The sequence below is a fragment of the Sorangium sp. So ce693 genome, assembly GCF_051521375.1.
GTDB classification, from domain to species: domain Bacteria; phylum Myxococcota_A; class Polyangia; order Polyangiales; family Polyangiaceae; genus Sorangium; species Sorangium atrum.
This window is the reverse complement of record NZ_CP150347.1, coordinates 12,749,942-12,807,612: the sequence shown is the minus strand read 5'-3', so window position 1 is coordinate 12,807,612 and position 57,671 is coordinate 12,749,942. Positions and strand designations below refer to the sequence as shown.

General features: G+C 71.4%; 40 protein-coding genes (1 of these 40 cut by a window edge). 14 read left to right on the top strand and 26 right to left on the bottom strand.

Going from position 1 to position 57,671, the window contains the following annotated elements; all coding sequences use genetic code 11:
- Positions 1-98: 98 nt before the first annotated feature.
- The 3 genes from WMF14_RS47825 to WMF14_RS47815 form a co-directional block, all read right to left on the bottom strand.
- On the bottom strand, positions 99-1,199 hold the full coding sequence (locus WMF14_RS47825) for a hypothetical protein (RefSeq protein ID WP_437797541.1): 1,101 nt from the start codon (positions 1,197-1,199) through the stop codon (positions 99-101).
- Between the two features lie 55 nt (positions 1,200-1,254).
- Positions 1,255-3,576, bottom strand: a complete 2,322-nt coding sequence (locus WMF14_RS47820) for a substrate-binding domain-containing protein (protein WP_437804424.1) — start codon at positions 3,574-3,576, stop codon at positions 1,255-1,257.
- Positions 3,577-3,700: 124 nt separating this feature from the next.
- Entirely contained in the window at positions 3,701-5,935 is a 2,235-nt protein-coding gene (locus WMF14_RS47815; protein ID WP_437797539.1) for a substrate-binding domain-containing protein, read from the bottom strand.
- Between the two features lie 285 nt (positions 5,936-6,220).
- On the opposite strand from WMF14_RS47815, the gene WMF14_RS47810 reads away from it, so the two are divergent.
- From WMF14_RS47810 to WMF14_RS47800, 3 genes are all read left to right on the top strand, one after another.
- The gene (locus tag WMF14_RS47810) at positions 6,221-7,393 is read left to right on the top strand and encodes a hypothetical protein (RefSeq protein ID WP_437797537.1); all 1,173 of its coding nucleotides are present in this window, start codon (positions 6,221-6,223) and stop codon (positions 7,391-7,393) included.
- Positions 7,394-7,607: 214 nt separating this feature from the next.
- On the top strand, positions 7,608-8,660 hold the full coding sequence (locus tag WMF14_RS47805) for an alpha/beta hydrolase family esterase (RefSeq protein WP_437797535.1): 1,053 nt from the start codon (positions 7,608-7,610) through the stop codon (positions 8,658-8,660).
- Positions 8,661-8,739: 79 nt separating this feature from the next.
- Entirely contained in the window at positions 8,740-10,008 is a 1,269-nt protein-coding gene (locus WMF14_RS47800) for a DUF3237 domain-containing protein (protein ID WP_437797533.1), read from the top strand.
- A 48-nt stretch (positions 10,009-10,056) separates the two neighbouring features.
- Here WMF14_RS47800 and WMF14_RS47795 read toward each other — a convergent pair whose 3' ends face one another.
- The 3 genes from WMF14_RS47795 to WMF14_RS47785 form a co-directional block, all read right to left on the bottom strand.
- Positions 10,057-11,058, bottom strand: coding sequence for a hypothetical protein (locus WMF14_RS47795; protein ID WP_437797531.1), 1,002 nt, complete (start codon positions 11,056-11,058; stop codon positions 10,057-10,059).
- 33 nt (positions 11,059-11,091) lie between these two features.
- Entirely contained in the window at positions 11,092-14,022 is a 2,931-nt protein-coding gene (locus tag WMF14_RS47790; RefSeq protein WP_437797529.1) for an nSTAND1 domain-containing NTPase, read from the bottom strand.
- A gap of 279 nt (positions 14,023-14,301) precedes the next feature.
- Positions 14,302-16,482, bottom strand: coding sequence for a glucosyltransferase-I (locus WMF14_RS47785; protein ID WP_437797527.1), 2,181 nt, complete (start codon positions 16,480-16,482; stop codon positions 14,302-14,304).
- Positions 16,483-16,860: 378 nt separating this feature from the next.
- Here WMF14_RS47785 and WMF14_RS47780 point away from each other — a divergent pair, with 378 nt between their 5' ends.
- The gene (locus WMF14_RS47780; protein WP_437797526.1) at positions 16,861-18,297 is read left to right on the top strand and encodes a sigma 54-interacting transcriptional regulator; all 1,437 of its coding nucleotides are present in this window, start codon (positions 16,861-16,863) and stop codon (positions 18,295-18,297) included.
- Between the two features lie 299 nt (positions 18,298-18,596).
- Here the strand turns inward: WMF14_RS47780 and WMF14_RS47775 are convergent, their stop codons facing one another.
- The 5 genes from WMF14_RS47775 to WMF14_RS47755 all read right to left on the bottom strand — a co-directional run bounded on the left by WMF14_RS47775 (position 18,597) and on the right by WMF14_RS47755 (position 27,386).
- On the bottom strand, positions 18,597-19,628 hold the full coding sequence (locus WMF14_RS47775) for a hypothetical protein (protein ID WP_437797524.1): 1,032 nt from the start codon (positions 19,626-19,628) through the stop codon (positions 18,597-18,599).
- Positions 19,625-20,293: a hypothetical protein gene (locus WMF14_RS47770; protein WP_437797523.1), complete on the bottom strand. Its 669-nt coding sequence runs from the start codon at positions 20,291-20,293 to the stop codon at positions 19,625-19,627. Before WMF14_RS47770 ends, WMF14_RS47775 begins: the two co-directional genes overlap by 4 nt.
- A gap of 277 nt (positions 20,294-20,570) precedes the next feature.
- Positions 20,571-21,746 carry a glycosyltransferase family 4 protein gene (locus tag WMF14_RS47765; protein ID WP_437797521.1) on the bottom strand — a complete coding sequence of 392 codons (1,176 nt, stop codon included), beginning with the start codon at positions 21,744-21,746 and terminating at the stop codon, positions 20,571-20,573.
- Positions 21,743-23,113, bottom strand: coding sequence for a phenylacetate--CoA ligase family protein (locus WMF14_RS47760; protein WP_437797519.1), 1,371 nt, complete (start codon positions 23,111-23,113; stop codon positions 21,743-21,745). The genes WMF14_RS47765 and WMF14_RS47760 overlap by 4 nt, the downstream gene beginning before the upstream one ends.
- Positions 23,114-23,444: 331 nt before the next feature.
- Entirely contained in the window at positions 23,445-27,386 is a 3,942-nt protein-coding gene (locus tag WMF14_RS47755; protein WP_437797517.1) for a protein kinase domain-containing protein, read from the bottom strand.
- A 130-nt stretch (positions 27,387-27,516) separates the two neighbouring features.
- Here WMF14_RS47755 and hisC point away from each other — a divergent pair, with 130 nt between their 5' ends.
- Positions 27,517-28,599: a histidinol-phosphate transaminase gene (gene hisC / locus WMF14_RS47750; RefSeq protein WP_272096636.1), complete on the top strand. Its 1,083-nt coding sequence runs from the start codon at positions 27,517-27,519 to the stop codon at positions 28,597-28,599.
- A 16-nt stretch (positions 28,600-28,615) separates the two neighbouring features.
- Here hisC and WMF14_RS47745 read toward each other — a convergent pair whose 3' ends face one another.
- Complete coding sequence (locus tag WMF14_RS47745) at positions 28,616-29,335, bottom strand: hypothetical protein (protein ID WP_437797515.1); 720 nt, start codon at positions 29,333-29,335, stop codon at positions 28,616-28,618.
- A 541-nt stretch (positions 29,336-29,876) separates the two neighbouring features.
- Here WMF14_RS47745 and WMF14_RS47740 point away from each other — a divergent pair.
- Entirely contained in the window at positions 29,877-31,064 is a 1,188-nt protein-coding gene (locus WMF14_RS47740) for a hypothetical protein (protein ID WP_437797514.1), read from the top strand.
- Here the strand turns inward: WMF14_RS47740 and WMF14_RS47735 are convergent.
- Positions 30,986-32,257, bottom strand: coding sequence for a cytochrome P450 (locus tag WMF14_RS47735; RefSeq protein WP_437797512.1), 1,272 nt, complete (start codon positions 32,255-32,257; stop codon positions 30,986-30,988). The genes WMF14_RS47740 and WMF14_RS47735 overlap by 79 nt on opposite strands.
- 42 nt (positions 32,258-32,299) lie before the next feature.
- Between WMF14_RS47735 and WMF14_RS47730 the strand changes: the two genes are divergently transcribed.
- Both WMF14_RS47730 and WMF14_RS47725 read left to right on the top strand, forming a co-directional pair.
- Positions 32,300-33,046 carry a helix-turn-helix domain-containing protein gene (locus WMF14_RS47730; RefSeq protein ID WP_437797510.1) on the top strand — a complete coding sequence of 249 codons (747 nt, stop codon included), beginning with the start codon at positions 32,300-32,302 and terminating at the stop codon, positions 33,044-33,046.
- A 99-nt stretch (positions 33,047-33,145) separates the two neighbouring features.
- On the top strand, positions 33,146-34,318 hold the full coding sequence (locus tag WMF14_RS47725; protein ID WP_437797508.1) for an aminotransferase class V-fold PLP-dependent enzyme: 1,173 nt from the start codon (positions 33,146-33,148) through the stop codon (positions 34,316-34,318).
- 158 nt (positions 34,319-34,476) lie between these two features.
- Here the strand turns inward: WMF14_RS47725 and WMF14_RS47720 are convergent, their stop codons facing one another.
- The 4 genes from WMF14_RS47720 to WMF14_RS47705 all read right to left on the bottom strand — a co-directional run bounded on the left by WMF14_RS47720 (position 34,477) and on the right by WMF14_RS47705 (position 39,961).
- Complete coding sequence (locus WMF14_RS47720) at positions 34,477-35,742, bottom strand: phosphatase domain-containing protein (protein WP_437797506.1); 1,266 nt, start codon at positions 35,740-35,742, stop codon at positions 34,477-34,479.
- A gap of 108 nt (positions 35,743-35,850) precedes the next feature.
- Entirely contained in the window at positions 35,851-37,191 is a 1,341-nt protein-coding gene (locus WMF14_RS47715) for a PAS domain-containing protein (RefSeq protein ID WP_437797504.1), read from the bottom strand.
- A 503-nt stretch (positions 37,192-37,694) separates the two neighbouring features.
- Positions 37,695-38,432 carry an alpha/beta hydrolase family esterase gene (locus WMF14_RS47710; RefSeq protein WP_437797503.1) on the bottom strand — a complete coding sequence of 246 codons (738 nt, stop codon included), beginning with the start codon at positions 38,430-38,432 and terminating at the stop codon, positions 37,695-37,697.
- Positions 38,433-38,902: 470 nt separating this feature from the next.
- The gene (locus WMF14_RS47705) at positions 38,903-39,961 is read right to left on the bottom strand and encodes a poly(ethylene terephthalate) hydrolase family protein (protein ID WP_437797501.1); all 1,059 of its coding nucleotides are present in this window, start codon (positions 39,959-39,961) and stop codon (positions 38,903-38,905) included.
- A 1,170-nt stretch (positions 39,962-41,131) separates the two neighbouring features.
- Between WMF14_RS47705 and WMF14_RS47700 the strand changes: the two genes are divergently transcribed.
- Positions 41,132-42,430, top strand: a complete 1,299-nt coding sequence (locus tag WMF14_RS47700; RefSeq protein ID WP_437797499.1) for a glycoside hydrolase family 43 protein — start codon at positions 41,132-41,134, stop codon at positions 42,428-42,430.
- A 58-nt stretch (positions 42,431-42,488) separates the two neighbouring features.
- Here WMF14_RS47700 and WMF14_RS47695 read toward each other — a convergent pair whose 3' ends face one another.
- From WMF14_RS47695 to WMF14_RS47675, 5 genes are all read right to left on the bottom strand, one after another.
- Positions 42,489-43,874 (bottom strand): phosphatidylglycerol lysyltransferase domain-containing protein, encoded by a 1,386-nt coding sequence (locus tag WMF14_RS47695; RefSeq protein WP_437797497.1) that lies wholly within the window; start codon positions 43,872-43,874, stop codon positions 42,489-42,491.
- Between the two features lie 103 nt (positions 43,875-43,977).
- Positions 43,978-44,928, bottom strand: a complete 951-nt coding sequence (locus WMF14_RS47690; RefSeq protein WP_437797495.1) for a hypothetical protein — start codon at positions 44,926-44,928, stop codon at positions 43,978-43,980.
- On the bottom strand, positions 44,925-45,515 hold the full coding sequence (locus tag WMF14_RS47685; RefSeq protein WP_437326513.1) for an RNA polymerase sigma factor: 591 nt from the start codon (positions 45,513-45,515) through the stop codon (positions 44,925-44,927). Before WMF14_RS47685 ends, WMF14_RS47690 begins: the two co-directional genes overlap by 4 nt.
- Before the next feature lie 208 nt (positions 45,516-45,723).
- Positions 45,724-45,879 (bottom strand): zinc-binding dehydrogenase, encoded by a 156-nt coding sequence (locus WMF14_RS47680; RefSeq protein WP_437797493.1) that lies wholly within the window; start codon positions 45,877-45,879, stop codon positions 45,724-45,726.
- Between the two features lie 36 nt (positions 45,880-45,915).
- Complete coding sequence (locus WMF14_RS47675; protein ID WP_272096616.1) at positions 45,916-46,155, bottom strand: helix-turn-helix transcriptional regulator; 240 nt, start codon at positions 46,153-46,155, stop codon at positions 45,916-45,918.
- Between the two features lie 451 nt (positions 46,156-46,606).
- Here WMF14_RS47675 and WMF14_RS47670 point away from each other — a divergent pair, with 451 nt between their 5' ends.
- On the top strand, positions 46,607-47,302 hold the full coding sequence (locus WMF14_RS47670; protein ID WP_437326511.1) for an HAD family hydrolase: 696 nt from the start codon (positions 46,607-46,609) through the stop codon (positions 47,300-47,302).
- A 109-nt stretch (positions 47,303-47,411) separates the two neighbouring features.
- On the opposite strand, the gene WMF14_RS47665 is transcribed toward WMF14_RS47670, so the two are convergent.
- Complete coding sequence (locus WMF14_RS47665; protein ID WP_231864596.1) at positions 47,412-47,996, bottom strand: RNA polymerase sigma factor; 585 nt, start codon at positions 47,994-47,996, stop codon at positions 47,412-47,414.
- A gap of 351 nt (positions 47,997-48,347) precedes the next feature.
- Between WMF14_RS47665 and hisZ the strand changes: the two genes are divergently transcribed.
- Both hisZ and WMF14_RS47655 read left to right on the top strand, forming a co-directional pair.
- Positions 48,348-49,709: an ATP phosphoribosyltransferase regulatory subunit gene (hisZ, locus tag WMF14_RS47660; RefSeq protein ID WP_437797490.1), complete on the top strand. Its 1,362-nt coding sequence runs from the start codon at positions 48,348-48,350 to the stop codon at positions 49,707-49,709.
- 112 nt (positions 49,710-49,821) lie between these two features.
- The gene (locus tag WMF14_RS47655; protein ID WP_437326509.1) at positions 49,822-51,105 is read left to right on the top strand and encodes an adenylosuccinate synthase; all 1,284 of its coding nucleotides are present in this window, start codon (positions 49,822-49,824) and stop codon (positions 51,103-51,105) included.
- Positions 51,106-51,255: 150 nt separating this feature from the next.
- Here the strand turns inward: WMF14_RS47655 and WMF14_RS47650 are convergent, their stop codons facing one another.
- The 3 genes from WMF14_RS47650 to WMF14_RS47640 form a co-directional block, all read right to left on the bottom strand.
- A complete protein-coding gene (locus WMF14_RS47650; protein ID WP_437797487.1) occupies positions 51,256-51,963 on the bottom strand; it encodes a tetratricopeptide repeat protein in 708 nt (235 codons plus the stop codon).
- Between the two features lie 432 nt (positions 51,964-52,395).
- Complete coding sequence (locus WMF14_RS47645; RefSeq protein WP_437797486.1) at positions 52,396-53,676, bottom strand: esterase/lipase family protein; 1,281 nt, start codon at positions 53,674-53,676, stop codon at positions 52,396-52,398.
- A gap of 471 nt (positions 53,677-54,147) precedes the next feature.
- A complete protein-coding gene (locus tag WMF14_RS47640) occupies positions 54,148-54,513 on the bottom strand; it encodes a hypothetical protein (protein ID WP_437797484.1) in 366 nt (121 codons plus the stop codon).
- A 1,143-nt stretch (positions 54,514-55,656) separates the two neighbouring features.
- On the opposite strand from WMF14_RS47640, the gene WMF14_RS47635 reads away from it, so the two are divergent.
- Together WMF14_RS47635 and WMF14_RS47630 are read left to right on the top strand one after the other, a co-directional pair.
- Positions 55,657-56,463 (top strand): class I SAM-dependent methyltransferase, encoded by an 807-nt coding sequence (locus WMF14_RS47635; protein WP_437797482.1) that lies wholly within the window; start codon positions 55,657-55,659, stop codon positions 56,461-56,463.
- A gap of 468 nt (positions 56,464-56,931) precedes the next feature.
- Positions 56,932-57,671, top strand: partial view of a DUF4142 domain-containing protein gene (locus WMF14_RS47630; RefSeq protein WP_437797481.1) — the 5' portion only. 106 nt of this gene lie beyond the right edge of the window; only the first 740 of its 846 coding nucleotides appear in the window; its start codon is at positions 56,932-56,934; its stop codon lies off the right edge, out of view.

Sequence of the window (57,671 nt, the reverse complement as noted above, 5' to 3'; positions counted from 1 at the left end):
GGACAGCGCAGCAATCGCGGAGCGCGCAGCATTCGGCGATCAACAGCGATTGAGCGCTCGATGTCCATTGCTGGACGCGGCGGCGAAACACGCGCCGATCACCTCGGTGGCGGGCCGCTCAGGCACAGCCCGGCGATGCTGCTCGTGAACGACGTCCCATCCTCGCGCCGGACCTCGACGGAGTTGCCCGTGAGCGGCGACGAGAACACCCCCTGAACGACGCCTGCCCCCTGCTTCGCCGTCACGGAGCGGCCGACGAGGGATCCGGGCGACACGGCCTCGATCGGAGCTCCCGGCGCGATCGCCTGCTCCTCGGGCAGCTCGTCGCGCCGGAACCCTCCGAACCGCACCGCCGCGCCGCCATCCTTTCCTGGCACGCTCTTTCCGATGCACTGCCCGAGCGGCGTGCCGACGACCGCGTACGTCACGGCGGCGTCCACCGGCAACCGCCTGGATTCGCCCACCAGGGTGACGGTGACGCCGAGGGCGAACGAGGCAACAGGGACCGCGAGCGCGGTCGCCACGACGACCGCGGCGGCGCCGGACGTCGCCCTGCCGAACGCGGCGAGCTCGGCGCTCACGGCCTGCTCGAACGACCGCAGGATCACGACCTGGCGCGCGCGCACCCGCTCGAGGACGGCCGCGGCGACCAGGTTGTCGGCGGCGCAGAAGCCGCACCGCGCGATCGCGCCGTCGCCCGCGCCGAGCGGCGCGCCGCACACGTGGCACGCCGCCGGCTCGCCCGGGGCCGCCGGTGGGCGCGCGGCGCACGCCTCCTCGAGCCGCCGCTGCTTGCTGCGCATGACCGCGAGCACGGCCGCGCCGGTCCCGACGGTGCCGAGCCACGCCGCCACCGCCATGCCGCCGGTGATGAGATTCCCCTCCGTGTCGGGGCTGACCCAGACCCCCAGCGCGATGAGCGCGCCGAGCAGGGTGATGGGCACCGACGCGAGCGCGAACACGACGAGCAGCCGCGCGTGCCGCTGCGACGCCGTGATCAGCCTCCGCCGCAGCGCCTCCGAGAGCTGGCGGCGGCGCACGTCGGTCTGGAAGACCGCGTGCGCCGCGGCGCGCAGGCCCTGCGCCGCCTCCGCGGGCAGCGGGCCGCGGTAGTGGCAGGCCGCGCAGGCCATGAGATCCGGGCTGGCGAGGGACACAGGCGCTGGTCGCCCGCAGCGCGGGCAATGCACGGCGAGCATGGCCCGATTCTACGCCAGCCGCGTCTCGGCGGGTCAAGGCGCCTCGCCGCGCGGCTCACGGCGCCCCCCGCCTCGCCTTGCGCGCGCGCCGCCCCGCCGGCGCGAGCTCGCTGAGCGCGGCCGACAGCGAGGAGAACGTGCCCAGGACGCCGAGGTCGACGCCGACGAGGCTCATCGCGATCTCGGGGCGCACGCCGACCAGATAGACCCGCGCCCCGAGCAGCGCGGACGCGCGGCTGGTCATGCCCACCGTGTCGGCGACCCGGGCATCCACGAACGGCACGCCCGTGAGATCGAGCAGCACGGAAGATGCCCTGTGCCGGCTCACCCCCTCAGACACCTTCTCGAGCACCTGCCTGGCGCGGCCGCCGTCGATCATCCCGATCAGCGGCACGAGCAGCACGCCGGGCAGGAGCGGGATGAGCGGACAGCCCAGCTCGCGCACCGTCTCCGAGAGCGCGCGCTCGATCTCGTACGCCTTCTGCAGGTCGGCGTGCTGCGACGACAGCGACTCCAGCAGCGCGTCGCGCTCCAGGGCCGCACCGAGCAGCGTCCCCCAGATCGCGACCGTCCCCTCGTCTCCCGCCATGGCGACGAGGGTCGGGCCGACGAGCACCAGGATCCCCCAGTCGCGCCGGGCAGAGCGTATCGGCAAGAGCAGCACCATGTGCGTGCCGTCCTCCGCCGACGGCGGCAGCATCGCCGCCGGCAGAAACGCCTCCGGCCGACAGCGGCGGCCGATCGGCGGGGTCGGGCTGCCGTCGCGGCTGTAGGCGCCGGCGACGACGAGGCGCGCGCGCGCCTGCGGATCATCCCACAGCGCGAGGCAGCCCCAGACCACCGTGGTCGTCTCGAGCCACGAGAGCGACCGGGACGCCTGCTGGGTGCCGCCGAGCAGGGCAAAGCTCACATCGTAATTGGTCCTCGCGAGCACCCCGAGCTGGCGGACATACTGACTCTCGGCCTCGAGCCGGGCCCGCGCGATCGCGAGGCGCACGAGCTCCAGGAACGCCTCCACCCGCCGCCTCGCCGTGTCGTCCAGGGACGCGCCGCGCCGCTCGTGAAACTGGCCCAGCAGGCGGATCGCCGCCAGCAACGTCCCCACATCCATCGTGATGTCGACCGCCTGCCGGCAGGCGCCCCCGAGCTCGGCCGCCGAAGGCAGCGCGGCGCCCCGGAGCGCCGCGAAATAGCCGTCGATCAACGACGTGACCGCCGGCCATACCTCGGTCGGCGGGAGGTCGGGCGGGAGCGGCTGGGGCAGGAGCAGGAGCTCGACCATCTGCCGGGCCAGGACGCCGCCGGCGTCCTCCTCGGGCGCCGCGTCCTCCTTGTCGAGGAACTCCTGGATCGTGTTGCACCCGCACGAGCTCCGCACGGCGAGCGTGTTGGCCGTGCGCACGCCCTCGGCCGGGAAGGCCTCGCCGGCGATCATCGACGCGAGGAGATCGCACGCGGCGCTCCCCATCATCTCGAACCGCTGGCGCACCGTGGTCAGCGGCGGATCGGCGCTCTCCGCGTCCGCGATGTCGTCGAAGCCGATGATCGCGAGATCCTCGGGGATGCGGACGCCCGCCGCCTTCAGCAGGGGCATCGTCCCGAGCGCGTTCTTGTCGGTCGCGAAGACCGCCGCCGTGCACCCGGGCAGCCGCGCGAGGAGCGCCGGCGCGGCGCTCTGGCCGCCGCTGTACCAGTTGTTGTCGCTCCGGATGACCAGATCGGGGTCGAAGGCGATGCCCGCCTCGGCGAGCGTGTCCTTGTAGGACGCGAAGCGCTCGCGCACGTCGTATGCATCGAAGTAGCCGACGAACGCGATGCGCCGGTGCCCGTGCTCGATCAGGTGGCGCACCGCGCTCCGCATCCCGCCGTGGTTGTCCGGGATCACGGCTGGACAGGCGACATCGAGGGCGCGCGTGCCGACGGTGATGAACGGGACCCGGCCGCGCGCGAGCGCCTCGAGGCCATGCAGCTCGATCAGGACGATCCACCCATCCACCTGCTCTCCTGCGAGCGACGGCGCGTGGACCTCGAACGGCGTACCGCGCATCACCAGCGTGCGAAACCCGCGCTGCTGGGCCGACTCATGGATGCCCAGCAGGACAGGGTTCCAGAACGAGCCGTCGAGAAAGGGGGAGATCACCCCGAGGGTGCGAGGGCGGGCCGCGGCGCCGTCTGCCGGGACATGGAGCGGCGGGGCGTCGGTGCGGCGCGCCGGGGGAAGAGAAGAGCGGCGCGCCGGAGGGAAAGAAGAGCGGCGCGCCGGAGGGAAAGAAGAGCCGGTGCCGCGCCCCGCGCCCGCCGCCTGCCCCGGAGCGCCGGAAAGCTCGCCCCACTGCTCCGGCACCACGATGCCGCTGTCGCGGCGCCCCTGATCCATCCTCGCGCTCCCTCCCGCCCTGCTCGCCCACGTCCGGCCGAGCCTCTCCACTTCCGTGGCGAGCGCCATCCTTAATCGATTTCGGGCGGGAGGTGAGGAAAGCGACAGTGCCCTGGCGCGCCCATCACCTCGCCCTGGGCGCGCCCCCGGCCGCCGGCGTGAGCTCGAGGAGCGCCGTCGCGAGCGAGGAGAACGTGGGCAGCTCGCCGAGGTCGACGTCGATGAGGCTCTCGGCGATCTCGGGGCGCACGCCGACCAGGTAGACCCGCGCGCCGAGCAGGGCAGCCGCGCGGCTGGTCATGCCCAGGAAATGGGCGACCTGGATGTCCACGAACGGAACGCCCGTGAGGTCGAGCAGCACGGACAGCGCCTCGTGCCGGCTCACCCCCTCGGCCACCTTCTCGAGCACCTGCTGGGCGCGGCCATTGTCGAGCATCCCGATCAGCGGCACGAGCAGCACGCCGGCGAGGAGCGGGATGATCGGGCAGCCCAGCTCCCGCACCGTCTGCGACAGCGCGCGCTCGCTCGCGAACGCCTGCTGCAGGTCGGCGTGCCGCGCCGACAGCGACTCCAGCAGCGCGTCGCGCTCGAGGGCCGCACCGAGCAGCGTCCCCCAGATCGCGACCGTGCCCTCGTCCCCGGTCATCGCGACGACCGCCGGGCCGATCAGCACGAGGATCCCCCAGTCGCGCTCCACGGAGCGTATCGGCAGGAGCAGCACCATGTACGTGCCGTCCACGGCCGAGGGCGGCAGCATCTCCGCCGGCGGGAACGCCTCCAGCCGATGGCGGCTCCCGTTCGCGGGGACCGGGCTGCCGTCGCGGCTGTAGGCGCCCGCGACGACGAGGCCCGTGCGCTCCGCCGGGTCGTTCCACAGCGCGAGGCAACCCCAGACCATCGTGGTCGTCTCGAGCCACGAGAGCGACCGGTACTCCTGCTGGGTGCCGCCGAGCAGGGCGAAGCTCACATCGTAATTGGTCCTCGCGAGCACCCCGAGCTGGTGGACGGAGTGGGTCTCGGCGTCGAGCCGCGCCCGCGCGCTCGCGAGGCGCGCGAGCTCCACGAAGTCCTGCACCCGCCGCCTGGCCGCGGCGTCCAGGGACATGCGGCGCCGCTCCGGGAGCTGGTCCATCAGGCGGGCCGTCGACAGCAGGGCCCCCAGATCGGGCGTGATGGCGATGGCCTGGCGATAGGCTCGCTCGAGCTCGGCGGCCGGGGCGGGCGCGGTGCCCCGGAGCGCCGCGAAATACATGTCGACCACCCGCGTGACCGCCGGCCAGACCGCGGCCGGCGGGGTCTCCGGCGGCAGCGGGCGCGGCAGGAGCAGCTGCTCGACCATCTGTCGGGCCAGGGTGTCGGCGGCGTCCTCCCCGGAGGCCGCGTCCTCCATGTCGAGGAAGTTCTGGACCACATTGCAACCACACGAGCTCCGCAGGACGAGCGCGTTCGCCGTGCGCACGCCCTCGAGCGGGAAGGGCTCGCCGGCGATCATCGACGCGAGCAGCTCGCACGCCGCGCTCCCCATCATCTCGAACCGCTGGCGCACCGTGGTCAGCGGCGGGTCGGTGCTCTGCGCTTCCACGACGTCGTCGAAGCCGATGATCGCGAAATCCTCGGGGACACGGACGCCCGCCGCCTTCAGCTCCGCCATCGTCCCGAGCGCGTTCTTGTCCGTCCCGAAGACGGCCGCCGTGCACGCGGGCAGCTGCGCGAGGAGCGCCGGCGCCGCGGCCCGGCCTCCGCTGTACATGTTGTTGTCGCACGGGATGACCAGATCGGGGTCGAAGGGGATCCCGGCCTCGGCGAGCGTGCTGATGTAGGCGTCGCGGCGCTCGCGCACGTCGTACGCGGTGAAGTTGCCGACGAACGCGATGCGCCGGTGCCCGTGCTCGATCAGGTGGAGCACCGCGTTCCGGATGCCGCCGTGGTTGTCCGGGAGCACCGCAGGACAGCGGAGGTCGACGGGGCGGGCGCCGAGCGTGATGAACGGGACCCCCGCGCGCTCGAGCGCCTCGAGACCGCCGAACTCGACGACGACGATCCACCCGTCGACCTGCTCTCTGCCGAGCGAGGGGGCCAGGACCTCGGACGGCGTGCCGCGCAGCACCAGCGTGCGGATCCCGCGCCGCTGGGCAGACTCATGGATGCCGAGCAGGATAGGGCCCCAGAACGCACCGGAGAGAAACGGGGCGACGACGCCGAGGGTAGGAGGGCGAGCCGCCGGGTGCGCGCTCTCGGACCGGCGCGCATCAGGGCCGGAGGCGCCGGCGTTTCCCCTGGCCTTCCACCGCGCGGCGCCAGGCAGCTCGCCCCACTGCTCCGGCAACGGTACTGCACTGCGCTGGCGACCCTGACCCATTCCCGACGGCCTCCTGCTCCACAACCTGACCGCCCTCCCCACGACCGCTGAGGACCGGCTACATCGTATACGCTGCGCCGCCGGCCCGGGCGAGAAGTCTTGCGTTCTGCCGTGGAATCCGGCGCGTGACGTCGGATTGCGGACATGGCCGCCCCACACGCTGCGTGCGTGTCGACGCGCTTCGACGCGTCTCCACCACCGGCGCGCCGCCGGCGCGGGCGAGCTGGTCGGTGGTATCGTCGAGCAATGCAATACCGCGACGAACGAGACGCGCTGCGAGGGCGTGTGGACAGCCTCGAGGAGCAGCTCGCGGCGGCCACGAAGGAGCTCGAGGAGCACCGCGACGGCGATCGGGCGGCGCGCGTCGAGCAGATCGAGCGCCAGATGGCGGAGGCCCGCCGGGTGCTCGACCAGCTCGGCCGGGAGCTCGACGCGGTGCGCGGCCAGCCGAAGCGGTCGTCGGCGGTGCCGCTCCTTGTGACGATGGCGGGCGTGGGGCTCTGCGCGATGGCCGCGAGCTGTCTGCTGGCGCGGTCCGGGCGCGAGACGATGGCGATCGTCCAGCAGCCGGCGGTGCCGCCGCCTCCCCTTCCCCTCCCGGAGCAGCCTCCCCTCCCCGAGCCGCCGGCGCCTGTCCCCGAGCCCGCGCAGGCGCCGCCGGAGCCGGCTGCGCCGGCGAGCGAGGCGCCGTCGCGGACCGCGAACGCGACCTGGAGGGCGACCGTCACGCGCGCCACGGGGCTCCCCCTCGCGGCCGGCGCGGCGTGCACTGTCGAGGCGGAGCTCGCGAGCTCGGGCAGCGACATCCGCGTGCCGGCGCTCCGGGTCCTCTGCGGCGGCAAGCCGATCTACAGGTCGAGCGATCCGCTGAACGGCATGTCGATGTTCAGCGCCGGCGTGGAGGAGGACTCCGGCCCTCAGCCTGGCACGTATGCTTATGCCCTCTCGTACCAGGACAAGGGCTCGCGCGCCGGGGAGCGGGCCGAGGTCTCGCTCGACAGCATCCGCAAGGCCGGCGCCGTCTGGCGCGACTCGGTGCCCGCGTACCGCGTCGAGTTCACGCTGGCTTACCAGAGCCTGCCCGTCGCGGGGGAGCCGCTCCTCGACGCGACCCGGAGAGCGCTGCGCCGGTCCGCGCGCGTGACCGAGTCCACGGGACCGAGCCCGGTGAAGGCGGGCGCGAGGTGCGCGCTGCTCGTCTCGCCGCTCCCGCGAGGCGGCAAGTGCCTCACGCGCCTGGCGTGCGCCGGCCGCATGCTCTACGGCGCGGGCACGACCGGCGTCTCGGAGTGCACGGTGGAGGGCGACAAGGTCGTCCGCGTCCACGACGGGAACACGACCCCGAACGGCGGCGACCCGGCATTCGAGCTCGACGCCGCGACGGGGCGCGTCACCGTCAAGGACGAGGCGGGCGGCGCCGCGTGGACGGTCGGCGTGCAGCTCGATCCGAGCGGCTGAACGCCTGTCGCCGGATCCCGCATCGTCCAGTCCGCCCATCCGGGCGTGACGTCTAGCATTGCGTCATAGGCGAGTATGCCTATGCCTCAGGGCCGACGCATAGGCGAGTATGCCTATGCCTCGGCCCTGAGGCATAGGGTACGACCTCGTTGCGGTCACCCTCATCGGTGATGCGAGGACGGACGGCGATCTTAGAATAGAGAGGCGAGGACGAATGAAAACGCTTCGCAATTTCGGCGTGATCGCGCCAGGGCTCGTTGCGCTCGCGGCGTTCGCGGCGCTGGGCTGCTCCAGCGAGGGAGAAGCGACGACCGAGGCATCTTCCGGCGGCAGCGCAGGAGGGCCCGCCGGGCCCGGATCCAGCGCCTCCGGCGCCACGGGTGGCTCGTCGGCAACCGGTGGCCCGTCGGCGACCAGCGGCTCGTCGGGGGCGGTCAGCGGCGCAGGCGGCAGCGGCGGGCGCCCGGACTCGGGGGAAACTGGCGCGGGCGGCGGGAGCGTTGCCGGCTCCGGATCGAGCGGCGCTGGAGGAGACGCGCAGAGCGCGGGCTGCGGCAGCGCGACCGCGCCGAAGAGCGGCCGTTTCAGCATCGATGTCGGGGGCACGACGCGCGAGTACATCCTCGCCGTGCCGGACGGCTACGATCCGAACCACCCTTATCGGCTGATCTTCACCTGGCATCCCCGAGGCGGCTCGGCGCAGCAGGTCGCGACCGGGTTCGGCGGCGGCTACTACGGCCTACAGAGTCGCGCCAACGGCTCGACGATCTTCGTCTCGCCCGAGGGCATCGACCAGGGCTGGGAGAACCCGGGGGGCCGCGACATGACGTTCCTCCGCGCCATGCTCGACCGCTTCCGCGCCGAGCTCTGCATCGACGAGAGCAGGATCTTTTCGACGGGGTTCAGCTACGGCGGCATGATGTCCTACGCGGTCGGCTGTGCGATGGGCGACGTCTTCCGCGCCATCGCCCCCATGTCCGGCGCGCTCTACAGCGGCTGCGAGGACGGCGACCATCCCGTGGCCATGTGGGGCTCCCACGGCAACGTCGACAGCGTGGTTCCGGTCAAGAACGGTCAGAGCGCTCGCGATGTCTTCCTCGAGCGAAACCACTGCGGTCAGCAGACCACGCCGGTCGAGCCGAGCCCCTGCGTCAGCTACGAGGGCTGCGACGCGGGCTACCCCGTCGTCTGGTGCGAGTTCGACGGAGACCACGCCCTGCCGAACAACTCCGGCGAGTCGATCTGGAGCTTCTTCTCGCAGTTCTGAGGCGGGCGTCGCTCGAACCAGCGCCACGTTTTCAGGGTGCATCGAATCGCAGCGTGCGATTGAATGGATGGGTCCGGCAATGGTGATCAAAAATCTGCCAGCGAAGCTCTTGATAACTGGAATCCTGGGCATCTGCTCTGGAGGGTGCGGTTCGTCGACCGACGATACGAGCGGAGCGACGACGAGCAGCAGCTCCGGCGGCGCGGCGTCGAGCGGTTCCGGCGGAGCGACCGGCACGGGCGGCGACGCCGGTGTGGGCGGCGCGGGTAGCGGAACCACCGCGGGTAGCGGAACCACGGGAACCGGCGGCGCTGAGGAGACGGGCAGCAGCAGCAGCGGCGGCGGCGCAGGCGGGGCGCCCGGCACCGGCGGCGGCGACAACGGCAGCGAGGAGGCGACGATCGTCCCCGATCCCTCGTGGACCTGCGGGATGCCGGGCGGCATTCCGCTCCCCACGCGCGGCGAGCTCGTCCTTCGGGCGACGCTCCAGCTCGGCCAGACCCACGATGTCGGGACCACCCAGTTCGGACACCGCCGCCTCCTCGACGTGAAGGGGGGCACGCTCACGGGCGACAAGATCCAGGCCACGTTCCTCACGGGCGGCATGGATCTCGAGCTCACGCTGTCGAACGGATCCGTCGAGCTCGAGGAGATCAACATCCTGAAGGCGAGCGACGGCACCCCCATCTTGCTGCGGACCTGCGGCGTGGCCGCCGCCGGCGATGACGTCGTCCGGATCGTCCCGGACTTCGAGGTCGCCACCTCGAGCTCGCTCGCTTGGCTCAACACCGGGAAATTTGCAGGCACCCGTGTCGTCGACGCCGCGGCGGGCACGATCCAGCTCGACATCTACGACATCAGCAAGGTGGACGCCGGAGAGCCGAAGATCCAGCTCAAGGATCCCGCGGGCGTCCCGAACCAATCGTGGGAGTGCTCGACGGCGACCGGGGCGAAGGGCTCGAGCGTGTTCACCGAGTCCGTCTCGCTCGGCGCATCCGTGTCTGTCGGCGCGAGCAAGCGCGGCACGCGCAACATCATTCCCATCACCGGGGGCACGGTCACCGGCGGAATGCTGCTGAGCGGCCTGTCGGGCTCGGTGCTCCCCGGAGGCGCGGATTACCAGCTCATCGGGTCGACCACGGTGCTGGACGCCCGGTACGCGCTGTCCTCGAAGGACGGCGAGGTCATCGTGGTGAGGAACTGCGGACCGTTCGGCGCGCTCGTGCCTGTCTTCGAGACGCGCGCGGACGGCCCCTATGCGATCCTCAACACGAAGTCCTATGTGAGCTCCGACCCGGGTGGCGCGGCGGGGGGCGGGGTGAGCCTCACCTTCTACGAGCGCAAATAGAACAGCAGAGCCGCGGTGACACTGGCGCCGTCCGGTGCCTTCGGCGCTTCAAAAGGAAAGCCGAGCTGACAGCCCGGCGGCCGCGCCCGACGCCGCGGGCACGATCCGAAGCTCGACGCCGCCTTCATCCTCGGTGCGATACGTCCGCGGCATGTTGAGGAACACCAGGATCGCGCCTGCCGCCAGGGTCGCGCCGCCGGCGATGAACAGGCCGGTGGCGACATGGCTCTCCGTCGTAGCCCGGCTCGTCGTGTCCGTCGTTGGAGCGCAGCCCGACGCGCAGGTCCCTTCAAACTGCCGCTCCGCCTCCTCCAGATGCTCGTCGGCCTGCCAGCGCAACACCGCACCAGCTAGCCCGAGGCCCGCCCCGACCCCGACAACGGCCCAGGGTTTCCAGGCGGACCACCTGCGCACCGTGACGATGCCGTCGGCGCTCAGCTTGAGCACGCCCGAGGCCTGGACCCCGGCGAGCACGACGACGGGCTCGACGAGGGGGAAATACCCCTCCTTCCTCGCGCTGACGACGTGCTCTCCGGGCGTCACGAACCGGCGCGCCGAGCCCGGACCGACGAACCACGGCTTCCCGTCGAGCAGCACCTCGGCGCCGGGCTCATCGCAGCGCATCTCGACGACGGCCAGCTCGCGCTCGACGAGCTCCTTCATCAACGCGCGCGCCTCTTCGCGGTCCTCGGGATCGAGCGACGCCGGCCCCCACCGGAGCGAGAGGCGCAGGTTCTCGTAGGCGAGCAGCGGCATCCCCATCATCTTGAGCACCCTGCCCAGATAGAACCGGAGATCCGGGTGCTCCCACAGGGCGAGCGCCTCCTCGTACTTCTTCTTGGCATCGCCGAGCACCATCCTTCTGTGCAGGTCCCGCCCCTGCATGAAGAGCTCCAGCGCCGCCTGCTTGCGCTCCTCTGCGACGCCCTCATGCCAGGGGGGCAGCGCCGGCCCGGTCTGAGCCCACGCGGGCACGGCCCGGGACGCGAGGATCGCGATCGAGAGCCATGAACAGATCGCAGCTCGGGTGCTCGTCGGCGTCCTCTGCACGGGGAATGGTTCGATGATCTCCCGGAGCGCCTTTTACCTCAAGCGCTCCCGGACCCGCCCGACGGAGCGCTGGATGAGCTGCTCCAGCGCCTCCTTGCTCCGGCGCTCGTCGTCTGCCGCTTGCTTGGCCTTCCGCTCCTCGACGCCGGCCCTGGTCCGCTCGTCATCGGCCTGAGCTTCGGCGCGCCGCGCCTCGGCCTCGGACGCCCGCGCCTCGTCGCGCGCCGTCCGAGCCTCCTCGGCCGCGGCGTGCGCCCTCTCGGTCTCGACCTCGGCCCTGTCCCTGGCCTCCTCGGCCTCCTTCTGCAGCCGCTCGGCCCGGTTCCGCTGCTCTTCCGTGCTCATCCTGGCCTGCTCGGCGGCTTGTCGAGACGCCGTCTCTCTCGCGAGCGCCTCCTCGAGGCTGTCCTCGGTCCGGCGGATGTCCGCGAGCTGCGCGCTGATGACCCGGTTCTGGCGGACCACCGTGACGATCCCCGCGGCGGCGCCGACGACCAGGAGGGCCAGGCTCGCGATGGTTCCGACGATGAGATTGCGCTTCCGGCGCTGCGCCTGGCCGGCCAGCCTGACCACGGCGTCGAGGTAGAGCTGCTCTCGCTCGGGCAGCCGGCGCGCCGACCGCTCCGAGAAGCGGCGCGCTTCCTCCGCGAGCTTGCCGTGCCACAAGAGGTCATCGGCGCGGCCGCTCGACTCCCACTGCCGCGCCGCCGCGCGCAGCTTGTCGAGGAACACCGAGTCTCCCTGGTTCTCGTCGAGCCAGCGCTGCAACGTCGGCCAGCGCGCGATGAGCGACTCGTGCACGATCTCCACCTTGCCGCCGGCGGTGTCGCCCCCCGTCTCGATGGCGAGGAGCCGCGCGTCGGCCAGCAGGTGGACGACGCGCTCGATCTCGTCCGGATCCCCGTCCCCGGGCAGCTCGCGGAGCTCTTCCAGGCTGGCCATGGCCCGCGTGCGCTCGGGCGTGACCAGGCGCTCGAAGATGGCTCGGCAGAGCTTCGCCTGACGGCCGCTGAGCCCGGCCAGCACCGCGTCGGCGTGGCTCGCCAACGCTCCCGCCACGCCGCCGATGGCCTCGTAGCTCGCCCGCGTGAGGAGCCGCCGCTCGCGGTCGCGCATGTCCCACAGCCTGGCCGCGGTGAACTGCAGGATGGGAAGGGCGCCTGGGGTCGTCTCCAGCACATCGAGGATGCCCTCGACCATCGCCGGGTCCTCGATCTCGTACCGCGCCGCCTGGAGCGGCTTCGAGAGCGCCTCGCGCAGCCCTTCCCGGCCGATGGGCGAGAGGAACACGAGGCCGCGGGTCACCCCCGCCATGAAGCGCCTGTCCTCGGCCACCCGCTCGATGAAGTCCGAGCGGGTGGAGAGGATGACGCGGAGGGGCGAGGAGGCGTCGTCGGCGACGCCTTCGAGGCACGAGAAGAAGGCGGCGCGCTCTCGGGCGTCGCACGAGAGGGTATAGAGCTCCTCGAACTGGTCGACGAACAGCACGACGCGCCGCTGGGTCCGGGCGGACCACGCGCGCAGCGCGGCGCCCAGGTGGCCGGGCTCGGCGCGCAGCCGCTCAATCACTTGCCCGCGCTCGGCCACCTGCCCGCGCTCGGCCACCTGCCCGCGCTCGGCCTCACGGCCGCGCTCGGCCTCACGGCCGCGCGCCGCCGGCGAGCCGACCTCGCCCTGCTCCAGGAGGGATGGATGGTTGAGCAGATCGGCGAGCGCCGCCATGGGCTCGCGCCCGGGCCGCATGACGAGCGACGCCCACCCGGCCCCCGAGCGCTTGAGCGCCGGGATGATCCCCGCCCTCACCAGCGATGATTTCCCTACCCCCGACGCGCCGACGATCGCGAGGAGCGGCTGGCTCTTCAGGCGCGAGACCATGCCGGCGATGTCGTCGTCGCGGCCGAAGAAGCGGTCCGCGTCGACCTCCTGGAACGCCGAGAGGCCGGCGAATGGGCTCTCGTCGGCGCCGAGGACGACCTCGCGGCGCCCCGGCAGGAGCGGCATGAGCTCGGCCAGGAGCTGCCGCGCCGAGGCGATGCGCTCGGATGTCCGCATGCGCAGGCACCGCTCGATGATCGGTCCGAGCGCACCCAGCTCGGCGCGCATCCCGCCGATCTTCCGGACGGACGCGTCGAGCGCGGCGAGGCGCGCGCCGACCGTCATCGCTCCGTCGAACGGGCGCCCGCCGGTCACGAGCTCATAGAGCATGATCCCCACGGCCCAGAGGTCCGTCGCCTGGTCGATCTCCTCTCCGGCCTGCTGCTCGGGGGACATGTAGGCCAGCGTCCCCATGACGGCCCCTTCGTGCGTCAGGGTCAGCTCGCTCCTGGGAGCAGGGCGCTCACACGTGACGGCGGCGTCGACGTCGAGCAGCTTGGCGATGCCGAAATCGAGCACCTTGATCGCTCCGGACGGCTCTAGCATGATGTTTTCCGGCTTGAGATCGCGGTGCACGATGCCGAGCTGATGGGCGCACACGAGGGCGCGCACCACGGGCACCATCAGCTCCACCGCGGCGCTCGTCGACACCGAGGTGGCCGCGACGCCCGCTGGCGCGCCCGCCGGCCTCCGCTGCGCCATCCACGCGCGGAGGCTCTGGCCCTCGATGTATTCGAGCACCATGTAAGGATACCCGTTGTGCTCGTTCACATCGTAGATGGTCACGATGTTCTCGTGCTTGCAGAGCGCGGTGGCGCGGGCCTCGACAAGGAATCGGTCGAGCCGGGAGCCGGTCAGCGTGGTGACGAGCTTGATCGCCACCAGGCGACTCAACCGGACGTCGCGGGCCAGAAAGACCGTGCCCATGCCCCCGCGCCCGAGCTCGCGGATGAGCTCGTAGTGACCGAGGGACGTCCCGGCGTCGATGGGCAGGTCGCGCGGCGCTCGCCGCGCAGGGTCGGTCCTGGACGCGGTGAGCTGCACCGCGTCGAGATCGTGGTCGGTGCTCAAGGTCGCCGACGGGTACATCCCCTCCTCTGACTCCGGACGTCCCCTCCGGCTCGGCGGGGCGGCCGCCTCCTCGTCGACAGCAGGGGCGCCGGAGCCGCCCACAGAAGCAGAGCGTATTTCCTTCATCGGGCTCATGACAATCTCACCGCATGAACCCGACAGGCTCATGCCTGCGGGCCGGAAGCCTGGCCGTCGCGTCCGCCGTACGCCGGTCCCCGGCGCCGCGGCGCGCAGAGAGGCTCCGGGGCGTCCATCGCAGCGCGAAGCCAACCGAAACCAAGCATCCGCCCTCCGCCTTCAGCGGCTGAGCGCCGTCCGGCCGAGTCGATAGCTGCGGTGGCTGAGGCCCGGCTCGCCGAAAAAGAATACATTACCCAAAGAATCACCCCATACCGCCTGCGGGAACCCAAGTTCTTCGGAACGCATGGGCAGCCAAGAACCACCGTCGAAGTGCAGCACGGCGCCGTCGACGGCGAAGACATCGTTGGGCCCGCTGCCCCACAGGCCGGTAAACGCAACATTGCGCACCGATGTCGTCGCCGTCCAAGCGCTGCCGTCGAAGTGCAGGATGGCGCCCCGTTCTCCGACGACGAAGACGTCGCTCGGTCCGCTCCCCCACACGCGGAAGAGGGCCACATCGACCGGCGACACCATCGTCGTCCAGGAGCGGCCGTCGAAATGCAGCACGGCGCCAAAATCCCCGACGGCGAACACATCGCTCGGCCCGCTCCCCCATACGCCGTAGAGCGCATGATCGATGCCCTCTACAGACATTGGTGTCCAGGAGCGACCGTCATAGTGCAGCACCGTTGACGACGCCCCGACGGCGAAGACGTCGCTCGCTCCGCTTCCCCACACGCCGTTGAGATGCACATCGACCGGCGATGCCATCGCCGTCCACGCGCTGCCGTCGAAATGCAGCACGGTGCCCCGCTCTCCGACGGCGAAGACGTCGCTCGCTCCGCTCCCCCACACGCCGTTGAGATGCACATCGACCGGCGATGCCATCGCCGTCCATGCGCTGCCATCGAGATGCAGCACGGTGCCATAATCCCCGACGGCGAAGACGTCGCTCGCTCCGCTTCCCCATAGATCCAAGATGGCAATCGTCTCGTCATCGGTCGCGAAAGGCAGCTCTGTCAGGGTGATGCCATCGAAATGCAGCACGCCGCCGATGGCGGCGGCGAAGACGTCGCTCGGACCGCTGCCCCACACACCGGTCAAATACTGCCCGATCGAATAAGTCACCTCCGTCCACGCACGGCCGTCGAAGCGCGCCAGGGTCGAGCCTCCGACGGCGAAGACGTCGCTCGCGCTGCTGCCCCACACGCTGCCAAGAACCAATTTGGACGTCGAAGGCATGAGCGCCCATGAATTTCCGTCAAAATGCAGCACGCCCCCATCTCCGACGGCGAAGACGTCGCTCGCGCTGCTGCCCCACACGTCGCGCAGCGGCTCATCGCTCGGCGAGAGCATCTGCGTCCAGGAATTTCCGTCAAAATGCAGCACGGTGCCCGCACTCCCGACGGCGAAGACGTCGCTCGGACCGACGCCCCACACGCCGAACAGCATCACACTGACTGGCGAAGGCATCTTCGTCCAGGAGCGGCCGTCGAAGCGGGCCAAGGTGCCCCGATCGCCGACGGCGAAGACGTCATTCGGGCCGCTGCCCCACACTTCGTTAAGACCCCCCTCGTAGGGCCAGGGCATCTGAGTCCATGAGTCTCCGTCATAGTGCACCACGAGGCCGGTGGCTCCGGCGGCGCTGCCCTCGATTCCGACGGCGAAGACGTCGTTCGGACCGCTGCCCCACACGCCGCGCATTTCTGCGCTCGCAACGACCGGTAACGAGATCAATGTCCAGACGGTGCCGTCGTAATGAACCACGGTGCCCCCGTCCCCTACGGCGTAGACGTCGCGCGCTCCGCTTCCCCACACGTCCGAGAGGTACGCCGTTGTCGGCGCATTCATTACGCGCCAATTGAAGTCGCCGCAGCCCACGACGTCCAGCGAGTCGCAGGCGCGCGAGCAGACAGGGCGGCCGAAATCGTAACGGAGATCCACGCAGGAGGCGGCCAAAGGAGCGGCGGGGTCACACGTCTCCTCCTCCGCGACCTCGCCGTCGCCGCAATGAAGCCGGCAGTCCAGGCGGCACACCCCGCCCGCCGACGCGTTCTGGCGATCGCTGCACACCGGCTCCCGGGGCGCGACGGCATCGGCGCCGCAGTCACACGCCTCGCCTGGGTCGCGGATCGCGTTGCCGCACACCTCCCGCTGGCAGGTCGCGCCGCACCCGTCGCCCGCCGCGACCTCGCCCTCGTCGCACTCCTCGCCGGGATCGACGATCCCGTTGCCGCACTCCTCCCGCCGGCAGGTCGCGCCGCACCCGTCGCCCGCCGCGACGTCGCCCTCGTCGCACTCCTCGCCGGGATCGACGATCCCGTTGCCGCAGACGTTCAGCGGCGTATCGGGCGGCACGCACCGCGGCGCTCCATCCCTCGAATCGACGCACTGGTAAGCCGCCAGGCAGTAGCCGTCCCCGCAGGGAATGGACATGTCGCTCGCGCACGCGGCCGCGACGAGGAGGAGGCTCGACATCAAGAACACATGTTGATTCATGACGAGGAACTCTCCTGTCGCCATTGACAGCAACCCATTTGCCATGGATGCCCGCCTGGAAGCTAGCCCCCCATCGGCGCGTCCCGCGCGCCCTCATGTCGTATGGCTAGCACACGGGCCAGGCGCAGGGCGTCCTGAGCGCGCCCCTCGCCGTGGAGCGGCGGCGCTGAGCTCCGTCTACCGCGGCGGGTGCCCCCTGCACAGGACATACGAGCCGCGTTACACTCCGCGGCGATCGTGGCGCCCCTTGCACCGAACACGACCCTGGACGACGCGCCCGGCCCCCCGTCGGAGCACCGCGGCCTCCGGAAGCCAAGGCCCGGGCTGCTCCTGATCTTCTCGGTGGACGGCCCCCGCTGCGATGTGCTCCCGCTGGAGGACGGCGAGATCGAGCTCGGGCGATGCGAGGTAGCGGGCGTGCTCCTGGACGACCAGCGGATGTCGCGCAAGCACGCGCGCGTGCGCTGGATCGAGGGCAAGTGGCAGGTCGAGGATCTCGACAGCCGGAACGGCACCTGGCTCGATGGCGTCCCGCTGATCGGCACGCGCGCCGGCGCCGAGCTCCGGATCCTGCGCACAGGCTGGTCGGTGTTCTTGCTCCAGGCGGATGTGGAGCCGTTCCGCGCGGGGATCTCGTGCGCCGAGGGCACGATCCTCGGCCCGACCCTCGCCCGCACGTGGGATGCGATCGGTCGGGCGGCGAGCCTCGGGACGACGCTGCACATCACCGGCGAGAGCGGGACGGGTAAGGAGCACGCGGCGCGGGCCTTCCACGCCCTCGGCCCGCGGCGCGGTGGGCCCCTCGTCGCCGTGAACTGCGCCGCCATCCCCGAGGGGTTGGCCGAGCGGCTGCTCTTCGGCGCGCGCAAAGGGGCGTACTCGGGCGCCGCGGCGGACGCCGAGGGCTACGTGCAGGCAGCGCACGGCGGGGTGCTCTTTCTCGACGAGGTAGCCGAGCTCGACCTCGCAGTGCAGGCGAAGCTCCTGCGGGCGCTGGAGGCGAAGGAGGTGATCCCCCTCGGGTCCTCGCGGCCGGTGAGCGTGGATTTCGCGCTGGTCTCGGCGACCCACAAGGATTTGCGAGCCCAGATGGCCGCGGGGAAGCTGCGCGACGATCTCTTCTTCCGCATCGCGCGGCCTTCGGTCCTCATGCCGCGGCTGAGCGAGCGATCGGAGGACATCCCGTGGCTCGTCGATGCGGCCCTGCGACATGCGATGTCGGCCGGCGCGCACGCCGAGACGACCGCGCCCGCTCGGGCGCATGCGTCGCTGATCGAGGCGTGCCTCCTGCGGGCGTGGCCAGGAAACATTCGAGAGCTCACCGCAGAGATCCGGGCAGCAGCGCAGGAGGCGCACCTTGCGGGCAGCTCGATAGTCCACGAGCGGCACCTCTCGCCGTCGGCGGGGCGGCTGACCGTCCCTGAGCCACCGGCGGGCATGTCCGGCCGGGCCCTGGGCGAGGCCGTGAAGGACGCCGCGCGGGCGCAGCGGCCGGCGGCGGAGGAGGGGCGCTCGCGGCGGGCAGCGGCGTGGCCCGCCGCAGCGGAGATCGAGGCGGTGCTGCGCCGTGAAAACGGCAACGTGGCGCGCGCGGCCCGGGCGCTCGGCATGCACCGGACCCAGCTCCGCCGCTGGCTCGCGCAACGCGCGGCGGGCGGGGACGCAGAAGGGTGACGCTGCGGGCCCGCGCGCGGCGCTCGCTCGGCCAATCGGCAGAGCCGCCTTGGGTCACCCACAAGTTCTACGGAGAGCGTCCAGCAGACGTTCGTCCCGCCCACGGCGATCCGCCATGGAGAGCTCGGGGAGTGCGCTCCCTCAGGCTGGCTGTGGCGTGAAGGCGGCCGTCCACGGATTGAAACACCACCCGTCGGCCGAAGCGGCAACCTTGTGCAGGTTCGAGGTCCCACCGGTCGGGCGAGGGGAGCAACCTTGTACAAACTGAAGAAGATCGGGGTCGGACGAGGGGGCAACCGCTACCAGGGCCTGGGGATATGGTCGGCCATCGCCGCCGACGTCTCCCGCGCGGCGCGGACCGCCGCGAGCCAGTGAACCTGGGCCGGATCGCTCTCCCACGGCGGCACCTCGCGCCAGCGCGCGTCCCAGTACTCGCGCGCGGCCGCCTCGGCCGTCGCCAGCTCGCTCTCGTCCTCGGGCGCGTCCTCGACGCGATCTGCAACGAATCGCCACGGTTCCGAGTCGCGGTCGCTCCGCTTCGCCCAAGGGGGCGCAGGCTCCCCGTCGGGGAGTCCGTCGCTGCTCCGGAGATAGGCCTCGTAGGCGCTCTGCGCCACCACGTCGCGCCGGTGGACGATGACCCAGTGCGCGCACGACTCGCGGTACGCCGCGGCCCACCCGCGATCCTCCTCGGGCACATCATCGCGCCAGGCGCTCGCGTGGAGCTCGCGCAGCGCTCGCTGGCTCGCCTCCACGTCCTCGCGACTCGCGCCACTCGCGCGCCATGCGGCCACGAGGGCTAGCTCGCGAGCTGCGCTCGGTCCCGGCAAGTTCGCCTCCGCCTGCTGGCGGTACCAGTGATAGGGAGGATCCACCATCCGGGGGATGTTCCTCTTCGTGGAGAAGGGTCTCTCGCTTCGTCCCAGCCGGAAGCCCCGCTGGAAGGCGCGGAGCGCCTCGGGGCCGTGGCCCTGGGCCACATCGTCAGCCGTCAGCAGCTTCCAGAGATAGGTCCTGTCCAGGCGCGCGAGCGCCTCGGCCTGCGTGATCGGCTTTCGCTCGAGAGCCCCATAACCGGCAACGAACGCCCGCTTCACGGCGGCGATCAGCATCGGCCACGGCGGGGCGGCTCTGCCGTCGACCCAGTGGTTGAACTCTCTCCGGTACGCCTCGGCCCACGCGCGTTCCTCCTCCTCTGCCAGATCGTCTCGCCATGCCGTGCCGCACACCTCGCCCAGGTTCTGGAGGTAGGACTTCCATTTTCGCGGATCCTTGGTCATGAACATGATCGACCCATTGCCCGCCTCGCGCACGACGAGATAACGCTTCACGGTTGATCCCCGCCAGGAGGGTCCGTGGGCTCTCCGCCCGTGGGGAACGAGTCGGACGGTCTGGGAGGGCATCCCCAGCCCTCCCCTGCACCGAGCGGGCAGAGGAGCGGCGCGAACCGAGGAATAGCCCACCCTGGAGGCGGCCCCGGAAGGGTGATCATGGCTTGGATGATATCATCCGACTCGATCGCATCGATATCGACCATCTTCGGATCCACCTTCTCGGGGTCGTATCGAAAATCCCACACATATTTGCACTCGATGTCGGTAAACTCGGGCAACAGAGCCTTGATTTCTCCCTGCGCGGAAGGCACGACGTAGCGCGCAAACTCCTCAGCGCAAAAGACGTACGACGACAAGTCGGGCTTTTCCTTAAGACACTTAATCATATCACGAACAGTCATAAATTGATGCGGGCGGTCGTACCAACCGCTCCATAGCCCGCCCTCGTTGTCGCGGCAGATTACCTTGCCCACCTGGTCGTTCTTGTCCCTTGTCTCCAACCATTCCTTCGCCAGCTCGTGCATGGTCCAGCGCTTCATCTCCATCAGATTGTCGTGCGGCATCGCCGCAATCTGACGTTTCAGCTCCGCGCGATCTTCTGGGTCCATGATCGAGCAGCCGACGACGAGCGGAACGAGCGCGGCGATGCGCAGACGTCTCATACCCCTCCCTCCTGAGCGTGACGCACGCTACACCGCGCCGCATCGCCGGACAAGACGCCCCGCGGGCCGTACAGCGCGAACGGCAAGACTCCCCTTGTGAGCACGGCGCCCGCAACGTCGACCCTCGTGGTCCCCTCACATGCGGCGACGACGGCAATCACCAGGCTCAACGGCGAGCCGTGGCCCAACGCCACCCGCGACTGCTTGCCACAGGGACGAAATCGAAAGCCGAGCGTTCACCTATAGAGCAGACGTCCCGTGCCGTGCGCTGCGAAAGCTATCGCCCAAGAACCTCGTCATAGAGGTCCTCGTACGCGCGCGCCATGCGGTCGAGCCCGAACCGCTCCATCACCCGCGCCCGCCCGCGCAATCCCATCTCCGCGCGATCATCCCGCACTGCCACCGCCTCGAGCGCGCCGGCGAGGGTCTCCGGCGCTCCAGGCAGCACCAGCATCCCTGTCTCGCCGTCCACCACGATCTCCGGATTGCCCCCCACCCGCGTCGCGACGATAGGCAACCCCGCCGCCGCCGCCTCGATGAGCGTCAGCGAGATCCCCTCCGTCAATGACGCGAGCGCGAACACATCGAACGCCGGCAAGAGCTCCGCCACGTCCCCGCGCGTCCCCGTGAACGTCACCGCCCCGCCGAGCCCGAGCCGCGCCGACTGCACCTCGAGCGCAGGCCGCCGCGGGCCATCGCCGATCAGCGTCAGATGCGCGTCGGGCCGCGCCGCGCGGAGCCGCGCGAAGGCGTCGAGCAGCGTCGCGTGATCCTTCTCCGGTGACAGCCGCGCGACACACCCCACGTGGTAGCCCGACGCCGGCACCCCGAGCCGCGCCCGCGCCGCGCCCGCGTCGCCCGGCCGGAACACGTCCGTGTCCACGCCGTTCAAGATCGTCACGACCTTGGCCGGATCGACGTGCTCCACCTCGAGCGCGACAGCGCGCGCGTCGTCGCTCACCGCCACAACCCGGTCCGTGAGCGCCGCGGCCAGCCGGTTGACCAGCACCTTTCGCTTCTGCTTCGGGTAGTTGCGCCCGTGCTTCGTGTGGATGACGCGCGGCCCGCCGCCGCCGGGGAGCGCCGCCGCCCGCGCCAGGGCCGCCGCGAGCGCGCCATAGAGGTGCGGCCCCGGGTTGTGCGTGTGCACGAGCCCGATCCCCTCGCGGCGCAGCCACGCCGAGAGCCGCACCGGCAGCCCCGGGTCGAGGCCGGGCTTGCGCGAGAGCACCACGAGCGGCACGCCGAGCCGCGCCAGCTCCTCGGCCAGCGCGCCGGGCTCCTGGAGCGCGCACACCACCGGCGCGAACCGGTCGCGCGCCATCCTGTCGAGCAGCCGGAGCACCACCCGCTCGAGCCCACCCACGTTGAGCGACAGCACGACGTGGGCGACCTTCGCGGGCCGGCCCGGCGCGGCATACGGCGCCGGCCGGACCCCGGGCGCTCCGATCATGCCGCGGCCTCGCGGCCGAACTCGATCGGCACCTCGGTCATGGTGAAGCGGAACTTGCCGCCCGATGTGACCGGGATGTCGCTGACGAGCTGCACCCGGATGTCCGCCCGCTCCCCGAGGAACCGGCGCAGATCGCGCTCGATGGCCTGCGACGTCTCCGGCCCGTACCCCTCGCCAGGGATGATCTTGATCGTGATCGCCCGCGTCTTGTCCTGGTGGACCTGATACCGCTCCACCGTCGGGTTGTCCTTGAAGAAGTAGGGGAAGAACACGGACGAGAGGAGCTGGCCGTCCGTCCCGACGATCATGTCGAGCACCCGCCCCTCGACCGACGCGAGCAGCGGCAGCCCGCGACCGCACGAGCAGGCCTTGTCGGCCGCGACCACCACATCCTCGTTCTTGTAACGGATCAGCGGCATCGACCGGCACACGAGATCGCTCAGGATCACCTCGCCCGGCTCGCCGGGCCGCGCGTGCCGGCCGCCGCGCACCACCTCGAGGAAGACGTTCTCGATGTTGAGGTGCTTGCCCTCGTGGCGCTCACACTCCGCGCCGATCAGCATCATCTCCCTGCACCCATAGCGGTCGTAGACCGGCGCCTGGAACGCCCGCTCGATCACCTCGCGCTGGTGGGGGAAGAGCCGCTCCGCCGTCGCGATGATCCCCCTCGGCGTGGGCAGCCGGTGCCCCGTCTCGAGCGCATAGCGCGCCGTGTAGTAGAGAGGGCTCGTGTACCCCACAACGAGGTTCGGCTGGTAGCGCCGGATCTCGTCCACCACCCCCGCGAGCCGCTCCTCCGCCAGGTTCCACGCGCTGACCGTCTTCTTCCGGATCAGCGCCTCGTGCAGCGTGCGCTTCGCCTTCTTCCAGCGGGGCTCCAGGGTCGGAATCCCCCAGATGTACAGCTCCTTGTCCCCGATCCGGCCGCCAGCCCACGCGTCGGAGCGCAGGGCCGCGGCGCTTCTACACTCGTATGTCGTGTGATCGTAAAAGAAGCGCGCCGGCTCTCCGGTCGATCCGCCCGTACCGCTCCTGAAGAGCTTGCCGCGCCACCCATCAGCGATGAGCTCGCTGCCGTGCGCGCGGAGATCGGCTTTGGTCAACACCGGAAAGCGCGCGAGATCCTCGGGCGCGTGCACGTCCCTGACCCGCACCCCGTATTCGGCGAAGCGGCGCCGGTAGAAGGGCACGCTCTGCTCGGCAAAGCGGAGGGCCGCCAGCATCTTTCTCCAGTTGAGCTCCCTGAGCTCGCGCTCCGGACGCCACTGGGACCGCTCCAGCTCCCCCAGGTAGGCCAGCGTGGCTCTCCCTCGGAGTTTCGTCTCGTAAAACGGAAAGAGCACGTTCCGAAAGAGGGCTGAATACATGGCTGCTGAGGATTCTTTCGAACCTCGGCCACACAGTCAAGCAACCGCGGCCGGGTCGCCGCTTCCCCACGCACGCGCCACCCACGCCCCGCGCACGCCCCACCCACGCCCCACCCACACGTTGCACACGCTCCTCCACCCGCAGCCACGATTGGTTACCGCGGAGATGGCGTGAGTGAACTCCTCATGACAGCGGCTCAGCTCGACGCGCTCACCGGGGCGCGGTGACATACGCGCTGCGCGTCGCCCTCGCCCGCCGGCGCAGCCGGGCGAGCCAGCACACATGAGCTCTTCAGCTCTTCCGTCCGCAGCGCGGCCGCGACTCGCGGCCTCACTGCACGGTGGGCTCCGCTTCTTGCTGCCAGAGCGCCGCCAGCGCGAACGTCTTGGCGTTCTCCGGCACGGCCTGGCAAAAGCTCTGCCGCCGCGCCGGGTCCTGGATCCATTGCGCCCGCGCGACGAGCCGCTGCATCGCCACCGTGATCGCCTCGCGCGCCGCCTCGTGGTGGCCACAGGCGCGGAGCGACTCGGCATACACGAGCCGGATCTGCGCCTCGCCCTCCTCGGTCCCGCCGACCGACACGAGCAGACCGAGCCCGCGCCGGGCCGCCTCGAGCGCCTCCTCTGCCCGGCCCTGCTCGAGCAGCACCCGCGCGCGCACCGAGAGCGCGTGCGCCTGGAGCGTCGGCACGTGCGCCAGCATCGCCACGGCCGCGCCCGCCTCGTTGTCCGCCGCGTCGAGGTCGCCGAGCCGCGTCAGGATCGCCGCGAGGTACGCCCGCGACCGCGCCTCCTGCCGCCGGTTCGCCTGCGCCACGAAGGCGTCGATCGCCTCGGCCGTCGCCGCGCGCGCCGCGCCGAGATCGCCCTGCTGGATCCAGAGCAGGCCCTGGTTCTGCTTGGCGAACGCCGCCACGTTGTAGAGCCCGATCCGCCCCGCCTCCGCGAGCGCGTCGCGCAGCTCGGCCTCGGCGCGGCCGTACACCCCGAGCTGCAGCAGGCAGTGCGCCGCGTTCACGCGGCTCAGGCACGCGTTCCTGAGGTCGCCTGTCTGGAGGTAGGCGGGGATGCTCTGCTCCGTGCACGCGAGCGACGCCGCAGGGTCGCCGTAGCACAGCGCCCGCGACGCCCGGAGCGCGTGGATGCGCGCCGCCACCGCCGCGTCGCGCTCGGCGAGCGGCATCGCCACCCGCGCGAGCTCCTGCACGATCTCCTCCGCCGCGGCGTACTGGCCCCCGTGCAGGAGCGACCCCGCGATGCGCGCCAGCGCGCTCACGGAGGCGCCGGTCGCCTCCCCGACGTCGATCCACGAGCCGCGGTCCCCGCTGCCCGGGCCGGCCCCCCGGAGCTCCTCGACGAGATCCGCGAGCCGGTCGCCCATGCCGAGGCGCACGCGCATCGACGCGGCCTCCCCGGCCGCCGCGTACCAGAGCGCGCTCTTCCGGGGGAAGCCCCGCATCGCCATGACGGCGCACCGCTCGGCCTGGGACGCCTCGCCGAGCCACTTGTGCGCCTCGGCCTGGACGAGGCGCAGCGCCGCGAAGAACTCCCCGTCCACGTCGGCGCTCGCGGCCCCCTGCTCGGCGCGCTGGATCGCGGCGCGGAAGTCGTTCGCCCCGAGCGCCTGCTCCGCCGCGCGCCGGAACCAGACGACCGCGCGCTCGGCGTCGCCGCCGCGCTCGAAATGGTCCGCCAGCAGCGCCGCGTCGCGCTCGCCGGCCGCGTCCAGCCACTCGCCGGCGAGCAGGTGGCCGAGCGCGCGATCCTCGTCCGTGAGCGTCGCGTACGCCGCCTCGCGCACGAGCGCGTGCCGGAACGCGTACTCGTCCTCGCTCCGGAACTTGCCCTCGCCCCGCCGCGCGATGAGCTCGCGATCGACGAGCACCGCGAGCCAGCCGTCCACCTGGGGGGCGCGGCGCTCGCCGCCGAGCAGCGCCATCAGCCCCCCGCGCCAGAACTTCTGGCCGAACACGCTCGCGGCCCGGAGCACCCGGCGCGCCTCGCCGTCGAGCGACTCGAGGCGGGCCTGCACCATCGACAGCACCGTCTCGGGGAGCGCCTCGGTCCGGCCCGAGGCGGCGGCGCGGATGAGCTCTTCCAGGTAGAACGCGTTGCCGCCGGCCCGCTCGCACAGGCGCGCGCAGAGGTCGGGCGTCACGGCGTCGCCGAGCACCTCGCGCACGAGCCGCTCGCTCCCCCGCCGCCCGATCTCGCGCAGCCGGATCTCCTGGACGCCGCGCGAGACCCACACCTTGGGGAAGACGGTCTCGACCTCCGGCCGCGCCAGCGCGAGCACCATGAGCGGCTGGTCGCGGAGCGCGAGGGCCGCGTCGATGAGCTTCACCGTGGGCACGTCGCCCCACTGGAGATCCTCGAGCACGAGGAGCACCGGCTCGGCCCGGCACTCGGCGAGCACGAAGTCCTCGAAGGCGCGGCGGATCTGGTCGCCCATGAGCATCGGGTCGCTCCGCGCGGCGCGCAGCTCCACCCTGCCCTCGTCGGAGAAGCGGATCCGCGCCACCTCGCCGAGGAACTCGGTCACGCGGTCGAGGTCGGCGTCGCTCAGGTACCGGCCCACGCGGGCGCGGAGGCGCTGCTCGCGGACCTCCTGCGGCTCGCCGCCGGAGAGCCCGGCCTCGCGGCGGAGCATCTGGCGCAGCATCCCGAAGGGCGAGCCGGCGCTCATAGGGTCGGCGTGGCCGAGCCAGACCTGCACCCGGTCCTTGCGCTCCTCGACGCGGCGCAAGAACTCGTAGCGCAGCCGGCTCTTGCCGAGCCCCGCGGGCGCCGTGATGAGCACCGCGCGCGCGGTCGGCTCGGAGACGCACTCGTCGAGCACGGCGTCGAGGATGGCGAGCTCGTGGTCGCGCCCCACGAACGGCGTCGTGCGCCCGAGCAGCGTCCGCGCGGCCTCGACGAGGTCGCGCTCGGCGCGGAGCACGAGGCCGGTCGCGTCGCCGCCGACCTCGAAGCGGGCGTCGAGCAGGCCGGCCATCACCTCGTCGAGGCGGATCGACCCGCCTTCGGCGCGGTCGAGCAGCCGCACGGCGCGGTCGATGGTGGGCCCCATCGGGAGCCGGTCGTCGGCGGAGCCGCGGCCGGCGACGAGGGCCATCTGCACGCCGGGCAGGAGGTCCCGCACCTCGATCGCGCACCGCGCCGCGCGGGCGGCCTGGTCCGTGATGAGGCCGCGCCCCTCGAGCGTGATGAGCAGGAGCCCGTCGGCAAGCGTCTGCAAGGCCCCGCCGAAGCGCGACGCCACGCGCTTCACCTCGTCCTCCGGGACGGTGCGCGCGAGGGGCACCGTCATCGGGAGCGTCATCGGCATGGTGGGCCCCTGCCACGAGGGGGCCTCCGGCGCCCCCACGCGCGCGAGCATCAGGCACAGCGTGCGCCGCTCGCCGGTCGTGAGCGCGCTCGCGCGCCGGCTCGCGGGCGCGGGAGGGCTGCTCTTGATCTCGCCGACGCGGAGCAGCTCGAGCGCCACGGCGGCGCCGTTCGCGGGCCGGTCCGCCGGGGGCTTGGCGAGCATGCGCGCGACGGCCATGTCGACGTTCTCGGGGACGTCGGCGCGCAGGTCGCGGAGGCGCGGCGCCTCGTCGAGCACGACGCGGAGGAGGGCGGTGTGGATGTCGTCGCCGATGAACGGCGGGCGCCCGGTGAGGCAGTGGAACAGGACGCAGCCGAGCGCGAACACGTCGGCCTGGGTGCCGACGTCGCGCTCGCCGCGCGCCTGCTCCGGCGCCATGTAGAACGGCGTGCCCATGACGACGCCGGTCATCGTGAGGGGCGCGAGCGACGTGAGGCGGGCGATGCCGAAGTCGAGGAGCTTGACCTGCTCGACCGACTTGTCGACGAGGTACAGGTTGCTCGGCTTGAGGTCGCGGTGGACGACGTTGTTGCGGTGCGCCTCGGCGAGCGCCTCGGCGATCCGGAGGCCGAGCGTGACGCTCTCGGCGATGGTGAGCCCGCGCCGGCGCAGCCGGTCGCCGAGGCTCTCGCCCTCCAGCCACTCGAGCGCGAGCCAGGGCTCGCCGCTCTCGGTGGCGCCCTGCGCGATGTACCGGACGATGCCGGGGTGCCGCAGCTCGGCGAGCACCTGCGCCTCGCGCGCGAAGCGCTCGCCGTGCTCGAGGCCGCGGCCCGACATGACCTTGAGCGCCGCCGTCTCGCCGGTGTGCCGGTCGAGAGCGCGGTAGACGGAGCCCATCCCGCCCGACCCGGCGAGGCGCTCGATCAAGAAGCGGTCGGCGACGATGTCCCCGGGTTTCATCGGGACGGCGAGTATCACACGGAGCCCCATGGGCGAGGCCAGATCCCGGCGACTCCCGGCGACGAACCCGCGGCAGGGCGCCTGCGAGCCGGCTCACTCCCCACGGCCAAGGTGTGATAGGGTGCGCATTATGTCTGCGATAGTCCTGCCCTCCGTCGAGCTGCTTGCGCCGTACGAGACAGGGAAGCCTCTCGACGAGCTCGCGCGCGAGCTCGGCGTGACGGACGCCGTGAAGCTCGCCTCGAACGAGAATCCGCTCGGCCCGAGCCCGCGCGCCCTCGAGGCGGCGCGCCAGGCGCTCGCGAACGTGCACCTCTACCCGGACGGGGCGGCCTACCGGCTGCGCGAGCGGCTCGCGGCGGTCCACGGCGTCACGATGGAGGAGATCGTCCAGGGAAACGGCTCGAACGAGCTCCTCGATCTCATCGTGCACACCTTCGCGACGCCCGGGTCGCACATCGTGTTCGCCGACCCGGCCTTCGTTGTCTACAAGCTCGCCTCGCTCGCCTACGGCGTCCCGTTCACGGCCGTACCGCTGCGCGACCTGCGGCACGACCTCGAGGCCATGACCGCGGCCGTCACGCCGAAGACGCGCCTCCTGTTCATCGCGAACCCGAACAACCCGACGGGCACGCACGTCGGCCGCGCCGCGGTCGAGCGCCTGCTCAGGGAGGTCCCGCCCGAGGTGATCGTGGTCATGGACGAGGCGTACATCGAGTACACGGACGCGCCGGATTTCCCGGACTCCCTGCGCCTCCGCGGGCTCCGTGAGCGGCTGCTCGTGCTCCGCACCTTCTCGAAGATCTACGGCCTTGCGGGCTTCCGCGTCGGCTACGCCGTGGGCCCGGCCCAGCTCATCGACTACATCAACCGGGTGCGCGCCCCGTTCAACGTGAGCGCGCTGGCGCAGGCGGCCGCCGTCGCGGCGCTCGACGACGCCGAGCACATCGAGAAGAGCCGCGCGCTGAACCTCCGCGAGCGCGACCGGCTCACGCGCGAGCTCACGCGGCTCGGGCTGTCGGTGGCGCCGAGCCAGGCGAACTTCGTGCTCGTGGACGTCGGGCGGCCGGCGCGCCCCGTGTACGACGCCCTGCTCCGGAAGGGCGTCATCGTGAGGCCCTTCGGGAACCTGCCGACGAGCCTGCGGGTCACCATCGGCACCGAGCGCGAGAACCAGCGATTCCTCGACAGCCTGTCCGACGTGCTGGCCTGACCCGGCGAGTGGCGCGCTACCAGCGCTTCGCCTCCGGCGGCGCGCAGCGCACTGCAGCGCGCAGCATGCCGCCGAGGCGCAGCGGCACGAGCGTGACGAGCCCGCGCTCCTCCGCAGCGCCGGGGCGCGCCGAGGGGTTCTCGTAGACGTGCAGGAAGTCGCAGCCGCCCGCCGGCTCGGCCGCCGTCTGCCCGACCTCGAAGACGAACGGGCCACCTCGATCGTTCGCCTCCAGGTCGAACGAGGAGGCGAGCCTGGACATGAGCTCGTCCGCGCCCTCCGGCGGGCTCGTGCGCGCGATGTCGACGAAGCGCGAGAACAGCGCATAGCTCGACGGGTGAGCCACCGAGCACAGGCAAAACACGGGTCGACCCGGGTGGGCGAGCATGTACCGGATCAGGCGCAAAAGGACGTGGCGGAGGACGTCATCGTCGCCGGCGTGCTCGCCGAGCGCCCCGGACTCGCCACGGAAGATCGCGATCTGCGGGCCGGAAGGCTCCGGATCCATGATCTGAACCGCGAAGTAGCCGGTGATCTGGCTGTCAGCGCCCCTGTGGACCACGACGGCGCCGTGCTCCGCGCCAGCGTCGATGACGTGGGTGGCGAAGCTCTTCTCCCTCTGCGCGCCCTCGAAGATCACGCGGCGTAAGCCATAGAGCTCGTCGATGAGCTGCTGTCTCTGATCCCAGGACATCTCACGTGGAACAAAAACCTCGACGGAGGTCTGGTCTTTCATCGAATCCTCCATGCCTGCCCATCCCGTCGCCGACCTCGGCCGCGGGACGGCGGTCCGCCGGGCGCCGTCAGCGTCGCAGCGTCGTTCATGCTGTCGGCGCCAGCGGCATCGGCGCCATCACATCTAGCAATGGTGGTGCCACGGTGCGAGGAGCGGCGATGACGCCGCGGTCCTCCCCTCATCGTCGGCCGTGCGCCACGCACGACGCGCCAGCCCGGCCCAGACGAGCTCCTCGGCGCGGCGGCGCGGCGGCGCGGCGGCGCGGCGGCGCGGCGGCGCGGCGGCGCGGCGGCGCGGCGGCGCGGCGAACCTGACGGTCCATCGCGGCGCGTCCGCTTGTATCGCCGGACCGCACAGCAGGACGGGTGAGGCCGGCGTGCATCAGCTCCGCAGGCATCAGGAACGCTGGAGGACCGCGCGACCGAGCCATCCATGCAACGAGACGCTCGCGGCGCGCCGCCCTCAGCGCCTCGTGACATGCGGCCGCGAGCGCGATTGCCCGCTGGCAAGCGGTGCTTTACGGTCGCGCTCAATGAACCGCATGCGTCGAGCCCGCCTCTCCCGCCTTCCCTTCGTGCTCGCGCTTGCCTGCGGAGCCCTCCTCGCCTGCGCCGCATGCTCCGGCAGCGGCGGCGCGCCGGGCAAGGCGCCGGCCAGAGCGCAGGGCGAGGCGCCCGCGCCCGCGCCGCAGGGCGAGACGCCCATCGCGCCGACCCAGGCCTCGCCCGGGCCCGCAGCGCCCTCGATCGACTTCCTGGGCAAGCGGCCGGCCACCTCGCTGCTCTCGGGTCGCCTCGCGGTGCGGCTGCCCGAGGGGGCGCGGATCGAGGCGCGCGCGCGCTCGGTCATGGCCGCGGCGGAGCCGGACGAGGACGAGACCCGCGTGGTGCTCGACGCCGGCGACGAGCGCTTCGTGATCATGGCCTACGAGCTCTTCGCGCTCGGCGGAAAGGATCCTGAGGGCGGCGTGCGCGCCGCGGCGGCCACGGACTTCCCCGGGGGCGGCGCCACGGTGGAGCCGCTCGGCGTGTCCGACGAGCAACTCAAGGCCTGGGCCGTGTTCCCCAAGAGCGCGGATCGCGGCAGCGTCGCCATCCCGGTGCTCGTCCTGTACGTCCTGCACCCGGACGGCTTCGCGCAGATGCTCGCCTTCTACGTCAATCCGCCAGCCGCGAAGGACGCGGCGGGCTGCAGCGCGCTCGCGGCCGGCGCGGGCGCGCTGCCGGCGGCGCCCGGCGAGCTGCCCCGATGCACGGCCTTCGCGCGCGCGATCGCCGCCACCGTGAGCGCGGGGCCGCGGCGCCTCGACGCGAGCGGAGGAGAGCGCACCCTCAAGGGACAGGGCAGCGAGGACAGCTTCCTCGTGAAGGTCCCGGCAGGCGCGAGCACCACCGCGCAGCGCGGCCCGGACTTCACGGTGCACCGCCTGCGATTGCCCGTGGAGCTCGGCGCGCCGCAGTCCGCGATAGGCATCTATGTCGGTGGTCACCCGTCGTTCCAGTACAACCAGAACGAGGCGAAGGTGACCCCCACGCCCAGGCCAGGCAAGGTGTTCGGAAAGGCGATGAGCTGGCAAGTCTGGCCCATGAGCCCCACGCGCGTCATGGCGGAGGCGATCCTGCCGCACCCGAAGATCAAGGGCCTGACGGTTCACCTCTTCGCCGGCGCCGCGGACGACAAGGCGCTCGCGCCGCTGCTCGACATCGCCGCCTCGCTGCGGGTGCCCTGACGGCCCGGGGCGCCGCCGAGGCGCGGACCTGGCGTGAATCGGATGGGCAGGCGGGTCGGGCCGTGCACGTGGATCGCTCGGCGCGGCTCCCACGGCGCGTCGCTCAGGAGCTCGAGGCCACCGAGCCGCGCGACCAGATCGGAGAGCGCGACCTTCGCCTCGAGGCGCGAGAGCGGCGCCCCGATGCAGAAGTGGATGCCGTGCCCGAACGCGATGTGCGGGTTGGGATCCCGCCCGATATCGAAGCGGCCAGGGTCGCGGAATGGCTCCGGATCTCGGTTCGCGGCGCCGATCATCGCCAGCACCGCCTTGCCGGCCGGGATGACCTTTCCGTGCACCGGGACATCGCGCCTCGTCACGCGGAACATCGCCTGGACCGGCGAGCGGTAGCGCAGGACCTCCTCGATCGCGGAGGGCAGTAGATCGGGCGCGGCCCGGAGGCGGGCGAGCTCGTCCGGGTTCTCGAGGAAACACAGCATCGCATTGCCGATCAGGTTCGTTGTCGTCTCGTGGCCTGCCACGAGGAGGAGCTGGAAGAAGCCCAGGATCTCGTCCTCGTTCAACCGCTCTCCGTCCACCTCGGCCTCGACGAGCCTGGTCAGGAGATCATCCTCCGGCGCCGCCCGCCGTTGCTCGATGAGGCCTCTCAGGTAGGCCTGCATCTCGGCCGTCACCGCGGTGAACTCGACGAGCGCCCGGGCCGCCTCCTCGCTGCCGGAGACCGTATAGCTGAGGTCCAGGATCGCGTCGCTCCAGCGCTTGAACCGCGGCTGGTCGGCAATCGGGGCGCCGAGCATCTCGGCGATCACCAGGAGGGGAAGCGGGACCGTGTAGTCCTCGGCGAGGTCCATCTGGCCGCTCTCGATCGTCCGGTCCAGGAGCTCGCGCGACAGCCGGCGGATGCGCGGCTCGAGCCCCGCGACCGCGCGCGGGGTGAAGGCCCGCATGACGATCGCGCGCAGCTTGGTGTGGCGCGGAGGGTCCGAGAAGATGAGCCACTCGGCGGTCCTGGTGCCCGGCGGCGACACGACCGAGCTGAACGCCTCGTGATCGTGGAGCGCCCGCTTCACGCCCTCGTAATCGAAGATCATCCACGCGTCGGACGGCGGGTAGTGGAGCACGGGAGAGCGGCTCCGGAGCTGGTCGTACACGGGGTAAGGGTTGCGGCGCATCTCTTCCGAGAACAGGTTCATCGCTCACGACCTCCAGCGGAGGCCAGGGTAGGATCAGGGGTCGTGGGCCGCTTGAACGAATCCCGGATCGGCGCCGTGATCGCGGACGCCTTCGCGGTGCGCGCCTCGACGGCGATGAGGTCGACGCTCCACGCCGAGCACGGCGCGGCGATCCTGGTGGGGATCGAGCGCGAGGTGACCGTGACCGAGCCGGGCGGCGCGGTCGTGCGCGGGCGCGCCGTCGTGGTGCCCCCCGACCTGTGGCACGCCGCCACGAGCCCCGGACCGACGCTCGGGTTCCTGTACGACCCGCAGGAGGTGCCGCACGTGGCGGGTCATGCGCGCCTGCGCGGCGGCCCCTGTCCGCTCGAAGGCCGGCTCCTATCGCGCCTCGACGGGGCCGTGGCGGCGCACCGAGCGTCCCTGTCGCGCCCCGACGTGCTCGACGGCCTCGCGCGCGAGGTCGCGTCCTGGTTCGCGAGGGAGTCGCCGCGCCGCGCCCTGGATGGGCGGGTCGCCCGCGTCCTGGAGGCGCTGCGCGAGCCGGCCGCGGACCGGCGCCTCGCGGTCTCGCGCGCCGGCATCTCCGAGGCGCACCTGCAGGCGCTGTTCGTGCGCGACGTGGGGCTGCCCATCCGCACCTTCCAGCTCTGGCGCCGGCTGCTCTTCGCGCTCGGGGCGTTCGCGCGCCTCGACGCCACGGGCGCCGCCCACGCCGCGGGCTTCGCCGACCTCGCGCACTTCTCGCGGACCTGCCGCCGCATGCTCGGCTACTCCCCGAGCGAGCTGCGCAGCGGGCTGATGGAATAGCCCTCACCGCGCTTCACCGGCGAGCTACCGCCGGCGGCCGCCGCGATTGACGTGGAGCTGCCCAGCCGGCAGCGTGTCGGCCTCTCGAGGAGATGACTCATGACGATGGATATCGCCGCGCTGCGCCGCGACACCCCGGCCTGCGCCGGCGTCCTGCACTTCAACAACGCCGGTTCCTCGCTGCCTCCCGCCGTGGTCGTCGACACGGTGGTCGAGCACCTGCGCCGCGAGGCGACCGTCGGCGGCTACGAGGCCGAGGAGGAGGCGGGCGCGCGGCTAGAGGCGGTCTACGGCTCGATCGCCCGGCTGATCGGCGCAGCGCCCGACGAGATCGCGCTTGTCGAGAACGCCACGCGCGCCTGGGACATGGCGTTCTACTCCCTCCGCTTCGGCCCGGGGGATCGCATCCTGACCGCGCGGACCGAGTACGCCTCGAACTACATCGCGTTCCTGCAGGTCGCGCGGCGCACCGGCGCGGAGATCGTCCCGATCCCGAGCGACGAGCGCGGCGCGGTGTCGCTGCCCGCGCTCGATCGCCTGATCGACGAGCGGGTCAAGCTGATCGCCATCACCCACGTCCCCACGAACGGCGGGCTGATCAACCCGGCGGAGGAGATAGGCCGCCGCGCCCGGTCGGCGGGCGTGCCCTTCCTGCTCGATGCGTGCCAGTCGGTGGGGCAGCTGCCGCTCGACGTCGAGGCGATCGGCTGCGATCTCCTGTCGGCGACGGGGCGCAAGTACCTGCGCGGGCCGCGCGGCACCGGCTTTCTCTATGTCCGGCGCGCGCTGCTCGACCGGCTGGAGCCGCCGTTCCTCGATCTCCACGCGGCCCGCTGGACGGCGCCGGACCGCTACGAGCTGCGGCCCGACGCCCGGCGGTTCGAGAACTGGGAGAGCTACATCGCCGGCCGGCTCGGGCTCGGCGCGGCCGCGGAGTATGCGCTCCGGCTGGGTCTGCCGGCGATCCGCGACCGGGTAGGCGCGCTGGCCGAGCGCCTGCGCGCCCGGCTCTCCGAGATCCCTGGGGTCACCGTGCGCGACCTCGGCGAGCGGCGCTGCGGCATCGTGACCTTCACCCGGGCAGGCGAGGACGCCGCGGCCATCAAGGCGCGGCTCGGCGCTCAGGCGATCCACGTCAGCGTGTCGACCGCCGCCGGGACGCTGCTCGACTTCGAGGATCGCGGGATTCCCGATCTGGTGCGCGCCTCGGTCCATTATTACAACGACGAATCCGAGGTCGACCGCTTCGTCGCCGCGCTCACCGAGGCCTAGAACAACGATCACGTTGTTCTAGCGAGAAATGAACCGCCAAGACGCCATAAGACGCCAAGACGCCATAAAATAAAACAAATATCTTGGCGTCTTTTGGCGTCTTGGTGGTTCGAAATTCTGCGCATTTCGGGCAGTTTCAGCCCGTTTGTCGCCACGCTCTAATGGATGTGCAGCGACGGAGGTAGCGCCTCGTTCAGCCGGGCGACGTCGCGCGCCACCTCGCGGCGGCGCGCCTCCTGGTCCGCCTGCGACGGGAACGGGATCGCGGCGAACGCCGCAATCGCGGCCTCGGCCACGCGCGCCGCGCCCTCGGGGCCGAGGAGGCCGCGCTCGAGGGCCGTGAGCGCGGCGCCGATGTACGTATCGAACAGGTGAACGCCCGAGGTCGCGAGCTCCCTCCGCGTGAGATCGGGTGTCGCGACCACGTCGTGGATGAAGACCGCTCTCACCGCCTCCGAGGCGAGCTCGAGCATGCGCTGGCCGAAGTGGATATCGCCCTGCCCGCTGTCGCCGACGAAGACGAAATCGTACTCCGGGTACAGCCGCCGGTACTCGAGGAAGTTCTCGAGCTTCTTCTCCGCGATCGTGCGGTTGCCGATGAGGCGGGTGAACGAGCCCGTGAGCACGTTGGCGGTGAGCTGACCGCGCTCGGCGAGCGCCTTGATCGTCGCGTCCTCGACGAGGCCGAGGCGATCGCCGGGGCGGGCGGTGACGAACGTCAGATCGCCGGCCCGCCCGGGCGTGGGGCCAGGGCCGCGGTCGAGCTCCGCATAGAACTGCAGGACGCCGGGATAGACGGTCTTCTTCGGGTACCGGGCGTCCTTCCAGTTCGCATAGAACGTGTCGTCGATATCGGAGAGGATCTTCACCTCGCGCACCGACACGGAACCTGAAGCAGAGAGAGCGTCAGACGCCGAGACCGCCTCCCGCGCGACGTGCGCGAGGAGCTCCTCGCGCAGCGCATCATCGTCGATATCGTGGTAGAAGAGCTGGTGAAGGTCGCGGTAGCCACCCCGGCCGTCGAGCGCGTTCTTGAGCCGCGTGACATCCGCGCCGCGCGTGCCGAGCCAGAGGCGGCGCAGCGCCTGCTCGTCGAGGCTGCCCGTGCGGCCGCGCTGCAGCGCCGAGGCGAGCGCCGCGCGCGCCGGGATCCCGAGATCACCGAGGCGCTCGGCGGTCAGGAGCTCGAGCAGCGCCGTGCGGTTGTCGGGGCCGATGAGGCGATCGTCGATGTCTCCGAGCAGGGCGGGCAGATCGAGCTGGAGGAGCAGCTGGTCGAGCTCGATGGCGGTCGATCCCGCGAGGATCTCCAGGATCCGCCGCTCGTCGTCCCGATCGGTGTGGGAGGCCATGCGCCGCCGGATCTCGTCGAGCTTCCACAGCACCGACGGGATGGGCGCGTCGGGAGAGGTGTCGATCGTCATGGGGTCCTGACAACGTAACCGATCCGTCGGGCGCTGGTAGGAGCCCGCCGCCGCTTGACGAAGAACACGGCTGACAGGCGGTCCGAGCTTCTGCTCTTTCAGACGGGTTCAGCCTGCTGACCGCTGGTGTCCCGGGTGGCGGAGGGCGTGCGCGATGCCGCTTTGCAGGGTGCCCAGCGTGGTGATACCGGACAGATCCGCGCCGAGGGTGATCAGCGTCTGCGCCACCTCCGGGCGCACGCCGGTGAGCACCACGCGCGTGCCGAGCAGCTGGGCGGCGCGCGCGGTCCGCGTCAGGGCATCGGCGACGTGCTCGTCGACAGCGCGCACGCCGGTGACGTCCAGGATCGCGGTGTGTGCGCTCTGATTGCTGATCCCGGACAGCAGCGTCTCCATGATCTGCGCTGCGCGCGCGCTGTCGATCGTCCCTACGAGCGGCATCGCCACCACCCGGTCGGCGATCGGGATGAGCGGCGTGGACAGCTCCCGGAGGGCGGCCTGCTGGGCGACGATGATCTTCTCCTGCAGCGCGGCCCGCTCGGCCTCCGCGTGCCTGAGCGAGGTGATGTTGGTGACGACGCCGCCGAGCCCGACCGGCTCGCCGCGTCCGTCGAGGATCGGGAACTTGACGGTGGAGAAATGAATGCTCGTGTCGCCGAGCAGCAGGCTCTCTTCGTACTGCATCGCCTTCCCCCCGGCCATCACGTGGCGCTCTCTCGCCAAGAGGTCCTCGATGGCCTCGGGGGCCAGGGGGCTCAACTCGACTTCATCCTTGCCGATGACCTCGAACACGTGCCGCTGGAGGACCTCGGCGTGAGCTCGGTTGACGAAGACATAGCGCCCTTCGGTGTCCTTGACGAAGATGGAATTGCGCGAGTGGTCCAGCAGCTGAAGGAGCAGCTGGAGCCGCCCGAGCAGCACGTGCTCCCTCCACGGCGGGTCGCTGGCGTCCTCCACGATCGCCGCGATCTCACGCGCGCCGCCGCGGTCGTCGCGCAGCACCGCGTGGGTCCACCGGAAGAGGCGCGCCTGCCCGTCTTTCGTCGTGCCCTCGCTCGTGGCCGAGGCGAACCGGTTCTCCGTCCAGTCGAGCAGGCGCGCACGCACCGCGTCCGGGGACACGGGATCTGCGCCCACGAGCTCGGAGAGCCTGCGCCCGACGGCCTCGCCCTCGCTCCAGCCGAAAACACGCTCGGCGCCATCGTTCCAGCGCGTCACCGTGCCATCGGGGCTCCAGTGGATCAGCGCCGGCGCCGGCGTGAGCAGCCACGCGAGCGCTCCGAAGGCCGCGTGAGCGTCCGCGCCCGCCGCGCCGGCCTGCGCCGCTCCCTCGGCCGCGCCGCCGCTCGACCGCTCCGCCAGCGCGCTCTCCAGCTCCTCGACGCGCGCGTGCAGCGCTGCGATCTCTGCCCTTAGCCGCTCGATCTCCCCCAGCTCCTCATCCGCCATTGGCCGGACGGTATCCACAGCGTGCTCGGGGTTGCAAGATGGACATCCCCGAAGAGTACGCAAGATCCGTAGGCCGGCACACTACGATGCTGCCCCTCACGAAATTCCCTATTCGACAGGATGGGCGCAGGCTGCACGGCTCCCACCGTGCATGGGCTCGTGCCGCCGTCGGCCGCATCGTCCTCCCCTCGCGCGCTATCGTCCTCCCCTCGCGCGCTATCGTCCTCCCCTCGCGCGCTATCGTCCTCCCCTCGCGCGCTGCAGAGCGGCGGTCTCCCGCACAGGAGACGGGCCCAGATCGGCGTTTTCGGCGCGGAAGCGCACTCTCGTGCGCTGAGCACCGAAAACGCCGAGGTGGGCCCATATCCGAAGCGGGTGACCGCCGCTCTAGCTGAGCACCGAAAACGCCGAGGTGGGCCCGTATCCGAAGCGGGTGACCGCCGCTCTAGCTGAGCACCGAAAACGCCGAGGTGGGCCCGTATCCGAAGCGGGTGACCGCCGCTCTAGAATTTACTCAGGAAGGACCAGACTTCCTGGGGCATCCACGACATGTTCTGCCCGGCGTCGTTCGGCGATGGAGTATGGCCGCCGTCGTAATCACACCAGCGGGTGGGATTCCCCTCGGAGCAGCCCTTGTAGTCCGAGCAGGCGTGGCCGCCTCTGGGCGCCTTGGCCAGGGACTCCACCGTGCATCCATTTTGCTTGGCGAAGAAATCGCTGTTGGAGGTCTGTCCGGCCCCGCCGCTCTCCTGCTGGCCGAGCGAAGACATGAAGGGGACCGGCTGGCAGCTCGCGGGCCGGGGGAGACCGCCGCCGGAGTGGACCACCGCGGCGCGGTAAACGTCCGGACGCGCGCAGGCCAGCGTCCACACCATGGCACCTCCCTGGCTGAAGCCTTCGAGCTCGATGCGCGAGGTGTCGATGCAGAGATCGCCTGTGACCTGCTTGAGGATGTCGTCGACGAAGGTCACATCGTCGCCGGCCGACCAGATCCCGCCGACGGCGTCGGGCGCGATGAAGATGGTGCTCCCCTCGGAGAGGGACCAGAGCCCGAAGTACGAGGGCGCAACCTGGCCGCTGTTGCCCGTGGCCCCGTGGAAGGAGAGGATGAGCCGGTACGGGTGGTCGTTGTCGTAATCGTCGGGGACGCGCAGGGCGTATTTGCGGCTCTTCCCGCCGCTCTGCACGGAGCCAGCGCCGTTCTGGAGCGTGCGCGTCTTGCCGCAGCCGGCGGACTTCATCGCGTCACCCCCGCCTCCGCTGCCGCCGGCTCCAGCTGTGCCGGCACCGCCCGCGCCGCCGGCCCCGGCTGTGCCGGCACCGCCCGCGCCGCCGGCGCCACCCGAGTCGGCTCCACCCGAGCCCGCTCCACCCGAGTCCGCTCCACCCGAGCCCGCGGTCGCCCCGTTGCTGCTGGAGGTATTGCCGCTGCTCGTGCTACCGGAAGCCGCGCCACCGCCGGAGCCGCTCGCGGAGGTCTCACCGGCGGCTGATCCGCCGCCATCGGCGTCGTCGCTACAGCCGACGCTAAGCGCGGCGCAGAGGCCCAAGGCGCCCCAGATCGGCCGCAGCCAACGCGAGTGACGGTTCATGCAATCGGATCTCACGGAGCCAACAATGGACGACATGGGTGCTCTCCTCGGTTGGCATCCAACCCAAGGGGTTTTACAAGGCAGGCGCGGCGCGGACGGGCGTCTTTCTCAGCGCGAGGTCATTCCCAGTTCTTGCGCTGGGGATTCACCCAGGGCGAGGTGCACATCACGCAATCATCACCGTAGAAATAGTGCTTCCCACCGGTGTCATTGTAGATCCAGTAACGCAGCCAAGCCACGATCGCCGGCCGCTGGACGCCTCCCACGTCGCGCGTGATGTACCCGTGATCCGCGCCCATCACCGTCGCCAGGAACGTCTGGGTCTGGGACATGTCGTACGTCTTTTGCTGCATCGGAAGCCCGACCGTGTCCTGCGTTCCGCTGGTCTGCAGCATGGGCCCGTGCAGGGCCGCTGTCGCGACGTGGCCGTGGATGGAGACGACGGTGGCCACGGCCTCATGGCCGCCGAGCTCCACGGCGGCGGTACCGCCGACCGAGTAGCCCATGGAAACGGCATGGCGCACGTCGATCTTGCCCTCGTAGATGCTGCCCGCCTTGCTGTTTTGCGCGATGATCCAGTCGAGCCCCTCGCGCATGGCCGCGAGGTTGTTCGGGGCGTTGGGGCCGCCCGTGAGGAGGTTGGCGCCGACCACCACGAAGCCGTGAGAAGCGAAGTTCGACAGGAGAGCCGTGTAGGCGGTCACCTGCGTATTGATCCCGGGGCCAAAGCTGATCGGCGCATGCAAGAAGCCGTTCTCACCCAGGCGTTCGGGCCTGAAGATCGTGTGGTTTCCGCTGGGCCCCGCGTTCCGCTCCACGGTCGTCGCGAACGGCCCCTCGGCAGAGTAATCCGTGATCGGCGGGAGCGGCGAGCCGCCGGCTCCGCCCGCTCCGGCGCCTCCGTCACCTGCCCCGCCCGTGCCGCCGTCACCTGCTCCGCCCGCGCCCGCTCCGCCCATTCCACCGTCGCTCACGTCGGCGCCGCCGCTGCCGCTGGCAGCGCCACCCGACCCAGCGGTCACGCTGGCCGACGCCCCGCTGGCGGCTGACACGCTCGCGCTGCCCGCGCCCGCGGCTTGCGCCGCGCCGCCGCTCTCTTCGCCGCACGCCAGCATCGCGACGCTCGAGAGCAAGCAGAAGACATGGAAGTGCCTGACGGCTTTCTTTTCGTGGTACACGATGCCCCTCTGGTTGCGTCACGCCAGCGCGAAGCGCTCGCTTCAGGCCGATAAGGATGAAATTGGCAGACTGGTGATCGCCAGACGTTCCGAACCTGGAGCGCGCCCTGATGTCGTCCCCAGCCGAGCCCAACTCCTGCGCTTTTCCCCCCGCGTGCGCCTCGTCTGGAACATTGGCGCGACCGTGGATGGTGAACGCGCAGGAGGACGCGGGGCCCGATGCGCGTGATGGCCTACCCAGGGCAAGGCAGAAGAAGTTCTGGAGCGATCAATGTGAACGCTCACACAGCCGGCGTCAATCACAAACTGGCGCGCGGCGGCTCCGCGGACGGCGCTGCTTGGCCAGCTCTTCGATGGCCGCGGCGAGCTCCGCGGGGGGCAGCGCGTCGGCGGCGCGCCACGGCGGCATGCGCAGCGGCGAGGTCGCGGGCTCCTGCAAGCGAAACGTGGCGCCGCCGCTCGTGGCTCCTGCCGCCGGCATCGGGGCTGCGCCGCCGCTGCCCGTCACCACGGATGGGGTGTCGCCCGAGCCACCGCCGTCATTTCCTTCCGGTGAGCCGAGGTCCCCGCCGGAACACGCCACGCCGCGAGCAAGGCGGCGAATGAAGGAAAGTCGAGCCAGCGTAGTCCCATCCTCGTCGAACGCATGCCTGACCTCTTCTGTAGCGTGTGGGTCATGATAGGTGGCCAATTCGACGGAAGGTGGAGTCGACGGCCCCCACCGCGATCGCGCGGACACACGGGCACACGAACGCGCGATGCGCCCCCGTTGATGAATCGGGTAAGCCTGGGTAGCCTGTGAGCGTTCACATTTGGAATGTCAAGCGCGATCGGCCGCACGCGTTCTGACGCGATCCGGCGGCTCGACCCCGCAGTCTGTGGCGCGAAGGCGGCCCCTTCGTGGTCGAGGCCGAGCAGGTTCTACCGCCCAGGTCCACCAGAACCGACGAGAGCCGACGAGCTCGCACGAGAGCTCGCGCGGGCCCCGCGGCCGGCCGCCGCTGCGCCCTGCTCGAGATCGAGGATCGCTGGTTTTCGATTGACGCTATAAATGTGAACGCTCACATTGACTGGCCGGGTGCCGGACTTCCGAACGGTACAGCTTGGCGTGGTGGTGCTCACCGTCGCCATGGTCGTCGTGCTGGATAGGCTGATGAGGAGGTGCTCGACATGGACTACGCTCGTTCGAAGCTGATTGCTGGTCTTGTACTTTCGGCATGGCTCGGGGCTTGCGGCGGTGGTGAGGAGAAGCCGGACACGGCGGCCTCGGGCCCAGGAACGTCGTCATCGAGCTCCAGCAATAGCTCGAGCAGCAGCGGCGCAGGCGGCAGCGGTGGTGAGGGCGTCAGCAGTGGCACGGTGGGCAGCGGCGGCGCGACGGGCAGCGGCGGCGCGGATGGCGGCGGCGGCGCAGGCGGCAGCGGCGGCGCGGATGGCGGCGGCGGCGCAGGCAGCACGCCGCCCCCGACAGAGTTCGACAACCCCATCATCAAGTACGATGCGCCAGATCCGACCAGCGGCCCCGGAGACCACATCTTTACCGCGGACGGCGCCGCCATGGTCTGGAACAACAAGGTCTACCTCTATACCGGCCATGACGAGCAGGCCGAGGGTGCAGAGGGCTACCGCATGTTCGACTGGCGGCTCTGGACATCGTCCGACATGATCCACTGGGAGAACAAGGGCGCGGTGATTCGCTATAATGTGTTCTCCTGGGCTCAGGGCAGCGACTCGACGGGCAACGCCAATGCCGCTCAGGTGGTCGAACGCGACGACGAGGACGGCAACCCGAAGTTCTACTTCTACGCGCCGGTGCAGGGCGGGCAGTCGGCTTATGGGATCTCGATCGGCGTCGCGGTCGCGGACAAGCCGGAAGGGCCGTTCAAGGACGCACGGGGGATCCCGCTCGTCTTCCTGGCCGACACCGACGGCACGGCGGACCATTCGTGGCGAAACCTCGATCCGACGGTGTTCGTCGACGACGACGGCCGGGCCTACATGTACTGGGGGAATGGGGTCTTGTACTGGGTCGAGCTCGAGGCCGACATGATCCACCTGAAGGGGGAGACCTACACGACCGACGGCAGCGGGAAGATGCAGAACCGCAGCATCGGCGGCGCCCAGATTCACGTGCTCAAGAACATCCCCAGCTACACCGAGGCGCCTTATCTGTCCAAGCACGGCGGCCTCTATTATTTGACCTACGCTTCGGGGTTCCCGGAGAGCATCTCCTACGCGACCAGCACGTCGCCGGAGGGGCCGTGGCAACATCGGGGCGTCATCCTGGATCCGGTGCCGAACAGCAGCACCATTCACCAGTCGCTCTTCGAGTTCAAAGGGGCCAGCTACCTCACGTACCACGACGCCGCGCTGCCGACCGGCGGCAGCTACCGGAGATCCACCTGCGTCGATCGCGCCTACTACAACGACGACGGGACGATCCGAAAGATCGTCCCGACACACAGGTGATTCGCACGGCACGAGCCGTCTCTGACGATCCTGGAATAGCCCTCATCCCCGTGAGAGCCTATCCGAAGCGCCGCTCCGGCTTGTGCATCCGCGCGCTCCACAGCAGCGCCGCCGCGACCGCCGGCGCCGCCACCGCCGTCGCCACGACCGCGGCCTCGAACGCCCCCCGCGCCCGCGGCACGTTGAACAGCAGCGCCTGCCCCAGCGTCAGCGCCGCGTCGCAGGTCACCAGCACGGCCAGCGCCAGCGAGAGCCGCTGCCCGTACCGGCGGCTCAGCCACAGCATGGCGGGCGCGAGGCCCACGTCGAACGCCACCCACGCCCATTTCACGGCGGGTGACGGGAACCACCGCGCCGCGGGCGCGAGCGCGAGCAGCGCGGTCCACGGGACGAGCAGCCAGCCGAGCACCTCGAAGATCACGGCTGGCCCGCGCAGCAGCGTCGCGAGCCCGAAGCGCAGGAGCCCCCCGCGCGAGAACGCCGCGAGCGTGTCGTAGATGGCCACGAGGCCATGGCCGCCCGGCGGGACCACCAGGTAAATCGGCGCCCATCCGTCCGGACGCAGCTTCGCCTTGAACGCGTAAAGCCCCTGGAAATCGTACAGGCGAGCCCCGATCCGCCGCGCCGCGCGCAGCCCGCGCCGCACAGGCCCGGCGAGCGGCGCGAGGCCGAGCGTCACATACAGGCGCTCCTCCGCCGCGGCGGCGCGCATCGCCTGATCGACGAGCAGCTCCGTGGTGCCGTTCGGCGCGGACGGGTCGCGGAGCAGGTCCTCCAGAAAGAGGCCGCGCCGCGCGTACACGGGCACCGCTGCGAGGAAGCCGACCACGGCGCCTCCGGCCTCCGCCACGACATAGCGCCGCTCGCCCGCGAACGAGAACGGCTCCAGCTGCACGAGGAAGCCCATGGGCGCCATCGGCCGCGACGAGGACCAGCGCGCCATCAGGCGCTCCACCTCGCCCCGCAGCGGGCTCCCGGGGTCCTCGAGCTCGCCGCGGCTCACCGAGCGCGCGACCACGCCCTTCGCGCACGCGCGGCGGAGCTGCTCGCGCAGGCTCCGGCTCGACCGGAGCACGCCGCCCCAGCGCGCCGGCTCCCACACCGGCTGCTCGCCGACGAGCATCGCGCTCCACGACACCCGCTCGCAGAACCGCGCCTCCACGCCGAAGAGGCACGCCCGCCGCCCCTCCGCCGCGGCCGCCTGCACGAACGCCTGCGCGACCTCGGCCAGCTGCTCGGCCGCCGTGATCGGCGCGCCGGCGGCGACCCAGGCGCCGCCGGTATCGACGTAAGCCACGCAGGCGTCGTCGCCATGGAACCAGTAGCGAAAGTCGGACTCCAGGGTCTGGAACGAGGTCGCGTTCCATCCGTGGCGTTTGAGCAACGCAAGGACGCGCTCGCGGTCGGAGCGCTGGTTCGGCGGCGGCACGGTCCGCCGGAGCATACCTCAAGGGCGCGTGGCCGGCGTCGCGCGCGCCCATGCTCCCCGAGCAACAGCAGCGCATGGCCGCGGTGTTCCGCCGCGTAATGGCGAGGCCCCTCCGGTATCAATCTCCGGGTCCATTCCTCCCGTGCGCGGACCCTTCGCGCGCGCCGAGCCCGGCGGCCGACTCGACGCGATCGGCGTGAGGGCTGCCCGGGTGCGCCTCGAGGAAGCGCCGCGCCGCCGCGTGCGCGCCCGCGCGATCTCCCTTGCGCGCCAGCGCCTCGACGCGGATCGCGGCGGCCTCGTCGGAGAGCTGAGCGCTCGGGAACTCGCGCGCGTGGCGGGCCAGGAGCGCGAGGGCGACCGCCGGATCACCGCGTCGCAGCGCGCGCCGCGCCGTGTCGAGCAGCGCAAGCTCGGCGGCCAGCGTCGGCGCGTTCCGTTCGCGTGCGCGCGGGCTGCTCGCCGCCGCGGCAGCAGGAGCCGTTGCGGCGGGCGCGGCCATGGGCGGAGCTTCGTCCGCCTGCTCCTCCGGGACGCGCTCGTGCAGCTCCGCCTCGGCCGCGCCATGGGCGCGCGGCGCGGCGAGCGCCCCCGGCGCGCTCGCCGCCTCCTGAGCGCGCCTCGCGGGCATCGGCGCGTCGACGTGCGTCCATTCCGCGACCCCGAGCGTGAGCACCCCCGCGAGCGCGCCGATCCCGAGCGCGCTCAAGATCCCGCTCCCGCCCGCCACCTTCAGCGCGGCGCTCGCCCCCGCCGCGGCCGCGCCCCCCGTCGCGGCCGCGCCCCCTGCCCCCGCGCCCGCGCTCCCCGCCGCGGCCGCGCCCCCTGTCCCCGCGGCCGCGCCCCCTGTCACGGCCGCGCCCCCTGCCCCCGCGCCCGCGCTCCCCGCCGCTCCCGCGCTCCCCGCCGCGGCAGCGCCCCCCGTGCCCGTCACAGCCGCCCCGACGCCGACCGCGACGAGCATTCGCCGCGTCAAGCCGCTCGGCGGGCTCTCGTCGAGCGCCGCGCGGAGGAGCGTCGTTCGCAGAGCACTCCCCTTCTGGCCCAGAAGGCGCTCGGGATCGGTCATGGCGATTCACCTCGGAAATGGGCCCGCGCCTCTATCCGCCTCACGGCGGCCTGGAAGTGCTCGCGCGCCCGGCGGAGGCGAGACGCGACCGTGCCTGCCGGAAGATCGAGCAGCGCCGCAATGTCCGCCGTCGTCATCTGCTCCAGCTCGAACAACACGAAGACAGCGCGCTGCTCGAGGGGCATCGTGTCGAGGATGGCATCGAGCGTCGCGCGGGCGCGAGCGCGATCCATCATCTCCTCGGGGTCCGGCGCCGGGTCGACGCGCTCGCAAGGCGCGTCCTCCAGCACCTCCCGGCGCCGCTGCTGTGTCCTCCGCGCGCGCGAGGCGATCCGCAGCGCCGTGCTGAACAGGAACGCGGCCTCCCGGCCCGATTCGATGTCCCCGAGCCGCCGGGCCGCCACGAGGAAGACCTGCTGCGCCGCGTCCTCCGCGTCGGCGCGCGGCAGGCCGAGCCGCACCAGCGAGCGCCATACGAACGCCGAATAGTCCATCACGAGCCCGGTGAGGCGCCCGGCCGCCGCCCGGCTGTCGGGCGGAACTGCGGCGGGGAGCTGCATCAGGGTCAGCGCTTCACCACGGCTCACGCCTTGTGCAATCTCCGGATCGAGGCGAACCGATCACAAAATCGACAGGCCAGCGCCGAGCAGCAGCACGGGTGACCGCGCGGACCTCGTGAAGAGCTGCACCGGGCGTGCGCCGCGAGCGAGCGCCGCACCAGCGCAAATTGCGGTCCTTAGTGCACGTCGACGCGCACGAGCGCGCCGGACGTGGGCTCTCCATATCGCATCCGCGTCACCTCACGCGTGGAGCACGGCCGTGCGCGGCGGCTTCGTCGTGGCCGGCGCTCGTGATCACAACGACGCTTCCTCTCTTGCGCCCTTGTTCGACACCGGCGTGGGCCTCGGCCATTCGCTCGATCGGATAGCGTCGTTCGATGACGGCGCGCACGCTGCCGCCGGCGCCGGCACCCGACGGGCGCGCGGCTCAACCCCGCTCGCCCGACGCGCCGCCCTTCCACTGAAAGACGTGCTCGAGCGGCACGCCGAAGGCCGCCGCGATGCGGAAGGCGACCTCGAGGGAGGGCGAGTAGCGGCCCTGCTCGATGGCGACGATGGTTTGACGGGTGACGCCGACCTTCTCGGCCAGCTCCGCCTGCGTCATCTCGCTCGCTTGAAACCTCAGCGCGCGGATGACGTTGGTGATCTGAGGCTGCCCCTTGCCCATCGGGCTATCCGATACCGCTCACGACATCGAGCACCAGCCAGCCCGCGATCAGCGCCTGGCCAGTCAGCAGGATCGCCGCGTTCCATTTCTTGAACGTCATCTTGCCCTCCGAGGCAGCGCGACCTTCCGCAGGAGACGAGCTCCGCCCGCCACACATCCGGCCCCGCATCGCCGGACGCCTGCGCCGCTTCGCGCGCGGCCCTGGCTCTGTTTCCTCGCGGTTTCGCCTCGCTCCGCGCTCGCGGCGCCCACGTCGCGGCCGCGCTGGTTCGAGGTGGCAGCGATCCCTGTCGGGGTTGCTGACACCTCGAACGGGTAACTGACCCCGCGGTCAATGTCAATTTTTTCGCACACAGAGTCGCAATTAACGGACACCACGTCCTGTTTCTATGACATCGGGGTGCTCGCCGTACCTTCCGTCAGCGAAGGCGCCGGCGTAGGCTCTGCGGCGATGCTCACTCCCACGGTGGTCGTGTTCGACCTGGACGGCACGCTGATCGACAGCCGGGGCGACATCGTGGCGGCGGTGAACCATGCGCTCGTGGCGACGGGCCGGGCTCCGCTGCCCGGGCAGGTGATCGTCCGGTACGTGGGCGACGGCGCGCGCGCGCTGTGTGCGCGCGCGGCCAGGCTCCCCGAGACCTCCGAGAGCGTCGAGGAGCTCCTCCGGCACTTCCTCGAGTACTACGCGCGGCACCCGCTCGACTTCACCCGCTGGATGCCCGGCGCGCAGGAGATGCTCGAGAGGCTCTCGGACCTCGGCGATCTGGCGCTCTGCATCTGCACGAACAAGCCGCGCTCGACCACCGACGCGGTGCTCGCCGCGCTCGGGGTCGGCGCGCGCTTCCGCGCGGTGGTCGCGGGCGGCGACGTCGCCGACAAGAAGCCGGATCCGGCCCCGCTGCTCCACCTCGCGGCGCGCCTCGGCGTCCAGCCGCACAAGATGGTGATGGTCGGCGACGGCCCGCAGGACATCGAGTGCGCGCGCCGCGCGGGCGCGCGGTCGATCGCCGTCCTCGGCGGCTTCGCGTCGCAAGACGAGCTCCTCGACGCCCGCCCCGACGTGCTCCTCCGTACCATGGGCGAGCTCTGGGACGTCCTCCGCCGCTGGCGCGACGCGACGGTCAGGCTCTCCACCGTTCGTTAGCTGCACACCTCCGGGCGGTGCGCGTCGGATCTGCGCGCGCGGCCGAGCTGCACGCGCGGTCAGCCTCTCTCCCCGCCGCACGCGCAGGACGTCGTTGCCCGCGCGCCCCTCAGGCCGCGACGCCCTCGGCGATCTCGCGCCCGAACGCGGTCGCGTTGAGGATCGCCCGCAGGCGCACGCGCGCCCGGTGGAGCCGCGAGCGGACGGCGCTCTCGCTCACGGCGAGCTTCTGCGCGATCTCCTGGAGGCCGAGGTCCTCGTGGTAGTGCGCGAGCACCACGTCGCGGTAGTCGTCCGGCAGCTCGCAGAGCGCCTCGCGGACGTACGCCTCCCGCTCCGCCGCGGACGCGGCGTCGTCCTCGCCGATCGTGCTGCGCATCGTCGGCAAGAGGCCGAGCTCCTCGAAGTCGAGCCCCTCGACGATGCGCGCGCGCTGCCGCCGCTGCGACCGCATCAGCATGAGCGCCTCGTTCGCCGTCACGCGGAAGAGCCACGTCGTGAAGCTCGAGTCGCCGCGGAACGAGCGGATCGTCCGCACCACCTGCAGCAGCGTCGACTGCACGAGGTCGAGCCGATCCTCGTCGGACACGGGGTAGCGCGCGAGCTGCCGCTCCACGTGCGGGCGGATGAGCCGCGTGAGCTCGTCGAGCGACTCCCGATCACCGTCCTTCGCGCGGCAGATGACCTCGGCCAACGGGCCCGCGCTCGCGGCGCGGGGCGACGGGCGCGACCCGACCGCGCCAGGCGGGGTGAGACCGCACGGCGCCAGAGGAGTGTCAGGCCTGGTGCTGGCGCTCGGTACATCGGTCGGAACGGCGGTCAGAGCCATGAGCCATCTCTCCGTCGAGGGCGCCGCGTGCGCTTCCGGCCCACGGGCCCGGTGGTGCGCACCGACCAGCAAACGCCTTGCCACGGCAAGCTCAACGGACGTGCGCGCCACGTGCGCACCGCGTGCTCAGCCGGTATAAGCGGGGCCACGATGTCCAGCGACGCTCCGCGATGGGAAGCCCCCCGAGGGGGAAACAGCCACGTTCCGACGCCCGAGGTGGACCGGTCAGCGCCGTCCGCCTCCGCCCCGCCGCGCGCGCTGGCGCACCCGCTGCCCGCTGGCATGCGCGATCTCCTCCCCGAGGAGGCGCGGCGCCGGCGCGCGCTCGCCAAGCGTGTGCTCGATCACTTCGTTCTGTGCGGCTACCAGCCGGTCTCGCTGCCCGCGTTCGAGTTCGCCGAGGTGCTCGAGCGCGGGCTCGGCACGCTCGACGCCGCGGACGTGCTGCGCTTCATCGAGCCCGAGTCGGGCGAGGTGGCGGCGCTCCGCCCGGACATGACCCCGCAGATCGCGCGGCTCGTGGCCACGCGGCTCGCGGACGCGCCCCGCCCCATCCGCCTCTGCTACGAGGGCACCGTCCTCCGCCGCCGCCAGGGGCGTGCGCGGCGCCACCGGCAGATCCCGCAGGCCGGCGTCGAGCTCTACGGCGTCGGCACGCTCGCCGGCGAGCTCGAGATCCTCCGCCTCGCCGCCTCCGCGGTGCGGGAGGCCGGCCTGGAGCACTTCGTTGTGGACCTCGGCCACGCGATGATCGCGCGCGCGCTGCTCGACGCCGTCCCGGCGGGGCTCGCGGCCGAGCTCTCGGAGGTGCTCGAGCTGAAGGACGCCTCCCGCCTCGCCGCCGTGCTCGCGAGCCCGAAGGCCGCCGACGTCCCGCGCCGCATCGTCGCGGCCATCGCCGCGCTGCCGGACCTCGCGGGCGGCGGCGCGGCTGACCCGGACGGCGCCGCGGTGTTCGACCGCGCCACGCGCCTCCTCACCGGCACGCCCGCCGAGGCGCCGCTCGCCGAGCTCCGCGCGCTCTGGGACGCGGCGCGGGCGAGCCCCGAGCTCGGCCCGGCGCTCCGGGTCGACCTCGGCGAGCTCCGCGGTCTGGCGTACTATACGGGTGCGATTTTCCACGTGTTCGCCGATGGCCCCGGGGAGGCGATCGCGGCGGGCGGGCGCTACGACATGCTGCTCTCCCGCTTCGGACTGCCGATGCCGGCCGTCGGCTTCGCGCTGAACCTCGACGCGATCGCCTGGGCGCGCGACGTCGCGGGCGCAGCGGACGAGCCGGCGCTGCGGGTGCTCGTCGCTGTGCGGCCGGAGCGCGCCGCGTCGCTCGCGGCGGCGCTGCGGGGGCTGGGCCTCCCGGCCGTTGCGCACGCGCCGGACCAGGATCCGGAGGGGTACGCGCTGTCCTGGCGGTTCTCCCACCTGGTGCGCGAGCGGGACGGGGCGCTCGTTGTCGAGGCCACATCCGGCGGCGGCGAGGCCGCGACGAGCGCGGGCGAGGTTCCGGCGGCCCTCGACGACGCCGCGGCGGCCCAGGCGATCGTGCTGAAGACGGGGGCAGGACGTCCGGGCGGCAAGTAGACGCTCGCTCGGCAAGCGAGCCTGGGGTAAAGGCGAACCTGGACCCGGACGGAGCCGCTCGGAGTGACGAGCGGGCCGAGGCCGGGCCACGTGATCCAAGAGGAGCTTCGGAATGACCGCGATCGTGATCGTCGGCGCACAGTGGGGCGACGAGGGCAAGGGCAAGGTCGTCGACCTTTATACGGAGAGCGCCGACCTCGTGGTGCGCTACGCCGGCGGGCCCAACGCCGGCCACACGCTGGTGGTGGGCGGGGAGAAGCTCATCGTACGGCTCATCCCGAGCGGCATCCTCCGCTCGAACGCCCGCTGCGTGATGGCGCAGGGCATGGTGGTCGATCCCGGGGTGCTCGTCTCCGAGATCGACGCGGTGGAGGCGCGGGGCTGCTCGACGCAGGGGCGGCTGTTCGTTTCGGATCGCGCGCACCTGATCTTGCCGTTCCACCCGCTCGTGGACTCGCTCCGCGAGGCGGCGGCGGCGGACGGCGTGCGGCTCGGGACGACCAAGCGCGGCATCGGCCCCTGCTACGAGGACAAGGCGTCGCGGCGCGGGGCGCGGCTCGGCGATCTGCGCGACATGAAGCGGCTGGCGCAGCTCGTGTCGCGCTCGATCGAGGCCTGGACGCCGACGCTGCGCGCCCTGGGCGGCGAGCCGCCGTCGCTCGACGCGATCCTCGACGAGCTCACGCCGCTGGCGAAGCGCATCACGCCGCTGCTCGCCGACACGTCGCAGCTCATCGACGGCGCTCTCCGCCGCGGCGAGCGCGTGCTCCTCGAGGGGGCGCAGGGGACGTTGCTCGACATCGACCATGGCACGTTCCCGTTCGTGACGTCGTCGTCGGCGATCGCGGGCGGCGCGTGCGTCGGCGCCGGGGTCGGCCCGACGCGCATCCGCCGCGTGCTCGGCCTGGCCAAGGCGTACTGCACGCGCGTGGGCGAGGGGCCGTTCCCGACCGAGCTCGAGGGCCAGCTAGGCGAGCGGCTCCGGTCGGTCGGCGGCGAGTACGGCTCGGTGACGGGCCGGCCGCGCCGGACCGGGTGGCTGGACCTGCCGGCGCTCCGCTACGCCGCGCGGGTGAACGGCCTCGACGGCATCGCGCTCACCAAGCTCGACGTGCTGACCGGCATGCCGGAGCTCAAGGTCTGCGTCGCCTACGACACGCCGTCGGGGCGCACGCGGGAGTTCCCCATCGACGACATCGCGACGGCCAAGCCGGTGCTCGAGACCGTGGCCGAGTGGAGCGAGTCCATCGACGCCGCCCGCTCCATGACGGAGCTGCCCGCGGCGGCGCGGCAGTATGTGGAGATGGTCGAGAAGGAGACCGGCGTGCCGGTCGACGTCGTCTCGGTCGGCGCGGATCGCGAGGCGACCATCGTGCGGCGCAACGCGTTCGCCTGAGGGGCAAGCGAGCGCGAAGCCCCACGTCGAGGGGATGAAGAGAAGGCCGGCACCGTGAGACAACGGGCGCCGGCCTTCACCGGCGGAGCGCTACAAGACCGCGTCCAGTTTGACTACATCGCACACTCCCCGGCACGGGCGCCGTCGGACTCACGTCTCGAGGGCTCCCGCCGCTCCGAGCCGGGCACGATCGAGCCAGGCGAGCAGCTCCTTTGCCCTCCTGTTGTCGCCAAACCTCCCGAGGAACCACGTGTACGCGCGCTCGAGGACCGGAACCGCGTCGGCGTGGCGTCCCATCTCGATGAGGCAACGGCCCTTGCCAAACAGCAGCGTGAACTCGGCCAACTCGTCTCCTCTGCCGCTCATGATGCCGGACGCGCGCTCGTACGTCGCGAGAGCCTCCTCCCACCGCCCGGCATCCAGCAGCATATAAGCGAGCCCGCCCAGCGCGTGAGCGAGCAGGACGCCATCTCCGTGGGCTAGCTCCGTGAAGCGAACAACATTCATCATGTGGGTGCACGCCAGCTCGGCTTCTCCAGACGAGTTCAGGCTCAGCGCCAGCGCTTCCTGGATCCGCGCCGCGGGACGCGACTCCTCGCCGTGATGCTCGACGGCGAGCCGTAACGCGCGCTCGAGCGCGGCCCTCTCGCGATGCGGCAGCGTGGTCCACGGGTACTGCTGGCTCACAGCCCTGGCGTACTGGTAAAGGGGGTTGATCAGCTCCGGCGCGCGGTCGCCCAACCGCGATTCGATGTCGTGGATGAGCCCGGAGAGCAGCTCCTCGGCCTCGGCGTACGCTCCACGCCTCAAGAGCTCCCTGGCGCGGCTAACGGCCTCGGCGAGATGAGGATCGCCCATGTTGTGTATCTCCGTGCCGGCGCTCTGGACGGCAATGCAGGGCCCGTGACGCAGAACAGCACTTCCCTGTTCCCTAGTCAAACGGGATCATCGATAAAAGTGAAGCGCCAGGACGTCGAGGACGCGAGGAAGAGAGGATTCCCTCTGCTTCTCTGGCGCCTAGCGTCCTGGCGGTTCATCTCTCGATACCTCTGCCTGATCGGCGCTTCAGCTCCGCGCGCCGGTCATCCTGAAGCCGTAAAGCCGTTCGCTGCATAACTCTCTGAAACGCAGAACGGGTAATCGGAATACTTCTTGAGAGTATCGGGATCCATTGGGTCTGCCCGCTGGCAGATAGTTTCCTCGTCCACCACGTCATCGTCCTCGTGATAACCGGTGGCCATTCGGCCGCTCACCAAGCTCGACGTGTGGAGCTCTCCTCCCGCGCGGCGCTCACGGCGCGGCGCCTTCCGCTCCACGGATCGACGAAGGGACGCTCGCCTCGGAGCGAGGCGCCGGCGTGCTGTCCGCGGCGGCGCCGGCCTCGGGATCGGTCCTCCTCGCGGAGAACACCGGCAGGACGACCCGGGAAGAGCGCGCCTCTCTCTCCCGGCCCGACTCGGCGGCGAGCGCGAAGCCGCGGACCGACCGCCACACATCCAGGAACCGCTCGCGGCCGAAGCCGGAGCCGGACATCAAGAGGCCGTATCGCTTGTAGTCGCGGTCAGGGCTCACGACGTCCTCCTGCGGCGCGTCCGAATCGCCGTAGTGCCCGATGATGTCCGCGTGGTCCGCGTCGACGTAGACGCTCTCCTCCGGCGTGGGCCACACCATGGATACGGAGTTGACGATGCCGTCGTTGTGCGCACGGACGAGCGCCACGCTGCCTGCGGCGTCAAGCCTGCGAACGGAGCAGTCCGGACCGAGCTCCGCTCCTGGGTCGTGCGCGGTCCACCGGTGACAGATCTTGAACAGATCCCAATCAGGCGCGCTGGGGTGCGGCTCGGCCCTGGTCACGATGGATCGGACGCGCACGTGCCCGTAGGTCGTCCTGAAGATCTTCGCGTGGAGAGGGTCCTCGGCGTGACGGACCGGATCGAGGTCCGCCATGGCGCCGAAGTCGTCCGAGGCGTCGTTCAGCCACCTCAGCGTATCGAAGTAGCTGGCCCTCGCCCGCGCGCGGACCAAGCCATCCTTCGAATCGAATGAGCCGAGCAAGCTCGTCGTGTCGAGGAGCGCGTCGATCCAGCCGGCGGACCACCCGAGCCGCTTGATCGAGCTGGCCAGGAAGCGCGAGCCCGGCAGCCGCAGGGCGCGGCAGGTCTCGTATAGCACCCTCGCGAGCAGCTGGAGCTCGCCGGACCAGCGGGTGAACACGTGGGCCAGGTTCGAGCCGCGGTGTGGCGTGGAGAGGAACTGCACCGAGGAGATGCTCTTGATGAACAGCTCCGCCGGCAGCTCCTCGACCTGCGCGCCGTCCGCCGCGTGCTCCGCGTGATCGTGGAGGAGCTTCATCATCCACCGGATATCCATGCCGCCGGTGGAGTGTCCGACGAGGTGGAGGGAATCGCCGCGGCTCAGGCGGAGGATCCCGCGCTTGTACCGCTCCAGAAGCCAGTCGAGGAGGAGCCGCGCGCGCGTCTCGATGGCGGCCGTGGGCACGTTCGGAAAGTAGTGCAGCGTGAGCGGGGCGTCGTACATCGCGCCCTTCCAGCCGCGCAGCGCCTCGGTCACGCCATGGTAATATTGAAGCGATCCCAGCGCATCGAAGCCACCGAAACCGGGTACGAGGACCAAATGAGTCCTTGGCACGTCCGTGCGAGTCGTCACGTCCATCAATGCGTAGTCTCCGCCCTGTGATCGCCCTACCGCGCTCGGCGTGTGGGCGTGGACCGTTATCCGGGATGAAACAGCCGACCGGACTGGGTAGTCCCCGTCGCTGTCGTCGCGGAGTCAGGCATCTCTCACGCCATCCGCGCTCGCCCCACGATCTCGGCCCGACTCACCGCCGGATCGCGCGCAACGCGGCAGTCGCGGCGGGGCGATCGCGCGGGAGGTCGAGCCGAGGGTTGCGCGATCGCGCGGGAGGTCGAGCCGAGGGTTGCGCGATCGCGCGGGAGGTCGAGCCGAGGGTTGCGCGATCGCGCGGGAGATTGCGCAGGGTCGGTCGCTGCGATGGGAGGTGAGGCGGGAATACCTTGAGAATTACTGCCCCGAGCCGCCCCCGTGCGTGTGGGAGCCGCCGCTCTTGCTTCCGCCGCCGGGCGTGCCGCCCCGCTGGCCGCTGCCGCCGCCCGGCGTGGTGGTCCCGCCCGGCGTACCGGTTCCGCCGCTCGGCGGCGCGTAAGCCCCGCCCCCCGGCGTTCCGCCGGTGCCGCTGCCCGGCGTGCCGCCGGTGCCCGGCGCGCCGCCCGTGCTCGGCGTGCCGCCCGTCGTGCCGCCGGTGCCCGGCGTGCCTCCCGGCGTGCCGCCGGTACCGCTGCCCGGTCTGCGGTGGGTGCCGCTGCCCCACTCCTGCGTGCCGCCCTGGGTGCCTGGCGCGCCTTGGGCGCCTGCGCCCGGCTCTCCCATCTCTCCTCCAGGTCCAGGCATCGTACCCTCGCCGGGCGTTCCGCTCTCGGGCGCTCCTGGGGTTCCAGGCGCGCCGGGGGTCTCTCCGCCCGTCGGTGCGGGCGCCGGCGAGGCCGCTTGTCCGCCTTTATTGCCTCCGCATGCCATGAGCGGCAGCGCGGTCAGGACTACCAGAAACATGCTTCGCATGATGTGTCTCCCAGGTCGTTTGCGTTCGCGGCTCGTGCCGAGCCGCCGGCGATGCGGACGCGCCCGTGCGCGCGAAGGCCGCCTCCGGAGCCTGGCGGCGTAGCGTCCCGCGCTCGACATGCTGGGGCCGGATCCGGCCCTCGGGATCGAGACGGCGCCGGAACAACGCATCGGGCCGCACCCGATCGAAGGCCGCTATGCCCTCGAGACACGAACAACGCCTGACGCCGGCCGGCGCGCGCTCGCCAGGCGCGCGCTCGACGACAGGCGCTCAGCCGGTCACGGAGCGAGCGAATCGATCCACACGCGCCGCACGCGGCGCGCAAACCGCCCTCGCCGCGGCTCGCCCGGCGATTGCACGGCGAGAGGACCACCTGTGACCGCCGCGCTGCGCCCGCGCGCGGCCGCTCGCAGCGGGGCGCTCGTCGGAGGGGTAGTCCGAGGCAGGAGCTCAGGCTGCTGCGCGCCCGCGACATCCATGTCTGCACCGTCGTGCCGGCGACGGTCGACACCCCGCTCTTTCGGCACGCAGGCAACTACGCGGGGCGCGCGCCCAGGGACATGCCCCCGATCGTCTCACCTGAACGCGTGGCGCGCGCCATCGTTCGCCTGGCACGGACGCCTCGGCGAGACATCTTCGTGGGCAGCGCGGGCCCACAGCTCGCCTTGCTGTCTCTCCTCGGGCCGGGCTCGCAGCCCTCGCGCCCGCCGCGCCAGGCCTCTTGTGGCTCCGCCCAAGGCTGCTCGCGTGGACACCTGGCGGTGACGGCGCGCTCCCGCTCCCTTGAAGTCGTCTGGACATATCGTCGGGACAAGCGCGCTTTACAGCCCGGGCCGAACAGCTCAGCCGCTGTGCGCCGCTCAACAGATGGATGACGCTGGAAGAAGGTCGGGCGAAGTCGGCAGGGAGAAGCTCGCTTTTCCTCCACGGGATGGACTATTCTGTCCATTCCTATGGCCGAGGACAACAGCTACGTGTTTGCGGGTTCGGAGCGTGCGCGAGAGCTGGAGCGCCTGCGGCGGATCGAGGGCTTCTTCGACCCCGGCAGCCGGCGCCTTCTCAAGGCGTCCGGGATGGGGCCCGGCTGGAGCTGCCTCGAGGTAGGAGCCGGCGCCGGGTCGATCGCCTGCTGGATGGCAGAGCGCGTGGGCCTCGAGGGCGAGGTGGTCGCGGTCGACCTCGATGTCGGGTTCATGGACGCTTCTCCGCCGCCCGGGGTCCGGATCATCGAGGGCGACATCCGCCAGCTCAATTTCCACGCGGCGCGCTTCGATCTGGTGCACGCGCGCTACGTGCTCATCCACAACGCGGATTTCCAGGATCTCCTCGACGCCATGCTCGCAGCGCTGAAGCCCGGCGGCCACCTGGTGCTCGAGGAGCCCGACTTCACCGCGGCGAGGGGCGCCTCCGGTCCGGATATCGAGGCGTTCGATCGGGTCAATCGGTCGATCCTCGCGATGTTCGAGGCCGACGGCAAGGACCCCGGCCTCGGCCTGCGCCTGCCCGCGATCCTGACGTCGCGAGGGCTGGCCATCGAGGCCGTCGAGAACGAGGCGCCGCTGTGCCCGGGCGGTCACCCGCTGTCCGAGATCATGAGCATCTCAGCCACCCAGCTCCAGCACAGGTATCTCGCGACAGGGCGGATCAGCGCGGAAGATCTCGCCGGCTACACCCGGTTCGCGGCCGATCCGTCGGCGTGGGGTGTCTACTACGGCACCGTCGGCGTCCTGGCCCGCAAACCGGCCAGGACCTCCGACTGACGTCCTGCTCCCGCCCCGGCGGCCAGGTGACGGTGCCAGGTGACGGTGACCAAGAGCCCGATTCCGGGCCCGCCCTCCAGCAAAGCGGCGAACTCCGTCCTGCGATCTCCGTCGAGCTCGGACACGGCACCACGCTGATCCTCCGACAGCGCCGCTCCCCGCCCCCGCCCGCCCTCGCGCAAGGTTTCCAGGGCCGCCGCCCGTGCGGCGCCCGCGTCCGTTCATCGACGTCGAGAGGTGGCACCCCTGCGCCGGTCCGTCGCGCGGCACGGACGATTCAGCCGATCCTGCGCGCTGGTGAGAATTGACTATTTGATGTTCTCGCGGCTTGCGCCGCCCAACAACGGTTCAAGATACGTGACGGGGCGGGCCAGGCATCACCGCCGAGCGCTCCAGCGCCGGCCCCGCTTCCGTCAATGACATGGGGGAACTATGAACATTCGAGCCGATTCTCTTCGTTTTGCATGCATGGCAGCCCTCGCGCTCGCGGGAACCAGCGCTTGCTCCGTCGCGGCGGAAGACGGTGTTCTGGTGGCGGCGGACGAGGACAGCTCGGAGGAGGCGGTCGATTCCACCTCACAGGCCTTCTCGCTCAGCATGCCGCAGCTCGCCGCCGTGCTCGCCGCCTTCAACGCGACCGAGATCACCGACGCGCAGATGGCCCGGGCCAAGGCGTCGGACGCCCACGTCCTCGAGCTCGCCGCGCAGCTGTTCGACTATCACACCGCCGCGAGCCAGCAGCTCGCGCTCGCGCTCACGCAGATGGGCATGGCGCCGGCGGACAACGAGATCAGCCTGTCGCTGATCGAGCAGGGCACGGCGGATCGGCAGCAGCTCGATGGGCTCGCGGGGCCCGGCTTCGACTGGACGTTCGTCAACGTTCAGATCTATCGACACCGGGAGTTCCTCGCCCATCTCCAGGAACAGATGGCCATCGTGGGGCCCGAGCTGCACCCGGGGCTCTCTCACCTCGTCCCGGAGGTCCTGAGCGCCACGAAGCGTAACCTCTCGTTCGCCACATCGCTCCTCGCGCTCATCGGCAGCCCGTACGTTCCGGAGAGCGGCTATCCATCTGGCGTTCCCTACTCCGGCAATTACGGCACCTACGGCAACTACATCGATTACGGCAATTACGGTAACTACGGCAACTACGGCAACTACGGCGGCGGCTTCGCCAACAACGCGCCTTCCTACGGCCCCGTCTACTT

Bases quoted from the DNA above. Each gene is read 5' to 3' on its own strand.
- WMF14_RS47670 (WP_437326511.1), top strand. From the start codon at position 46,607: ATGCTCACTCCCACGGTGGTCGTGTTCGACCTGGACGGCACGCTGATC.
- WMF14_RS47760 (WP_437797519.1), bottom strand. From the start codon at position 23,113: ATGTATTCAGCCCTCTTTCGGAACGTGCTCTTTCCGTTTTACGAGACG.
- WMF14_RS47755 (WP_437797517.1), bottom strand. From the start codon at position 27,386: ATGAAACCCGGGGACATCGTCGCCGACCGCTTCTTGATCGAGCGCCTC.
- WMF14_RS47675 (WP_272096616.1), bottom strand. From the start codon at position 46,155: ATGGGCAAGGGGCAGCCTCAGATCACCAACGTCATCCGCGCGCTGAGG.
- WMF14_RS47800 (WP_437797533.1), top strand. From the start codon at position 8,740: ATGGTGATCAAAAATCTGCCAGCGAAGCTCTTGATAACTGGAATCCTG.
- hisC (WP_272096636.1), top strand. From the start codon at position 27,517: ATGTCTGCGATAGTCCTGCCCTCCGTCGAGCTGCTTGCGCCGTACGAG.
- WMF14_RS47825 (WP_437797541.1), bottom strand. From the start codon at position 1,199: ATGCTCGCCGTGCATTGCCCGCGCTGCGGGCGACCAGCGCCTGTGTCC.
- WMF14_RS47765 (WP_437797521.1), bottom strand. From the start codon at position 21,746: ATGATCGGAGCGCCCGGGGTCCGGCCGGCGCCGTATGCCGCGCCGGGC.
- WMF14_RS47700 (WP_437797499.1), top strand. From the start codon at position 41,132: ATGGACTACGCTCGTTCGAAGCTGATTGCTGGTCTTGTACTTTCGGCA.
- WMF14_RS47690 (WP_437797495.1), bottom strand. From the start codon at position 44,928: ATGACCGATCCCGAGCGCCTTCTGGGCCAGAAGGGGAGTGCTCTGCGA.
- WMF14_RS47745 (WP_437797515.1), bottom strand. From the start codon at position 29,335: ATGAAAGACCAGACCTCCGTCGAGGTTTTTGTTCCACGTGAGATGTCC.
- WMF14_RS47820 (WP_437804424.1), bottom strand. From the start codon at position 3,576: ATGGATCAGGGGCGCCGCGACAGCGGCATCGTGGTGCCGGAGCAGTGG.
- WMF14_RS47790 (WP_437797529.1), bottom strand. From the start codon at position 14,022: ATGTACCCGTCGGCGACCTTGAGCACCGACCACGATCTCGACGCGGTG.
- WMF14_RS47695 (WP_437797497.1), bottom strand. From the start codon at position 43,874: ATGCTCCGGCGGACCGTGCCGCCGCCGAACCAGCGCTCCGACCGCGAG.
- WMF14_RS47815 (WP_437797539.1), bottom strand. From the start codon at position 5,935: ATGGGTCAGGGTCGCCAGCGCAGTGCAGTACCGTTGCCGGAGCAGTGG.
- WMF14_RS47655 (WP_437326509.1), top strand. From the start codon at position 49,822: ATGACCGCGATCGTGATCGTCGGCGCACAGTGGGGCGACGAGGGCAAG.
- WMF14_RS47770 (WP_437797523.1), bottom strand. From the start codon at position 20,293: ATGAGACGTCTGCGCATCGCCGCGCTCGTTCCGCTCGTCGTCGGCTGC.
- WMF14_RS47710 (WP_437797503.1), bottom strand. From the start codon at position 38,432: ATGAAGTCCGCCGGCTGCGGCAAGACGCGCACGCTCCAGAACGGCGCT.
- WMF14_RS47720 (WP_437797506.1), bottom strand. From the start codon at position 35,742: ATGACGATCGACACCTCTCCCGACGCGCCCATCCCGTCGGTGCTGTGG.
- WMF14_RS47805 (WP_437797535.1), top strand. From the start codon at position 7,608: ATGAAAACGCTTCGCAATTTCGGCGTGATCGCGCCAGGGCTCGTTGCG.
- WMF14_RS47635 (WP_437797482.1), top strand. From the start codon at position 55,657: ATGGCCGAGGACAACAGCTACGTGTTTGCGGGTTCGGAGCGTGCGCGA.
- WMF14_RS47735 (WP_437797512.1), bottom strand. From the start codon at position 32,257: ATGAACCTGTTCTCGGAAGAGATGCGCCGCAACCCTTACCCCGTGTAC.
- WMF14_RS47650 (WP_437797487.1), bottom strand. From the start codon at position 51,963: ATGGGCGATCCTCATCTCGCCGAGGCCGTTAGCCGCGCCAGGGAGCTC.
- WMF14_RS47725 (WP_437797508.1), top strand. From the start codon at position 33,146: ATGACGATGGATATCGCCGCGCTGCGCCGCGACACCCCGGCCTGCGCC.
- WMF14_RS47640 (WP_437797484.1), bottom strand. From the start codon at position 54,513: ATGGGAGAGCCGGGCGCAGGCGCCCAAGGCGCGCCAGGCACCCAGGGC.
- WMF14_RS47715 (WP_437797504.1), bottom strand. From the start codon at position 37,191: ATGGCGGATGAGGAGCTGGGGGAGATCGAGCGGCTAAGGGCAGAGATC.
- WMF14_RS47740 (WP_437797514.1), top strand. From the start codon at position 29,877: ATGCGTCGAGCCCGCCTCTCCCGCCTTCCCTTCGTGCTCGCGCTTGCC.